At 74.3% G+C, this 56,048-nt stretch carries 45 protein-coding genes and 3 pseudogenes (1 of these 48 running past the window's edge); 22 read left to right on the forward strand and 26 right to left on the reverse strand.

Annotated features, from left to right (window positions below; all coding sequences use genetic code 11):
• The first annotated feature begins 221 nt into the window (after nucleotides 1-221).
• From ACZ6JS_RS34355 to ACZ6JS_RS34365, 3 genes are all read left to right on the forward strand, one after another.
• Nucleotides 222-1,028, forward strand: a complete 807-nt coding sequence (locus ACZ6JS_RS34355) for a serine hydrolase domain-containing protein (RefSeq protein WP_469303887.1) — start codon at nucleotides 222-224, stop codon at nucleotides 1,026-1,028.
• Between the two features lie 88 nt (nucleotides 1,029-1,116).
• Nucleotides 1,117-2,727, forward strand: coding sequence for a cytochrome P450 (locus ACZ6JS_RS34360; protein ID WP_469303888.1), 1,611 nt, complete (start codon nucleotides 1,117-1,119; stop codon nucleotides 2,725-2,727).
• 72 nt (nucleotides 2,728-2,799) lie between these two features.
• Entirely contained in the window at nucleotides 2,800-3,798 is a 999-nt protein-coding gene (locus ACZ6JS_RS34365) for a hypothetical protein (RefSeq protein ID WP_469303890.1), read from the forward strand.
• 173 nt (nucleotides 3,799-3,971) lie between these two features.
• Here ACZ6JS_RS34365 and ACZ6JS_RS34370 read toward each other — a convergent pair whose 3' ends face one another.
• Nucleotides 3,972-4,493 carry a gluconokinase gene (locus tag ACZ6JS_RS34370; RefSeq protein WP_469303967.1) on the reverse strand — a complete coding sequence of 174 codons (522 nt, stop codon included), beginning with the start codon at nucleotides 4,491-4,493 and terminating at the stop codon, nucleotides 3,972-3,974.
• A gap of 129 nt (nucleotides 4,494-4,622) precedes the next feature.
• Between ACZ6JS_RS34370 and ACZ6JS_RS34375 the strand changes: the two genes are divergently transcribed.
• A complete protein-coding gene (locus ACZ6JS_RS34375) occupies nucleotides 4,623-5,345 on the forward strand; it encodes a FadR/GntR family transcriptional regulator (RefSeq protein WP_469303892.1) in 723 nt (240 codons plus the stop codon).
• Between the two features lie 220 nt (nucleotides 5,346-5,565).
• On the forward strand, nucleotides 5,566-5,913 hold the full coding sequence (locus ACZ6JS_RS34380; RefSeq protein ID WP_469303894.1) for a hypothetical protein: 348 nt from the start codon (nucleotides 5,566-5,568) through the stop codon (nucleotides 5,911-5,913).
• An 81-nt stretch (nucleotides 5,914-5,994) separates the two neighbouring features.
• Here ACZ6JS_RS34380 and ACZ6JS_RS34385 read toward each other — a convergent pair whose 3' ends face one another.
• Together ACZ6JS_RS34385 and ACZ6JS_RS34390 are read right to left on the reverse strand one after the other, a co-directional pair.
• Nucleotides 5,995-6,381, reverse strand: a complete 387-nt coding sequence (locus ACZ6JS_RS34385) for a VOC family protein (RefSeq protein ID WP_469303896.1) — start codon at nucleotides 6,379-6,381, stop codon at nucleotides 5,995-5,997.
• A gap of 7 nt (nucleotides 6,382-6,388) precedes the next feature.
• Entirely contained in the window at nucleotides 6,389-8,302 is a 1,914-nt protein-coding gene (locus tag ACZ6JS_RS34390; RefSeq protein WP_469303897.1) for an ABC transporter ATP-binding protein, read from the reverse strand.
• Between the two features lie 135 nt (nucleotides 8,303-8,437).
• Here ACZ6JS_RS34390 and ACZ6JS_RS34395 point away from each other — a divergent pair, with 135 nt between their 5' ends.
• Nucleotides 8,438-10,507 carry an AMP-binding protein gene (locus ACZ6JS_RS34395; protein WP_469303899.1) on the forward strand — a complete coding sequence of 690 codons (2,070 nt, stop codon included), beginning with the start codon at nucleotides 8,438-8,440 and terminating at the stop codon, nucleotides 10,505-10,507.
• A 22-nt stretch (nucleotides 10,508-10,529) separates the two neighbouring features.
• Here ACZ6JS_RS34395 and ACZ6JS_RS34400 read toward each other — a convergent pair whose 3' ends face one another.
• Nucleotides 10,530-12,329: a GNAT family N-acetyltransferase gene (locus ACZ6JS_RS34400; protein WP_469303901.1), complete on the reverse strand. Its 1,800-nt coding sequence runs from the start codon at nucleotides 12,327-12,329 to the stop codon at nucleotides 10,530-10,532.
• A gap of 94 nt (nucleotides 12,330-12,423) precedes the next feature.
• Between ACZ6JS_RS34400 and ACZ6JS_RS34405 the strand changes: the two genes are divergently transcribed.
• Nucleotides 12,424-12,846, forward strand: coding sequence for a DUF350 domain-containing protein (locus tag ACZ6JS_RS34405; RefSeq protein ID WP_030843124.1), 423 nt, complete (start codon nucleotides 12,424-12,426; stop codon nucleotides 12,844-12,846).
• Between the two features lie 116 nt (nucleotides 12,847-12,962).
• On the opposite strand, the gene ACZ6JS_RS34410 is transcribed toward ACZ6JS_RS34405, so the two are convergent.
• The 4 genes from ACZ6JS_RS34410 to ACZ6JS_RS34425 form a co-directional block, all read right to left on the reverse strand.
• The gene (locus ACZ6JS_RS34410) at nucleotides 12,963-14,192 is read right to left on the reverse strand and encodes an acyltransferase family protein (protein ID WP_469303903.1); all 1,230 of its coding nucleotides are present in this window, start codon (nucleotides 14,190-14,192) and stop codon (nucleotides 12,963-12,965) included.
• Nucleotides 14,189-15,337 carry an alpha/beta hydrolase gene (locus ACZ6JS_RS34415; RefSeq protein WP_469303904.1) on the reverse strand — a complete coding sequence of 383 codons (1,149 nt, stop codon included), beginning with the start codon at nucleotides 15,335-15,337 and terminating at the stop codon, nucleotides 14,189-14,191. The genes ACZ6JS_RS34410 and ACZ6JS_RS34415 overlap by 4 nt, the downstream gene beginning before the upstream one ends.
• 421 nt (nucleotides 15,338-15,758) lie before the next feature.
• Nucleotides 15,759-16,439, reverse strand: a complete 681-nt coding sequence (locus ACZ6JS_RS34420) for a response regulator (protein ID WP_469303906.1) — start codon at nucleotides 16,437-16,439, stop codon at nucleotides 15,759-15,761.
• Entirely contained in the window at nucleotides 16,436-17,908 is a 1,473-nt protein-coding gene (locus tag ACZ6JS_RS34425) for a sensor histidine kinase (RefSeq protein ID WP_469303908.1), read from the reverse strand. The genes ACZ6JS_RS34420 and ACZ6JS_RS34425 overlap by 4 nt, the downstream gene beginning before the upstream one ends.
• An 83-nt stretch (nucleotides 17,909-17,991) precedes the next feature.
• On the opposite strand from ACZ6JS_RS34425, the gene ACZ6JS_RS34430 reads away from it, so the two are divergent.
• Nucleotides 17,992-18,939: an AEC family transporter gene (locus ACZ6JS_RS34430; protein WP_469303909.1), complete on the forward strand. Its 948-nt coding sequence runs from the start codon at nucleotides 17,992-17,994 to the stop codon at nucleotides 18,937-18,939.
• 113 nt (nucleotides 18,940-19,052) lie between these two features.
• Nucleotides 19,053-19,445: a hypothetical protein gene (locus ACZ6JS_RS34435; RefSeq protein WP_469303910.1), complete on the forward strand. Its 393-nt coding sequence runs from the start codon at nucleotides 19,053-19,055 to the stop codon at nucleotides 19,443-19,445.
• On the opposite strand, the gene ACZ6JS_RS34440 is transcribed toward ACZ6JS_RS34435, so the two are convergent.
• Complete coding sequence (locus tag ACZ6JS_RS34440) at nucleotides 19,399-20,553, reverse strand: hypothetical protein (protein ID WP_469303912.1); 1,155 nt, start codon at nucleotides 20,551-20,553, stop codon at nucleotides 19,399-19,401. The two genes, ACZ6JS_RS34435 and ACZ6JS_RS34440, sit on opposite strands and share 47 nt — an antisense overlap.
• A gap of 12 nt (nucleotides 20,554-20,565) precedes the next feature.
• The gene (locus ACZ6JS_RS34445) at nucleotides 20,566-22,107 is read right to left on the reverse strand and encodes an FAD-binding oxidoreductase (protein WP_469303913.1); all 1,542 of its coding nucleotides are present in this window, start codon (nucleotides 22,105-22,107) and stop codon (nucleotides 20,566-20,568) included.
• Nucleotides 22,108-22,288: 181 nt separating this feature from the next.
• Here ACZ6JS_RS34445 and ACZ6JS_RS34450 point away from each other — a divergent pair, with 181 nt between their 5' ends.
• The gene (locus ACZ6JS_RS34450) at nucleotides 22,289-23,488 is read left to right on the forward strand and encodes a cytochrome P450 family protein (RefSeq protein WP_469303914.1); all 1,200 of its coding nucleotides are present in this window, start codon (nucleotides 22,289-22,291) and stop codon (nucleotides 23,486-23,488) included.
• A 278-nt stretch (nucleotides 23,489-23,766) separates the two neighbouring features.
• Here ACZ6JS_RS34450 and ACZ6JS_RS34455 read toward each other — a convergent pair.
• The 5 genes and pseudogenes from ACZ6JS_RS34455 to ACZ6JS_RS34475 all read right to left on the reverse strand — a co-directional run.
• Nucleotides 23,767-24,051: pseudogene (locus tag ACZ6JS_RS34455) on the reverse strand (hypothetical protein); the annotation flags it as partial.
• Nucleotides 23,999-24,445 (reverse strand): hypothetical protein, encoded by a 447-nt coding sequence (locus ACZ6JS_RS34460; protein WP_469303916.1) that lies wholly within the window; start codon nucleotides 24,443-24,445, stop codon nucleotides 23,999-24,001. The pseudogene ACZ6JS_RS34455 and the gene ACZ6JS_RS34460, both read right to left, overlap by 53 nt.
• Before the next feature lie 692 nt (nucleotides 24,446-25,137).
• A complete protein-coding gene (locus ACZ6JS_RS34465) occupies nucleotides 25,138-25,536 on the reverse strand; it encodes a VOC family protein (protein ID WP_469303918.1) in 399 nt (132 codons plus the stop codon).
• Between the two features lie 417 nt (nucleotides 25,537-25,953).
• On the reverse strand, nucleotides 25,954-26,604 hold the full coding sequence (locus ACZ6JS_RS34470; protein ID WP_469303920.1) for a class I SAM-dependent DNA methyltransferase: 651 nt from the start codon (nucleotides 26,602-26,604) through the stop codon (nucleotides 25,954-25,956).
• A 33-nt stretch (nucleotides 26,605-26,637) separates the two neighbouring features.
• On the reverse strand, nucleotides 26,638-28,152 hold the full coding sequence (locus tag ACZ6JS_RS34475; protein ID WP_469303922.1) for an IucA/IucC family protein: 1,515 nt from the start codon (nucleotides 28,150-28,152) through the stop codon (nucleotides 26,638-26,640).
• A gap of 130 nt (nucleotides 28,153-28,282) precedes the next feature.
• Here ACZ6JS_RS34475 and ACZ6JS_RS34480 point away from each other — a divergent pair, with 130 nt between their 5' ends.
• Nucleotides 28,283-29,860, forward strand: coding sequence for an IucA/IucC family protein (locus ACZ6JS_RS34480; protein WP_469303924.1), 1,578 nt, complete (start codon nucleotides 28,283-28,285; stop codon nucleotides 29,858-29,860).
• Nucleotides 29,861-29,956: 96 nt separating this feature from the next.
• Here the strand turns inward: ACZ6JS_RS34480 and ACZ6JS_RS34485 are convergent, their stop codons facing one another.
• A complete protein-coding gene (locus ACZ6JS_RS34485; RefSeq protein WP_469303925.1) occupies nucleotides 29,957-31,546 on the reverse strand; it encodes an alpha/beta hydrolase in 1,590 nt (529 codons plus the stop codon).
• A gap of 212 nt (nucleotides 31,547-31,758) precedes the next feature.
• Here ACZ6JS_RS34485 and ACZ6JS_RS34490 point away from each other — a divergent pair, with 212 nt between their 5' ends.
• The 4 genes from ACZ6JS_RS34490 to ACZ6JS_RS34505 all read left to right on the forward strand — a co-directional run bounded on the left by ACZ6JS_RS34490 (nucleotide 31,759) and on the right by ACZ6JS_RS34505 (nucleotide 36,747).
• Nucleotides 31,759-32,619 carry an MBL fold metallo-hydrolase gene (locus ACZ6JS_RS34490; protein WP_469303927.1) on the forward strand — a complete coding sequence of 287 codons (861 nt, stop codon included), beginning with the start codon at nucleotides 31,759-31,761 and terminating at the stop codon, nucleotides 32,617-32,619.
• 295 nt (nucleotides 32,620-32,914) lie between these two features.
• Nucleotides 32,915-33,700 (forward strand): GntR family transcriptional regulator, encoded by a 786-nt coding sequence (locus tag ACZ6JS_RS34495; RefSeq protein ID WP_469303929.1) that lies wholly within the window; start codon nucleotides 32,915-32,917, stop codon nucleotides 33,698-33,700.
• Nucleotides 33,701-33,892: 192 nt separating this feature from the next.
• Nucleotides 33,893-34,954: a quaternary amine ABC transporter ATP-binding protein gene (locus ACZ6JS_RS34500; protein WP_469303930.1), complete on the forward strand. Its 1,062-nt coding sequence runs from the start codon at nucleotides 33,893-33,895 to the stop codon at nucleotides 34,952-34,954.
• Complete coding sequence (locus tag ACZ6JS_RS34505) at nucleotides 34,954-36,747, forward strand: ABC transporter permease/substrate binding protein (RefSeq protein WP_469303931.1); 1,794 nt, start codon at nucleotides 34,954-34,956, stop codon at nucleotides 36,745-36,747. The genes ACZ6JS_RS34500 and ACZ6JS_RS34505 overlap by 1 nt, the downstream gene beginning before the upstream one ends.
• 109 nt (nucleotides 36,748-36,856) lie before the next feature.
• On the opposite strand, the gene ACZ6JS_RS34510 is transcribed toward ACZ6JS_RS34505, so the two are convergent.
• Nucleotides 36,857-39,058: an MMPL family transporter gene (locus tag ACZ6JS_RS34510; RefSeq protein WP_469303933.1), complete on the reverse strand. Its 2,202-nt coding sequence runs from the start codon at nucleotides 39,056-39,058 to the stop codon at nucleotides 36,857-36,859.
• A 271-nt stretch (nucleotides 39,059-39,329) separates the two neighbouring features.
• Between ACZ6JS_RS34510 and ACZ6JS_RS34515 the strand changes: the two genes are divergently transcribed.
• Together ACZ6JS_RS34515 and ACZ6JS_RS34520 are read left to right on the forward strand one after the other, a co-directional pair.
• A complete protein-coding gene (locus tag ACZ6JS_RS34515) occupies nucleotides 39,330-40,499 on the forward strand; it encodes a sensor histidine kinase (RefSeq protein ID WP_469303934.1) in 1,170 nt (389 codons plus the stop codon).
• Complete coding sequence (locus tag ACZ6JS_RS34520; RefSeq protein ID WP_469303935.1) at nucleotides 40,496-41,212, forward strand: response regulator transcription factor; 717 nt, start codon at nucleotides 40,496-40,498, stop codon at nucleotides 41,210-41,212. The genes ACZ6JS_RS34515 and ACZ6JS_RS34520 overlap by 4 nt, the downstream gene beginning before the upstream one ends.
• Before the next feature lie 363 nt (nucleotides 41,213-41,575).
• On the opposite strand, the gene ACZ6JS_RS34525 is transcribed toward ACZ6JS_RS34520, so the two are convergent.
• Nucleotides 41,576-42,073, reverse strand: coding sequence for a CAP domain-containing protein (locus ACZ6JS_RS34525; RefSeq protein ID WP_469303936.1), 498 nt, complete (start codon nucleotides 42,071-42,073; stop codon nucleotides 41,576-41,578).
• A 604-nt stretch (nucleotides 42,074-42,677) separates the two neighbouring features.
• Nucleotides 42,678-44,888: an RNA polymerase recycling motor ATPase HelR gene (helR, locus tag ACZ6JS_RS34530; RefSeq protein WP_469303937.1), complete on the reverse strand. Its 2,211-nt coding sequence runs from the start codon at nucleotides 44,886-44,888 to the stop codon at nucleotides 42,678-42,680.
• A 379-nt stretch (nucleotides 44,889-45,267) separates the two neighbouring features.
• Between helR and ACZ6JS_RS34535 the strand changes: the two genes are divergently transcribed.
• Complete coding sequence (locus tag ACZ6JS_RS34535) at nucleotides 45,268-48,162, forward strand: TIM-barrel domain-containing protein (RefSeq protein ID WP_469303938.1); 2,895 nt, start codon at nucleotides 45,268-45,270, stop codon at nucleotides 48,160-48,162.
• Between the two features lie 3 nt (nucleotides 48,163-48,165).
• Here ACZ6JS_RS34535 and ACZ6JS_RS34540 read toward each other — a convergent pair whose 3' ends face one another.
• Entirely contained in the window at nucleotides 48,166-48,699 is a 534-nt protein-coding gene (locus tag ACZ6JS_RS34540; protein ID WP_469303939.1) for a DUF6817 domain-containing protein, read from the reverse strand.
• A gap of 190 nt (nucleotides 48,700-48,889) precedes the next feature.
• On the opposite strand from ACZ6JS_RS34540, the gene ACZ6JS_RS34545 reads away from it, so the two are divergent.
• Nucleotides 48,890-49,798 (forward strand): LysR family transcriptional regulator, encoded by a 909-nt coding sequence (locus ACZ6JS_RS34545; RefSeq protein WP_469303940.1) that lies wholly within the window; start codon nucleotides 48,890-48,892, stop codon nucleotides 49,796-49,798.
• Here ACZ6JS_RS34545 and ACZ6JS_RS34550 read toward each other — a convergent pair.
• Nucleotides 49,766-51,025 (reverse strand): annotated as a pseudogene (locus tag ACZ6JS_RS34550) (MFS transporter); the annotation flags it as partial. The gene ACZ6JS_RS34545 and the pseudogene ACZ6JS_RS34550 sit on opposite strands and share 33 nt — an antisense overlap.
• Before the next feature lie 38 nt (nucleotides 51,026-51,063).
• The gene (locus ACZ6JS_RS34555; RefSeq protein ID WP_469303941.1) at nucleotides 51,064-51,666 is read right to left on the reverse strand and encodes a TetR/AcrR family transcriptional regulator; all 603 of its coding nucleotides are present in this window, start codon (nucleotides 51,664-51,666) and stop codon (nucleotides 51,064-51,066) included.
• 144 nt (nucleotides 51,667-51,810) lie between these two features.
• Here ACZ6JS_RS34555 and ACZ6JS_RS34560 point away from each other — a divergent pair, with 144 nt between their 5' ends.
• Nucleotides 51,811-52,071, forward strand: coding sequence for a DUF6158 family protein (locus ACZ6JS_RS34560; RefSeq protein WP_469303942.1), 261 nt, complete (start codon nucleotides 51,811-51,813; stop codon nucleotides 52,069-52,071).
• Nucleotides 52,072-52,167: 96 nt separating this feature from the next.
• Here ACZ6JS_RS34560 and ACZ6JS_RS34565 read toward each other — a convergent pair.
• The 3 genes and pseudogenes from ACZ6JS_RS34565 to rpmG form a co-directional block, all read right to left on the reverse strand.
• Nucleotides 52,168-53,320, reverse strand: a pseudogene (locus ACZ6JS_RS34565) (CobW family GTP-binding protein).
• Nucleotides 53,317-53,565, reverse strand: a complete 249-nt coding sequence (locus ACZ6JS_RS34570) for a type B 50S ribosomal protein L31 (RefSeq protein ID WP_469303943.1) — start codon at nucleotides 53,563-53,565, stop codon at nucleotides 53,317-53,319. Before ACZ6JS_RS34570 ends, ACZ6JS_RS34565 begins: the two are co-directional and overlap by 4 nt.
• Nucleotides 53,566-53,597: 32 nt before the next feature.
• A complete protein-coding gene (gene rpmG / locus ACZ6JS_RS34575; protein WP_469303944.1) occupies nucleotides 53,598-53,762 on the reverse strand; it encodes a 50S ribosomal protein L33 in 165 nt (54 codons plus the stop codon).
• A gap of 107 nt (nucleotides 53,763-53,869) precedes the next feature.
• Here rpmG and ACZ6JS_RS34580 point away from each other — a divergent pair, with 107 nt between their 5' ends.
• Nucleotides 53,870-54,451 carry a TetR/AcrR family transcriptional regulator gene (locus ACZ6JS_RS34580; protein WP_469303945.1) on the forward strand — a complete coding sequence of 194 codons (582 nt, stop codon included), beginning with the start codon at nucleotides 53,870-53,872 and terminating at the stop codon, nucleotides 54,449-54,451.
• Between the two features lie 37 nt (nucleotides 54,452-54,488).
• Nucleotides 54,489-56,012, forward strand: a complete 1,524-nt coding sequence (locus ACZ6JS_RS34585; RefSeq protein ID WP_469303946.1) for an MFS transporter — start codon at nucleotides 54,489-54,491, stop codon at nucleotides 56,010-56,012.
• Here the strand turns inward: ACZ6JS_RS34585 and ACZ6JS_RS34590 are convergent.
• Nucleotides 55,975-56,048 carry the final stretch of a helix-turn-helix domain-containing protein gene (locus ACZ6JS_RS34590; RefSeq protein WP_469303947.1) on the reverse strand. Its footprint extends 1,303 nt past the window's final position, so the window shows 74 of its 1,377 coding nt (coding positions 1,304-1,377); the start codon falls outside the window, past its right edge; its stop codon occupies nucleotides 55,975-55,977. The two genes, ACZ6JS_RS34585 and ACZ6JS_RS34590, sit on opposite strands and share 38 nt — an antisense overlap.

A 56,048-nucleotide genomic window follows, 5' to 3' on the forward strand; every position in this document is an offset into this window, starting at 1 on the left:
CCCCCCAGGTCATCCGTTCGACAGAGGGGACACAGTCATACCGGGCCCGGAGGCCAGCGGTCCCATTGCAGGACCGCGAAAAACATAACGGGGGTGCCCACCGGCCCCGCCCCCTCCTTCCGGCCCGGGACCGCGGCCTTCCGGCCCATTCGGGTGGCCGGAGCGGCGGATCCGCGCGACCTGCCACGGGCCCGCGGCCCGGGTCGTTAGCGTGAGCGACCATGACGCTCCTGAGCGACCGGGCAGACGCCGTCCGAGCCCTCGTGCAGTCCGCCGATCCCGGGGCGGTGTGGGCCGTCGGCGGACCCGACGGCCCACACGCCGGTTCGCACGGCGCGCACGGTGCCGATGACGACGTCTTCGACGTCGGCGGACTCATCCCCGTCCTCGCGCTGTGGCCGTCCGTCGGCACCCTCGTCGACGAGGGCGCCCTGCGGCTCCACACCCCGCTCACCGCGTACGGGGAGGAGGCCGCCGCGGGCACGCCTGCCGGGACCACCGCCCACCACCTGCTCACCCGCCCCGGGGGCACGGCCGCCCTCACCCGCCTCGTCGAGCACCTCTGCGGGAGCACCCTCGCCGAGCTCGCGGCCGTACGGGTCTGGAACCCGCTCGGGATGACCCGCACCCGCCTCGCCGACGGAGCCCTCCGCGCACCTCTCGCCGACCTCGCCCTCTTCCTGGGGCACATCCTTCACCCGAGTGACCCGAGTGACCCGAGTGGCGGGGGTGACCCGGTCGGACCGGCCCCTCTCACCCGTGCCTGGACGGCCGAGTCCCTCCGTATCCGCACGGGCGAACTCACCCCCGCCCGCGGGCTCCTCTGGCACCCCGCCCCGCACGGCGTATGGGTCCACCACGCCCCGACCGACCCCGGCCCCGCCGTCTGGATCTCCCCTCGACACGCCCGCTGGGCGGTTCTCCTCCCGGCCGCCCGCGGCCCCCTGCGCACCACCTTCCGCGAGGCCGTCTTCTCCCCGGACGCATCCGCCCGGAGCAGCGGGCCGGGCGGGATCCCCCGGGCGTAGCGCTCGGAGCGCGCGCTCCGCGGGCGGGACGTACGGTGATGCCGATGTCGCCGACCGTTGTCGTCGTTCCCGCCGCGGAGGTTCACGGATGCGTACGGTCCAAGGGGCAGCCCTCGACGGGATCAGGGCCCGGGTGCGGGCCCTCGCGGAACGGACCGGGCTGCCGGTGCGGTCCGCACGGGGCGAACACCCCGCGCACGGCGGCGCGGAGATCCGGCTGCGCCCCGAGGAGTACGCGGCCCGGCCCCGCCGGGGCGGAACGCCGCCCGCGGACCTCGGACCGGCCGCGCCACCGCTCGGCGCGGAGACTCCCGGCCGGCGGACATCCGGGAGGGCAGCGCTCCGCGGGGCGCCTGCCGCGCGCGCCGGCACCGCCGCACTCCTCGCGCCCGCCGCGTCACCGGCGGCCGCGACCACCGTGTTCGCCGCCCTCGCCGCTCTGCTATCCGGCACCGGCCGGCCCCGGCCGCGCCGACGGCGGCCGGACGGGGTGCGCGCCTCCGCCGCCGCCCTCCGCGCCCTGCGTGCCCGCCACGGGGACGCGCCCGCGCTCGTCCGCACCCGGTCCGGGAAGACCCTCCTCGTCCTCCTCGACCCGCGGGACCTGCGCCGCTTCTACGCCGAACCCGTCAGCGTCCTCGCGGCCGACCCGCCTCGGAAATGCCGGGGTCCGAGCACGCACGAGCCCGGCCCCGACGGGGACGGCGCAGGGTGCGTCCGCGGTGAACAGCCCGCCGGGCGGCGGCGGATGAGCGAGGCCGTGCTGGCCGCGGGTGTGCCCGTGCACCCCGCGGCCGGCCCGATCCTCACGGCCGTCGGCGAAGAGGCCCGGCGCCTCACCGCCACCGGCAGCCTCGAACTCGCCCGCGCCCGGCACGCCGTGAACCGGGCCGCACGGCGGATCGTCCTCGGCGATCCGGCCGCCGGGGACGACGAACTCGCCGGATGGCTCGCCCAGTTGAGCGCCCAGGGCAAGCGCCCGCGCGGCGGCCCGGGGCGCGCCGCGCGGTCCGTGCACGACAAGGCCCGCGGACGCATCGCCGAGTACGTCCGGCACGCCGGCGACGACACCCTCGCCGGCCGCGCCGCCCGCCACGGCGGCACCGAAGGCGGCCTCGACCCCGGCGACGATGCCCGGCTGTGGCTCCTGGCCATGGACGCCGTGCCCGACACCCTGCTGCGCACGCTGCTCCTGCTCGGCGCGCACCCCTGCGAACAGGACGCGGCCGCCGCCGAAGCGGCCGCCGAGATCGCCGCCGGCCCGGCCCGCGGCGAACTGCCCAGGCTGCGGGCCTGCGTCCGTGAGTCGCTGCGCCTGTACCCGGTGGTGCCCGACCTGATCCGCGTCACCCGCGCCGAGACCGAATGGCGCGGCGTGCGCCACCCGGCCGGCACCTCGGTGCTCCTGCCTGCCGCGTTCCACCAGCGAGACCCCGAGCGGGTACCGGCCGCGCACGTCTTCGTACCGGGCCGGTGGAAGAACCCGGGTGCAGACCAGGACATCCGGCTGGCGCCCTTCGGCCACGGCGAGGGGCGCTGCCCCGGCGACCAGCTCGGACTGATGATCACTGCCGCGTTCTGCGCCGAGGTGCTGCGCGGCCACCGGATCACCGGCACCCGGCCGGTCCTGGACCCGGTCGGACCGCTGCCCGTGACGCTCGATCCGCACGGCATCCGACTCGCCCTCACCCGCCGCTGACGCGTCCTCCCCGTCGGCGTCGCCCCTGTACCGCTCTGCCCAGCTTCAACTGCCGAAACCCATGAGGATCCCATGTCCGACGCCGCGACCTCCGCGTCCACCGCCCCGGACGCCGACCAGCTCGACGCCCCGTGCCGCGCACTTGCCGAGGCCGCCGACGCGGTCGGTGAGGCTGCCCGCTACGCCTCCGGCCTGGCCTTCGGCGCCCGCCTGCCCGCGGCGGCCCTCGCCAGGGGCGGCCGCAGCAGGCGGGGTTGGCGCACCCTGCTGCGCACCCTCACCGATCCGGCGGGCCTCGGCTGGGCGGCGCGCGGCCGGGGCGCCGCCCGGGCCGGCCGCCTCGCCGGGGTCCTGGCCGGCCGGGAGAGTCTCGCCGTCAGCCTCGCCGTCTGCGGGCTCAAGGCCCGGATCCGGGCGGCGAGCGCGGGACGCCCCGAACTCCGGCAGGACCCCGGCACCGCGGCGGTCCTGCGGGCCGTCGAAGCCGGCAGCCAGGCCGAGGCCGTCAGGCTGTTCCGCGGCATCATGCGCGAGCGGGGCGCCGAGTACGCGTTCTCCCTGCTGGCGCCGTCGTTCGCCGACATCCTCGCCTGGAACGCCCTGACCGACGCGAATCCCTTCAACGACCACGCCGGATGGCAGGTGGCCACCGGACGGGCCGAGCCGGCCCGGCCGCTGCTCGGACTCGGCGCCGCGCTGTGGGCCTTCTGCGACAGCGGCCCGGGCCTGTCCGCGCGGCCCCCGTCGGGGGCGGCACCCGATCGCGGTCCCGTCCGGCGCCGCGTCGCGGACCGGCCGCCCCAGCGGCCGCGGCCGCTCCGTCCCGCGCCGCGGCCCCAGCGCGGGAGCCTGCAGGGCCATGCCGCCGCGCTGCGTACGCACGCGGTCCGGCTGCGCAGGGCCGCGGCCTGGACGCCGACATGGCAGGGCCCGGAGACCGAGGCGCTCCGGGCCGAGGTCGCGAACCTCGCGGTCCGCTGCGCGACGGCGGCCGGCGGCCTCGCCCTCGCCGCCGCCCAACTGCAGGATCCGGGACGGGGTGGGGTCCGACAGGACCTACAGCACGGGTGACTGCGGGAGGACACGGCCCAGGCCGACCACCGAGGTCACCGTCTCCCTCACCGATCAGGTCGTCAACGGCGATCCCCGGCCGGGTGGCGCCGGCCGAGGTGATCGCCCCGGTGCCGGCGGCGGCCGTGACGGCCGAGACGCCGCCGCCCCCGACTGGTCACGGTGGCGTTCCCTCAGGTTCCGCAGGTGTCGAGCCGGCCCAGCGCGGCCAGGGCCTGCCCGGTGACCTCTTCCGGGGAGCCGGTCACGTCGAGCGCGACGCCGCACTCGTCGTCCTGGAGCGGCTCGAGCGTGGCGAACTGCGATCCCAGCAGCGTGGTGGGCATGAAGTGGCCCTTGCGCGCCGCCATCCGCTCCTCGACCAGCGGCCGTTCACCGGTGAGGTGTACGAAGACGGCCCCGGGAGCCGCGGAACGCAGCCGGTCGCGGTAGACGCGCTTGAGCGAGGACGCGGCGATCACTCCGCCGCACGTCCCCGCGCGGTTGCGGATCCACTCGCCCACGGCGTCCAGCCACGGCCACCGGTCCGCGTCGTCCAGCGGGTGGCCGGCCGCCATCTTGGCGACGTTGGCCGCCGGGTGGAAGGCGTCGCCCTCCGCGTAGGGCAGGCCGAGCCGTGCCGCGAGCAGCCGGCCCACGGTCGTCTTGCCCGTGCCGGCCACGCCCATCACCACAATGACGCGCTGGGTGCTCACGTCCACCTCGCCGTCCTCGTCGACATCGGGTCGTGGCACCACTGAAGCGCAGTAAGTACTACGTATTCAAGCCTCGGTTCGAAAACATCGCATCTTTTGTGCGAGGGGTCGTCACCATACGCTTGCGCCATGACCACCGAAGGCGCCGACAGCGGTCCCGGACCGGGCCTCCACTCCCACGTGCTGGACACGATCGGCCTGGCGATCACGGCGGGGGAGTACCCGCCCGGCAGCGTCCTGCGCACCGACGAGATCGCCGAACGCTTCGACGCCTCCCGCACGGTGGTGCGCGAGGTCGTCCGCGTCCTGGAGTCGATGCACCTGGTCGAATCCCGCCGCCGGGTCGGCGTCACGGTGCGCCCGACCGAGGAGTGGAACGTCTACGACCCGCGGGTGATCCGCTGGCGGCTGGCCGGCCCCGACCGGCCCCGGCAGCTGCGCTCCCTCACCGTGCTGCGCTCCGCCATCGAGCCGGTGGCGGCCGGGCTCGCCGCGGAACTGGCGACGCCGCAGCACTGTGCCGACCTCACCGCGGCGGCCCTCGGCATGGTCCGCACCTCGCGCGGCCACCAGCTCGAGGGCTATCTGCAGCACGACATCGCGTTCCACCGCGTGGTGCTGAACGCCTCCGGGAACGAGATGTTCGCCCGGCTCGGCGACGTCGTCGCGGAGGTACTGACGGGGCGCACCGAACACGAGGTGATGTTCCACGACCCCGACCCCGCCGCCGTCACCCTGCACGTCCAGGTGGCCGAGGCGGTGCGCGAGGGCGACGCCGCCCGCGCCGAGGCGCTGACCCGGCGGATCGCCGAGGGCGCACTGGAGGAGCTGGACGTGCTGCTGACCCCCTGAACCGCCGCGGCCAGGCCGGGGCCGGCGAGGGCGGACCGGTGCCGGGGTCACCCGCAGCCGCAGCCGCCGCATGGCCCCGACCGTCCGTCCCACGTCCCCTCCTCGCAGTGGATCTCGGAAATTGATCACCGGGAAGGCGGTTCGGCCATAATGGCCGCGAACGGCACAAGCAGTGGAGACGCCGGGTCACGCGGTGGTCCGGCAGGAGAGGGAGCCCCCGATGGACGTGCAGCACTTCGAGCGGATCACCGCATTCATCGAGGCGCGGCTCACTCCGCTGTTCGACGAGGCGACGGGCAGCGAGCACGGCTTCGCGATGGACGACACCTCCCGTGCGCTGCGCGCGCTGCGCAACTCCGTGCTGGAGGCCTCGGCGGTCAAGGGCCTCATCGAGAAGCGGGAGTCCGCCGAGCCGGCCACGCGCCGCGTCATCGACCAGTCCGTAGAGCACAACTGGGACGTGCTGCGCGGCATCGCGCGCCAGTGGGAGGACCACGCCGACTTCCGCCACGAGTTCAAGCACCACGCCTGGGAGTTGGACCCCCACCACGCCGCAGCGCAGGCCTGACCCCGCCGGACGCCGCCGCACGGTGCCCCGGCACCGTGCGGCGCGACGTCCCGCCGACCGGCGGCCGCGGCCCCTCGGGCGTCACTGCCCGGGTTCCGCCGACTTGCGCGGAGTGGTCTGCTGGACCGCCCAGCCGTTGCCGTCCGGGTCGGAGAAGTAGACGAAGGAGCCCCACGGCAGGTCCTGGATCTCCGTCACCTCGACCCCCCGGCCGCGCAGGTCCTCGTACGCCTCCTCGATGTCGGTGACGACGACCTGCATGTTGTCGAGGGACCCCGGCGTCATCCGGGTGAGGCCCTTGCCGATCGCGATCGAGCAGGCCGACCCCGGCGGGGTCAGCTGCACGAACCGGATGTCCTCGCTGACGGTGACGTCGTGGTCGGCGTTGAAGCCGAGCTTCTCGTAGAAGGCCTTGGCCCGGTCGACATCGGTGACGGGCACGGCGACGAGTTCCAGTTTGATGTCCATCACAGCATCATGCTCCCCGCACCGGTGCCGCGCCGTCGGATCCCGTGCCGGCGGGCGTGTCCGCCGCGGCGAACTGCGTGCGGTACAGCTCCTCGTACCGGCCTCCCGCCGCCAGCAGCTCGGTGTGCGTGCCCCGTTCCACGATCCGGCCGTCCTCGACCACGAGGATCAGGTCGGCTGCCTGCACCGTCGACAGCCGGTGCGCGATCACCACGGCGGTGCGGCCCGCGAGGGCTTCGCCGAGGGCCTCCTGCACCGCCGCCTCCGAAGTCGAGTCCAGGTGCGCGGTGGCCTCGTCGAGGACCACGACCCGCTGCCGGGCCAGCAGCAGCCGGGCGATGGTAAGCCGCTGCCGCTCGCCGCCGGACAGCCGGTAGCCGCGCTCCCCGACCACCGTGTCCAGCCCGTCCGGAAGCGAGGCGACCAGGCCGTCGAGCCGTGAGCGGCGCAGGGCCTCCCAGATCTCCTCCTCGGCGGCGTCCGGGCGGGCCAGCAGCAGGTTGGCCCGTACCGAATCGTGGAAGAGGTGCCCGTCCTGGGTCACCATGCCCAGTGTCTCGCGGATCGACTCGGCCGTGAGGTCGCGTACGTCGATGCCGCCGAGCCGGACCGCGCCCGCGTCGGCGTCGTACAGCCGGGGCAGCAGCTGCGCGATGGTGGACTTGCCGGCGCCCGACGAGCCCACCAGGGCGACCATCCGGCCGGGCTCGGCGCGGAAGGACACCTCGTGCAGGACCTGTGTGCCGCCGCGGGCGTCGAGTGCGGCGACCTCCTCCAGTGAGGCGAGCGAGACCTTGTCCGCGGCGGGGTAGCCGAAGGACACCCGGTCGAACTCCACCGTCACCGGACCCTCCGGCACCCGGCGGGCGTCCGGCCTCTGCGCGATGAGGGGCTTCAGGTCGAGGATCTCGAAGACCCGCTCGAAGCTCACCAGCGCGCTCATCACCTCGACGCGGGCGCCGGCGAGCGAGGTCAGCGGAGCGTAGAGCCGGGTCAGGAGCAGGGCGAGGGCGACGACGGAACCGGCGTCCAGGGTCCCCCGCAGGGCGTAGTACCCGCCGAGTCCGTAGACCAGCGCCAGGGCGAGGGCCGAGACCAGGGTGAGGGCTGTGATGAAGGCCGACTGGGCCATCGCCGTGCGGATCCCGATGTCCCGCACCCGGGCCGCCCGGACCGCGAACTCCGCGGACTCGTCGGCCGGCCGCCCGAACAGCTTGACCAGCGTCGCGCCGGGCGCCGAGAACCGCTCGGTCATCTGGGTGCCCATCGCGGCGTTCAGCGCCGAGGCCTCCCGCTGCATCGCCGCCATCCGCGCCCCCATCCGGCGGGCCGGCAGGACGAACACCGGCAGCAGCACCAGCGCCAGCAGGGTGATCTGCCAGGAGATGCTCAGCATCACCGTGAGCGTCAGCAGCAGGGTTACGGTGTTCCCGACCACCCCCGACAGAGTGTTGGCGAAGGCCCGCTGGGCGCCGATGACGTCGTTGTTGAGGCGGCTGACGAGGGCTCCGGTCCTCGTGCGGGTGAAAAAGGCGACCGGCATCCGCTGCACATGGTCGAAGACCGCCGTCCGCAGATCCAGGATCAGGCCCTCGCCGAGGGTGGCGGAGAGCCGGCGGGCCAGCAGTCCGAGCCCCGCCTCCGCGACCGCGATCACCGCGATGAGCAGGGCGAGCCGGGTCACCGCGGCGCTGTCCCGGCCGTCGACGATGGCGGTGACCACCCGGCTGGCGAGGACCGGGGTGGCAACAGCCAGCAGCGCGGTCACCACACTCAGCAGGAGGAAGAGAACGAGCCCGCGGCGGTGCGGGCGGGCGAAGGCGGCCACGCGGCGCAGACCGTCCCGGGAGAGGGGGCGACGGTCCTGCTGTGCGTTGATCGCGCTGTGCAGCGATGTCCAAGCGGTGACTTCCATGTCCATGACCCGAACGCTAGGACCTCAACCAAAGTTGAGGTCAAGGTTTCGACTCCGGACCCCCCGACCGGAGCAACTGCGGTCGACCCCAAGCGACTTCGGTACTCCTCCCGTGTCGGTGCCCGGTGGCATCATCGGGTCATGACGCAGGGATCCGAGTCCGTCCGTTTCGCCGAGGGCACCACCGGCACCGTCCTGCACCACTTCGAACGCTGGGCGCGGGACACGCCCGAGGCGCCCGCCCTCATCGCCTCCCCGAAGCACCACGTCCCCTACGGGGTACTGGACGCCCGGGCCAACCGGCTGGCGCACCATCTGCTCGCCCGCGGTCTGCCGCCGGGCGGACTCGTCGCCATCGGCACCACCCGGCACGAAGAGCTCGTCGTCTGCATCCTCGCCGTACTGAAAGCCGGCGGGTCCTACGCCGTCGTCGACGCCGAAACGCCCCGCACCGGGCGCCGACAGCTCGCCGCACTCGAGGCGTTGGCGCCCTTCGCGCTGCTCACCCACTCGCCCCACCGGGCCGCCCTCGACACGGCCACAGGCCTGCGCGCGATCCGGACGGACGACGACGCCGCCGAGATCGCCGCCCGGCCCGGCTACGCACCGGACCTCGCGGAGGCGTCCGTCGGCCGCGCCACCCCGGCCGCGGGGCGCGCGGCCGTCCTCTTCACGGCGAGCACCGACCCGCGGCCCGTCCCGGTCGGCCACGCCGTGCTGCTCGCCGCCCACTCGGGCTGGACCGAGCTGGCCCGGCCGACCCCGCAGGACCGGCACCTCATCACCGCCCGCCCGGACGTCACCCCCTTCGCCGCCGGCTGGACCCGGGTCCTGGGCACGGGCGGCGCCCTCGTCCTGCCCCCGGACGCCTCCTGGCGTACCGACCACCCCCATCAGGTCCGCACGGCGGTCGAGGGCCAGAAGGTCACCGTCCTGCACACCGATCCCGCCGGCATCGCCGAGCTGGTGATCGACGGCCCCAGGCCCACCGCCGCGGACCGCAGGACCGGCCCCCGGCCGCTGCACTCGCTGCGGCTGGCCACCGTCACCGGCGACCGCCTCCACCTCGACGAACTGGACGCCCTGCACGTCCGTCTGCGTCCCGGCGTACGGATCCTCGACGTCTACGGCCTCACCGAGGCCGCCGGAGCGGGCACCTGCTTCGAACTCCCGCAGCTGCCGGCCCCCGTCGGCGAACCAGAGCGGCTCTCCCTGCTGGGCACCCCCTTCGCGGGATGCCAGGTCCATGTGCGGGGCGGCGAGATACACCTCACCCCGCCCGGCGGCGGCGACGCGATACCCACCGGCGACCTCGGCGTGCTCCGCCCCGACGGCCTGCTGGAGTACACGGGCCGGATCCGGGACCGGATCCCCCTCCACGGAGGCTCCTTCGACCCCCACCCCGTCGAGGCGGCGATCCGCACCCATCCGGGCATCGGCGCCGCCCTCGTCGCCCTCGTCGACGGCGTCGGCAAAAACGGGGACCGCCGGCTCGTCGCCTACGTGTCCCCGCCGCCGGGCGACCCGGCCTGGGACGCCTCCGCACCATTGCCCGAGATCCACGGCCTGCGCAACCACCTCGCGGGCGTCGTCCTGAAGGAAGTGACGCCGACCGTCCTCGTCCGGCTGAGGGCCCTGCCGCGCCGACGGGGTGGGCAGGAGGACCGTTCCGCCCTCCCGCTGCCCACCCAGCCCGTCTCCGAACGGCCTGCGCCGCACGGCAGCAAATTCGCCCGGGCGGCCGCCGGCGCGGGCGACCCGGAGGGCGGCCGCGTCGTCGCCGCCGGGTGCCTGACGATCGTCCTCGCCTTCCTCACCCTGGCGCTCACAGGCGTCGTGTGGCCCGGATCCACGGACCTCTCCGCCGTGCCGTACCCGTGGGCAGCCCTCTTCTTCCTGCTCTACGTGGCCGAAAGCGTGGCCTTCGGGGCGGGCCTGGCCTTCCTGTTCACCGGCTACCGCCTGATGGAACGCCGGGAACGCGGCCGACCCCCGGGCCGCATCAGGGCCGTCCACCTGGCCGCGAGCTACCTGCTGCTTGCCTGGTGGCCGCAGGACAACGCCTACCGTCTGGCGGCCAAACAGGACTGGCCCCTCCAGGCCTTCCTCGTCTACGCCTTCAACATCCCGTTGATGATCGCCGGCCTCGTCGTGGCCGTCCACCTGGCCCGCAAGCCGGCCTCGCCCTTCGACTTCGAAGACCGGACCTGACCGGCCGCCGACCGCGGCACCCTCAAGGGGCTGCGGGCGTCGGGGCGTCGAACATCGCCCCGACGGCCGCCGCCCCGGCGCGGACCAGGCTCTCGGCCGCGTCCAGGACCTCCAGGCCGTGCGCGGCCACCAGCACCCCCATCCAGGGCGCGGGATCGAAGGCGCCCGTCGGGATCGCGGGGACGAACACCGCCCCGAGATCCGCGCACGCCCGGGCCAGGTCCGCGCAGAGCTCGTCCAGTTGGGCCTCCGGCAGCCGCGCGCCGAGCTCCACCCGGTCCGCGATCCGCACGAGGTGCCCCGCGCCCCGCAGCGCGTCCAGCCGGGCCGCCACCATGAAGGCGATCGACGGCCCGGTCAGCCGCAGGTTCGTCTCGGTCGGCGCCAGCCGCCCCGCGGCGTCCACGACGAAGTCCACGTCGAACCAGCCCCGGTAGCCGGACGCCGCCAGCTCCCGGCCGACCGCCGCACCGAAGGCGAGGACCGGCTTCTCCGCCCAGTCCGGCACCACCCCGGGACCCACCGTGGCTCCGCGGTAGGCACCCGCCGTCACGTCCATCAGGGCCGCCCCGACCTCGTGCAGCCCGCCGGCCGCGTCCACGAAACCGTCGTACGTCAGGTCGCGGGCGGCGCCGGGATCCGGCGGGCCCTCGACGAAGTCCTCCACCAGCACAGGCCCGCGCGGCAGCCGCCGCAGGACGGCGCGGGCGCCGCCCGCCGCCCGCACCTGCCCGGCCGTGACCACGGTGGTGCCCGAACCCCCCACGCCGTACTCCGATTTCAGTACGGTGCTCTTTCCCGTCCGCGTCCGCGCGGCCAGCAGCCGCGCCGCCGACCACCGCGTCACCGCCCGCACCTGCGCGGGCAGCACGATCCCGGGGTGGCCGCCCTCCGCCAGGATCCGCTCGAAAAGGCCGTGCGCCGCTGCCTTCGACTCGTAGCGCAGGTCCCCGGACCGCCACGGCCGCCCTGTCAGCAGCCCGAACGGCCGGGTGAGCCCCCACGGTACGAGCGGCTCTCCGGCCCCCGTCAGCCGTGCGGCCAGCGCCGGCCGGGCCCGTACCGCGTCGACGAGTCCGGGCCCCCGCTCGACCAGGCCGTCGTACACCTCGACCCCGGTCCAGCCCAGCTGGCGGCAGACCAGTTCGGTCCAGCCGGCGGGCACCGCCCGGGGCAGCACCAGGGCTGACGGGCAGGGGCTGTAGAAGGCGGCCAGGCAGGAGTAGTGGTGCGCGACCGCCTGCTCGCGGTCCAGTGAGGAGTCGCCGAACTGCGCGTTGAACTCGGCGACGTTGCCCACGTGCACGGCCCGCCCGCCGCCGGTCCAGGCCCGGGCCCAGTCGGCGAGCGGGGCGGGGGCGGCCTCGAACCGCACCAGACGCCCGCTCCGGCCGGCCCCCGCATCGGCCGCCGCAGCCGGCCCGCCCGGCGCCGCCACGGCGCCCATCGCCCGGTAGAAGCCGGCCGCGTGCGGGTCCGAATCGATGACCAGCCTGCGCACCCCCTGCTCCACGGCCCGCCGCAGCACGTCCCGGTACAGGAGTCGCCCCACGCCCTGGCCGATGGCCGACGGTTCGACGAACAGCAGGCCCAGGGTCGCCAGCGGCGCGGCACCCTCCAGGGAGGCGAGCCCGAGGACCGTCCCCCGCGAGTCCTCGGCGACAACGATACGGCGCGCGGTCACCTCGTCCGGCCGGATCCGAAGTTCCGGGGCGCAGGCCGCCAGGAACGCGGCGTCGTACCCCCAGTGCGCCTTGGACCGCATCACCAGCCCGGTCAGGGCCTCCGCCTCGGCCGCACGCGCGGCCCTGACCTCCACCATTCGCTGACCTCCCCATGGCCTGCCGGAAGGCCGTGCGATAGATTCGGCCTCCCCACGGCTCGTATTTTCCCACCTATCGGAGACAGGCTTCTCAATGAGCGACATCATCAACGGACTTGGCCGCACCAGCGCCTACGGTGCCCTGGGCCTGGTCCTGCTGATCCTCGGCATCGTCCTCGTGGACGTGCTGACGCCCGGGAAGCTCCCGAAGCAGATCTGGGAGGAACGCAACCGCAACGCGGCCCTCTTCCTCAGCTCGGCGCTCCTCGGCATCGGCGGCATCGTCTTCACGTCGATCTGGACCACGTACGACGACTTCGGCAAGGGCCTGGCGTCGACGGCCGCCTTCGGCCTCCTCGGCCTGATCCTGATGGCGGTGGCCTTCCTGGTGTTGGACCTGGTGACCCCGGGCAAGCTCGGCGCCATCGTCGTCGACCCGCAGCCCCACCCGGCGGTCTGGGTCTCCTCGGCCTGCAACCTCGCCGTCGCCGCGATCGTCGCCGCCTCGATCGCCTGACGCGGGAGCACCCGACCGCCGAGAGCGCCGCTCCGTCAGGGAAGCGGCGCTCTTCGCGTACCCGGCCCGGCACCGGACGACCCGGCCTGGTCCGACGCCTGTCCGCCGGCCAGCCCCTACGCCAGGCCCAGCGCGAACACCCCGAAACCCACCGCCAGCAGCCCCGCCACCGTGCGCCGCACCGCGCTCGCCGGGCGACCCGCCACCGGCGGTGCCTCGAACCGCCGCGCGTACCGAACGATCCCCACCAGCAGCGCCGCGAACACCGGGATCCACGCCACCCGCGCCGCGACCCATCCCAGGCTGTCCGGCGCCGTCGTCAGCCCGGCCACCCCACCCGCGAACGAGGCCGGCACGGCCGCGGCCAGCATCGCCGTCTGGTGCCAGCACAGGATCGTCATCGCACTGAGGTTGACCACGACCACCGGGGCCCACAGGACCGGCCGGGCCAGCAGCCGCGCCAGTCGGTCCCGCAGCAGGATCGCCGCCCCCGACTGCGCCGAGGCCAGGGCGAGCACGAGCAGCGACGGCGGGTGCGAGTTGGTCCGCGGCGCCCCCGGCACCCCCACCATCGACGCCGGATAGTGGAAGACCGCCAACAGCGCCGCGAACAGGACCGTCCCGCCCGCCAGCAGCAGCCAGGCCCCGCGGCGCCCGATCCGCCGCTCGCCCCAGGCCACGCCCAGCTGGTACGCGAACAGCCACCCCGGCAGGATGTTCAGCACCGACAGCCAGGACGGCACGGACTGCGCGAGCGGCCCGTAGCGAAGCACGTCCACCACCGCAACCGACGCGATCAGCGGGGCAGCCGCCCAGCCGCCGAGCCGGCCCGCGACCCGTACGCAGTACGGGGTCAAAGCGGTGACCACCACGTACACCCCGACGAACCACAGGGGTTGCACGACCAGCGTGGCCCCGGTCCGCAGCGACGCCTCCGGCACGCCGGCCGCGTACAGCAGCGGCGCGGCCAGCGCCCACACGGCCGTCACTCCGAGCACGGGCCGGCCCAGGCGGACGATCCGGCCCTTGAGCCAGGCGCCCGCCGACCCTGGGCGCCGCCGGTAGGAGAGCGCCGAGGCGTAGCCGCCCACGAGGAAGAAGATGCCCAGCATCTGCAGCACCCAGCTCGCCGGCGCCAGGGCGCCGAAGGCCGACAGCGGACTGGCGTTGTGAAGACCGCCGTCGGCGTCGAGTGTGAAGCCGCCGAGCAGCCAGTGGCCGGTCGGCACGGCCAGCAGCGCCAGGGCGCGCAGCCCGTCGACCGCGCGGTTGCGGTGGGCGGGGGTCTGCCGGTCCATGCGCTCGGCGGTCCTGCGCAGCGCTGCCGACCACGTGGAGACGCTCATCGGACCTCTCCCTTCGCGATCGCGGCGAACACCGCGAGGGACTGCGTGCCGGGTGTGAAGTAGCCCGCGTGGCCCCGTACGTCGGCGGCGGGCACCCGGCGCGCGCCGAAGGCGGCGGAGATCGGGTCGGCGCCGTGGCCGATCCCGGCGAAGCTGACGTTCGGTACGTCCGCGATCCAGTCCGAGGGGCCCCGGGCCGCCCATACGCGCGCTCCGGTGTGCAGGGCGTCCGCGGTGGCCGCCCGCATGCCGGGGGAGCCGAAGGCCACGACGTCCGTCGCGTCGGTGTGCCGCGCCGCCAGGCCGCAGACCACCGAGCCGTAGCTGTGGCAGAACAGCACCGGGTCGGGTGCGCCGACGGCGTCGAGACCCGCGGTGAAGCGGGCCAGGCGGGTCGCCCCGGCCGCAGCCAGCCGCCCGTCGGCCGCGTCGGGACCGATGCCGACCGGGGTGGTGTACCCCGTCCACGCGATGACGGCCACCGGACCGCCGGCCGCTGCCGCGTCGGCCACCGGACCGCCGGCCGCTGCCGCGTCGGCCACCGGACCGCCGGCCGCTGCCGCGTCGGCCGCCGAACCGCCGACCGCGGTCGCCGCGGTCGCCGTGCGCAGCGCCCGGGCCATGCCGGCCGGGCCGGTGTGCGGCGCGCGCCGGGCGTCGTAGGAGGCGGCGTCGTTGTCGGAGCCCGGCACGACCACCGCCACGTGCGCGGCGTGCTCCAGATCCCCGAAGACCTCGACGACCTGGCCCCGCCCGCGCGGGTCGAAGGCCAGGATCCGGCGGTCGGGCGCGGCCAGGGACGCGTACCGTGCGTCGCCCGTGGCGGCGACGGCGAGCCGGTTGGCCTCGTACCGCAGGGCGAGCGGCGCCCCGTCGAGGTTGCCCACCACCAGGGGGTGGGACCGCACGAGCGCCGCGCGCCCCGCATCGCCCAGCCCGGCGAAGAACCGGGCCACCTCCGGCGGCGTCGCCTTCGCGGGATCGGGCAGCACCCGGCCGTACGCCGTGTCGGCCCGCCAGGCGGCGCTGCCCGGCGGCGGGCCGGTGACCGCCGACTGGCTGCCGCCCGAAGCCCAACCGGCGGTCCCCCCGACGACGGCCACCGCCAGCGCGGCCGTGACCAGCGTCCTTCCGAAGCGGCGCATGCCCCTTCTCCTCTCCTCGTGACGAGGAGGAAGGTAGGAAGACGGCACCCCGAGGCACGTCGGACCGTGGAGCCAAGTCCGATGTCATACCCCGGTAGGGGGTGGAGGAGACGGCCGCGGAGGAGACGGCCCCGGCGGGCGCGGGGTCACCGAACAGACTCGGGTACGCCGACGACATCCCTGCGCCCGTCAGGCGGACCCCGATCGGATACCCGGGCGCTGCTGTTCGGCGGCGGCCCCGCGGACGTTCCGTCCGCCTGCCGCCTGCCGCCTGCCGCCTGCCGCCTGCCGCCGTCCGCCTGCCGCCTGCCGCCGACCGCCGCCGCGCCGGTACGGGCCGACCGGGCAACGGCCCGATCCGGCCCGGCAACCGCCTGCCCCGGCCCGGCACCGCTCCCGGCTCGGGCCCGATGCCGGCGGATCAGGCCGAGTCGCCCGGGCGCACCAGGCCGGCCTCGTAGGCGAAGATCACGGCCTGGGCCCGGTCCCGCAGGTCGAGCTTGGCCAGCACCCGCCCGATGTGCGTCTTCACGGTCTGCTCCGCCAGCACCAGGTGACCGGCGATCTCCTGGTTCGACAGCCCGCGCGCGATCAGCTCCAGCACCTCCGTCTCACGCGGCGTCAGACCGTTCAGCCGCAGCGCCGGGTCCTTGCGCGGTGCCGGCCGCTGCTGGACGAAGTCCGCGATCAGCCGCCGCGTCACCGAGGGCGCCAGCAGCGCCTCACCCGACGCGACGACCCGTACCGCCGCGATCAGGTCGGCCGGCGGGGCGTCCTTCAGCAGGAAGCCGGAAGCCCCGGCGCGCAGGGCCTCGTACACGTAGTCGTCGATGTCGAAGGTGGTCAGCATCAGCACCTTCGGCCGGTGCACCACCCCGGGCGGCGGGCCGAGGAGCTCCCGGGCCGCCGCCAACCCGTCCATCTCCGGCATCCGCACGTCCATCAGCACCACGTCGGGGTGCGCGGAGCGGGACACCTGCACCCCCTGGCGCCCGTCCGGAGCCTCGCCCACCACGTCGATGTCGGCCTGCGCGGACAGCAGCGCGGCGAACCCCGCCCGCACCATGGCCTGGTCGTCGACGATGACCACGCGGATGGTCAACTGCTCTCCCCGTTCGTGTCGTTCGCCTCGTTCGCCCCGTGTGCGACGGCGGTCCCGTCACCGGTGTGCAACGGCAGGCGCGCGGCGACCCGGAAACCCCCGTCCGGCAGCGGTCCGGTGTCCAGCGTCCCGCCGGTCAACCGTACGCGCTCCCGCATCCCCACGAGGCCGTGCCCCGTGCCCGCGCCCTCCGGCTCCACCACTGCGTCCCGGGCCGCCGGGCCGTTGACGACGAGCACGAGCACCTCGTCGTCGTCGGCCGTGACCGAGACCCGGGTCGGTGCGCCCGGCGCGTGCCGCACCACGTTGGCGAGGGCCTCCTGCACGATCCGGTACGCCGACAGGTCGACCGCCGGCGGCGCTGCCCGCGCCGCACCGGCCGCCAGCGACAGCTCCACCGGCTGACCCGCCCGTACGGTGGCCTCCACCAGCTGCTGGAGCCGGCCGATCCCCGGCTGCGGAGCCCGCTCCCCGTCGGCACCGCCTTCGCCGGGGCCGCGCGCGCCGTCCGGGGTCCGCAGTACGGTCAGCAGCCGCCGCATCTCGCCGAGGGACTCCCGCGCACTGGCGGCGATCGCCGCGAACTCCTGCTGTACCGGCTCCGGCATGCCCGGCAGCCGGTAGGGCGCCGAATCGGCCTGCACCGTGATCACCGACATGTGGTGGGCGACGACATCGTGCAACTCGCGTGCGATCCGGGTGCGTTCCTCCAGCAGGGTGCGCCGGGACCGTTCGGCCTCGCTGATGCTCTCCTGCTCGGCGATCCGCTGGCGCGCGTCGCCCAGACCGCGCAGTGCGCCCGTCAGCGCCAGCACCGTGCCGCCGAGCACGAAGAGCAGCGCGGCGGTGGTGGTGGTCCCCTCGGGCTGGAAGAAGCCCAGCACGGCACCGAGCGCGCCGGTCACCAGCCACACCCCGACCAGGTTCCGGATGGACTCGCGCAGCCCCAGGCAGGCCATCAGCACCAGGTAGCCGACGACGGCCATCGGCGTCCACGGCCAGGGGTGTCCGGCCACCCTGTCCGCCTGGGTCAGCAGGACCGCACCGGCGGTGTCCGAGGCGAGCACCAGCAGCCATGCGGGCAGCGGCCGGGTCACGGCGAGGAGCAGCGGCACGGTCTGCGCCACTCCGAGCGCCCCCGCCCAACCGCCGTCCAGCCCGTAGTCGTCGGTGAGCACCGCGATCGTCGTCGGCAGCAGCGAGACCACGAAGACGCCGACCACGACGTACGGGAGCGCCCGCTGCCATGCCTTCGGAGCCTGCGCGAAGAGCGGCTGCGCCGCCGCGGCGGGCGTACGCAGGGCTGCGGCGAGCTGGGCCAGGGCCGCGGCGAGCCGGGCCGGGGCGGCGACGGGCTCGCGGGCCTCGGCCGTGCGGGCGGCGACCCCCTCCCGGTTCCGTCCGCCGGGCTTCCCGCGCGGTCGCCTGCCGGGTCGGTCTCCCGTCCGTTCGCGGGCTTCGTCGCTCATGACCGCACCAGCCCGGGCTCCACCGGGGGCGTGGGGGAACAGGGGTAGGCTGCACACCGTTCGATCATGGGGGAGATGTTCGCATGGGCGGGGCGGCCGCGCTGGAGAAACTGGTGCCGGTGCTGCTGGCCTTCGGCGGCGGGGTCCTCCTCGCGCGCCGCAAGGTCGTTCCGGCCGAGGCCTCCAAGGTCTTCTCCGACTATGCCTTCCTCTTCGCGGTGCCGTGCTACCTCTTCGGCAACATCTACGCGAGCGACCTTGCCGCCCTGTTCGACCGGCGGGCGATCGGCGGATACGCCGCGGCCGCGGCGGTCGCCATGGCGGCCGTGGCCGCGGTGGCGGTCGCCCGCGGCCGGCGGGAGCCCCGCGAGGTGGCCCTGCGGGTGATGGCCGGAGTCCAGGTCAACACCGCCTACTTCGCCGTCCCCGTGTTCATCACCGTCTTCGGGACGGCCGCGCCGATCTTCCCGATCCTGCTCTTCCAGGTGTGCGTGCTGTCCCTGGTGGTCATCGCCCTCATGGAGCTGGGCCGCGCAGGCCCCGCCGAGGAAGGCCCGGGCCGGCGCCTGTCCCGCGCCGTCGGTGCTTCGCTCGCCACTCCGCTGGTCCTCGCCTGCAACGGGGGCATCCTGCTCAACCTGCTCTCGGTACGGGTACCGGGCGTGGTCCTCGACGGAGCCGCCTTCGTCGGGGACAGCGCCTCGCCGGTGGCCCTGTTCGCGCTGGGCCTGCACCTGGGCGGCGTCGGCCTCCGGCTGCGGGGCACCACGCGTGAGGAACTGGCCCTGATCGCCTTCAAGTGCCTGGTGTTCCCCCTGTTGACGTGGGCGGTGTGCGGGTCGCTCTTCGGGGTGCGGGGCGACTGGCTGGCGTACCTCGTGCTGATCGCCGCGATGCCGACGCCGCAGAACCTGTTCATCTTCGCCCAGCGCTACGACGTGGGCGTCGGCCTCTCCGCCTCGGTCGTGATCAAGACCTCGCTCGTGTCACTGGTGCTGCTGCCCCTCTGGCTGCAGGCGGTCGCCCCGTGAGCAGGTCGGTAACCGGCGCCCCGCGCTGCGGGATCCGCTGCCACGCTCCCCCGGCGGTACGCACCGCGTCACCGTCCACGCACCCCCGGGCGGGACCGGCTCGTTGAACCGGCATGGAACTGCCGACCATCGCGGCCCCCGGCGTCGGGGAACGGGCCGACGCCGCGGCCGATGCCGCCTGCCACCTCTACGACACCGTCACGCCCTGGGGGCCCGGAGCTCCCGGCGGGTGGAGTCGGACCGCGGCCGAGGACGCCGCCGAGGCGATCGAGACCACGGCGTACGCCCTCGCATCCGCCGCCCCGGGCGCCGAGGTGGTCCTGGCGCCCGTCCACGCGGCCCTGGCCGAACTGCGCCGCCGGCTCGGCCTCGGGCCCGCCGAGGTGCTGACGGGCGACGGGCTGCCGGCGACCCCGCGTACGGTCGGCAACCCGCGCCGGACGAGGTGGGTGCGGGCCCTTACGGCGCCTTCGCCCCGGCAACCGCCTTCTCGTACAACTTCCTGATGTCCGCACCGAAGTACGAGCTGTACGACACGTCGGGCCTGTCCCCGCCCGTCTTCCAGCCGCCGATGACGCCCACCACGTCACCGGTCCAGGTGCGGTTGTCCAGGCGGAGCAGGAACGGGCCGCCGCTGGTGCCGCCCGGGTAGCCGGTGCAGGCGATGCGCAGGAACGAGCCCGGGATCCGTGCGTCGGTGCTGGTGTACTTCGTCGTGCGGTTCACGCACAGGCGGGGCCGGGCGGCGGTGGACGGGTGCCCGATCAGCGTGGCCCGCGCGTGCGCGTAGCCGCCGCCGGTGACCAGCCGGTTGCCGCCGACCACGTCCTGTACCCGCCGCCCCTTCGGGCCGGGCCCGACCTGTGCGAAGGCCACGTCGAGGGCGGCCGCGCGGTTGACGCCCTGGGTGCGGTAGCGCTGGTCGATCCAGATCTTGGAGCGTCCGGCCGCCGTGCGCACGACCGGGAACATGCCGAACGGCCGCGGCCTGGCCCGCGTGTACTGCGGTACGAAGGCCACCTGGCGGGTGTCGGCACCGAGCAGGCAGTGTGCGGCGCTGATCACCAGGTTGCGGCCGGGGGAGGCGACCACGCTCGCGGTGCAGAAGTAGGAGCCGCCGCCCTTGACGAGGAACATCCTGCCGACGACCGGTAGACCGCCGAAGTCCTGCCCGACGCCGGGGCCGGCGGCCGGGATCCGGGGCAGCGGACGCGCGGGTGCTGGTGCTGGTGCGGGAAGGGTGACGGGCGTCGGCGTCGGCGCGGGTTCGGGGTGCTCGGGCGTCGTCACGGCGGGAGTGGTCACGGCGGGGGTGGGGGACGGCGCCACCTCGGGCGTGGGTGCCGACGGCGGGACCGGCGTGACCGGCGGCCCTGGTGACGCGGGGGTGTCAGGCATCGCGGGCGGGTGGGGCACGACGGGCAACTGCGCGGGGACGGGCGGCAGCGGGCGGGCCGATGCCATCCGCTCGGGCGTCCAGAAGGACTCCGCCTCGTGCGCGCCCCAGCGGCCCGCGGCCACCGCAACGGCGCCCCCCGCCTCGGCCGCGGGCAGCGGCCCCGCGGACACCAGCAGGGCGGCCGCCGCCGCGGCCACCGTCAACGTACGTCGCATGCCGGACACTCCCTAAACGGCCTGGGGGAAACGGAAGAGCCGGTCCGGATCGTGGGTACGCCGGACCTCCTCCAGCCGGGCGAGGTTCGGGCCGTAGTAGGCCTCGCGCCAGCCGGTGAGCTTGGGGTCGATGTAGTTCTGGTAGGCGCGGCCGCTCGCCCACGGGCGCAGGTCCTGCCACAGCCCGTCGAGCCAGGCCTCGTGCCGGGCGACGTCGGTGCTCGGCGCGGATTCGGGCCAATAGGCGAGGTACTGGGCGAGGAAGGCGCTGTCGCGGTGCGCGAAGACGGTGTCGCCGACCGCGACCCGGTTCACGGCGCCGCCGCAGACCCCGTCGAACTGGACGACGCCGAGCCCGCCCCGGGGCGCGTCGGCCCCGTACCGCCGGACGGCGTCCAGGACCGCGCCGATGGCTGCGTCCGTCAGCGCCGCGCCGGCCCAGAAGTCCGAGCGGGCGGCGTACGAGTCCCTGCCGAGCCGCCCCCGCGGGTCCCGGCCTGGCAGGACGCCGGGCAGCCGGCATTCCGGGGCGCTCAGGTCCAGGCAGCCGGACATGGCCCGCAACGTGTCCCCGTGGCTGCGTACGACGGTCCAGCTGTCCCGCGGCGCTGCGCCGACCAGGTCGGACAGCCTCGTCAACTGCCGTTCCAGTTCGGTGCGCCCGTCGAGGCACACCACCCGCACCGAGGGCGCCGCGGCGCCCTTTCCGGATCCGGGTCCGGGGCCGGACCCCGCCTCGACCGTGAACTCCACCTGGCTCCAGAACGGGTCCGGCAGACCTGCCAGCCAGCGTTGCCAGCCGCGCAGGACGTCCGCGGAACGGGCGGTCTGCCAGTGGAGTTCCGCGAAGGCGCAGTCGCCGGCGGGGTGCGTCCGGAAGCGGAATTCGGTCACCACGCCGAAGTTTCCGCCGCCACCGCCGCGCAGGGCCCAGAACAGGTCCGGATTCCCGTCCTGCTCCGCCGAGACCTCGCGGACGGTCCCGTCGGCGGTGACCACCCGTGCCCCGGTCAGCCGGTCCGCGGTGGTGCCGTACGCCCGGGAGGCCAGGCCGAGCCCTCCGCCGAGCGTGAGCCCGGCGATGCCGACGGAGGGGCACAGCCCGGCCGGCACGGACAGGCCCCGTGCGGCGAGGGCGGCGTGCACGTCACCGAGCCGGGCGCCCGCGCCGATCCGCGCACCGTTCCCTTCGACCGTCACCGCGGCCATGGCTCCGGTGTCGACGACCAGGGCGCCGGTCCGGGTGGACCAGCCTGCGTAACTGTGCCCGCCGCCGCGCGGCACCACGGGCACGGCCGCGCGACGGGCGAAGTCCAGGCAGACGGCGACGTCCCCCGCGTGGGCGGGATAGGCGACCGCGGCCGGCGCGACGGCGTCGTAGCGGGGCTGGAACAGCCGCCGGGCCTCCGGGTAGTCGCGGTCCCCGGGAAGCACCAGCCGCCCGTCGAGGCCGCGTGCCAGCGCGCCGTAGTCCGGGCCCCGGGCCGCCGCGCCGACGGTGGCGAGGACGGCCGCGGCCGCACCGCCGAGTACCTGGCGCCGAGGGAGGCTCATACCTCTTTCCTGCCACCGTCCGTCCGGATCACGGTGCAGGCGGGTCCCAGGTGCACCGCGTTGACCCCCGAACGGACCATCGCGGAAACGGTTCAGCTCGTCATATGTGCGGACCGGGCGCCCTCGCCCGAACCTCGCGACCGTCCCGCGCCGGGCGAACCCGCCGCCGTACGCTGCCCCCATGAGTCTCGTGGATCTCACCGCGCACGCCGAAGAGTTCAACGCCGACCCGTACCCCTTCTACGAGGCCCTGCGCGCCGTCGGGCCCGTCCACCCGGTGGTGCTGGGCGGCGAACGCGCATGGCTGGTCGTCGGCCACCGGGAGGCCAGAGAGGCCCTGAGCCACCCCGCCCTGTCCAAGAACTGGCTCGGATCGGAGCTGCCCGAGGTCGCGCAGGCCCACGCCGTCGCCACCAACATGCTGGACACGGACCCGCCCCACCACACCCGGCTGCGGCGCCTGGTGGCCGGCGAGTTCACCACCCGCCGGGTCGCGTCACTCCGGCCGCGCGTCCAGCAGATCACCGACGGCCTGCTGGACGCGATGGAGGCCCTGCCCGAACGGCGGGCCGACCTGATCCGGTCCTTCGCCGTGCCACTGCCGATGACCCTCATCTGCGAGCTGCTGGGCGTACCCGGCCTGGACCGGGCCCGGTTCCGCTACTGGTCGGGCGAGATCGTCGCACCGCTCGACGGCGCCGGCGCGGACCCCCGCGTCCTGGAGGAGATGACCGGCTACCTCTGCGAACTCATCGCGGCCAAGGCCCAGGATCCGGGAGAGGACCTGCTCAGCGCCCTGATCCGGACCCGCGACGAGGACGGCGACCGGCTCTCCCCGGACGAGCTGATCGGGATGGCCTTCCTGCTGCTCGTCGCGGGACACGAGACCACCGTCAACCTGATCGGCAACGGCGTACGGGCCCTCCTCGACCACCCTGAGCAGCTGGCCGCGCTGCGCGCCGACCCGCACGGGCTGATCGACGGAGCGGTGGAGGAGATGCTGCGCTACGACGGCCCCGTACAGCACGCCACGTACCGTTTCGCCGACACCGATCTGGAGCTGGGCGGCGTCCCCATCACGACCGGATCCTCCGTCATGGTCGCCCTCGCCGCCGCGGACCGCGATCCGGCGCGCTTCACGGGGTCGGGGCCCGGCCCCGAGGTGTTCGACATCCGCCGCACCGGTCCGGGCCACCTGGCGTTCGGCCACGGCATCCACTACTGCCTCGGCGCACCCCTCGCCCGCATGGAGGGCCGCATCGCGATCCGCTCACTGCTGGAACGTTTCCCCGACCTGGCCGCGGACCCGGGCGCGGGGGCGCGCGACTGGCTCCCGGGCACCCTGATGCGCGGCGTGACACGGCTTCCCCTGCGCTGGTGAGCCGGCGCAGAGGGATCATCCCCGCGTGACGAACCGTTCCAGCTTCCCGCCGCTCCCACGGGGCAGCCCCTCCACCGCCTCCGCGGGCAGACCGGCGACGACGGCACGCGGGCGCGCGCCTCGGGCTGTGGCAGCACCGCCCGGGCCTGCGCGGGGACGTGACGGCAGAGGGCAGCAGGTCCCGCCGCCGTAGACGTAGGCGTACAGCAGCGGCTCCTCGACAGCATGCCCACCGCGAGGGGAAGGACGAACGGGAGCGCCACCTGCTGCGCGACGAGGGGACGCAGGTCGGCCGGCCGCAGCGCGCCCATGGGCACGCGGCGCAGCCCGCGGACCTCGGGGACCAGGGGCGTCGCGTCGGAGGCCGGAGGAGTCCGGCGCGGCGGGTCCAGCTCGTCGAGCGTGCGGTCGAGGTGGAGCACAAGGTTCGACGGCCTCGTTCTCGCCCCGCGGCGGGCGGTTGGGCCTGGGCCGGCGGCCTCTGCCGCCCTCCGGCCACCGCGCCGACCGTCAGCAACCGTTCCCGGCTCTGAACGCGGGGGTGCGCATGGTGTGGGAGACACCGTTGATCCGCAGCGTCACCGTGCCGTGCAGGTGGTTGCAGTTGACTTCGGTCGTCCGGGCGTAGCACCCGGTGCTCTTCCTCGCGCCGAGACGGATGTCGGGGCAGATGTCGCGCGAACCGTCCATGGTGGTGATCTCGCCGCCGATCGGGACGGCGTCGCCTCCGCCGTTGCCGACGATCATCACGACCCGGGTGGTCGAGTCGGGTGCCAGGGCGTAGCAGGCGTACATCGCCACCGCAGGGGTCCCGCGGTGGTACTGCTTCGCGCTGCACGCCCGGCTGCCCGAGATATGGGGGCTGCCCCAGGTCGCGGCCGCGGCAGGGCCCGCCGAAACGAAGGCGAGCGTCACAGCGGACACCAGGACGACAAGGCTTCTCAGGACCTTCGGCATGGAACTCCCCGTCTCTTTACCCCATTTGGCGCGAATGGTGAAAAGGAGCGAAAGTAGCCGCCGGCCGGTGAGATCGTCAAGGCGGCACGACGGGCCCGGCCGGGTTCGACCTCGAGGCCGGCGCCGCGAGCACGGCGATCGGTCCACAGGCGCCGGCGGGCGGTCGGCCGCCGTGCGGGCCCATTCGTCGAGGGCCGCCACGGACGCGGGCCGGAGGCCTCGAGGTGGGTCAAGGCCGATGGCCGCGCCGCGGTAGAGGGCGACGAGTGAGTCCGTTCCCCGCCACCGAGCATCGGTGAGGCCCCGCACCTCGGGTACTGCTCGTACCCATCGAGGTCCAAGGGGTCGACTGCCTCACCGGTGATCCTCGGGACGGTCCCGGCCCAGCACTGTGCGTGGCGGCCGGCGCCGGCGATTCCACCCGGCCGTCGGTACTCGCGGGTCCATGGAGCATGGGCACGCCGGCGTCCCCGCCGGAATCACACCGGCCTGCTGCGGCCGAGCCCTCGGGAGCGTCCGCCGGGCGCGGCGGCCGGGACCGGCGACGGAGGAGTGGCGGCCGTCGTGACGCCGGTGTCCACGGCGACGCCTCGACCGGAGATCCCGCCCCAACATCGTGCGGGTCGGGAGTCGCGCTCAGTGGCCGGCCCGATGGTCCGCTCGGTCCCACCGGGGGCCGTGGGCACACGATGTCAGGGTGCCGACGGGCCGAGGGGCTGGAGACGGCGGTGCAGGAGGCAGAACTCGTTGCCCTCCGGATCGGCCAGGACGTGCCAGTTCTCCGTGCCGTCCTGCCCGATGTCGACGGGGTGGGCGCCGAGGGCGAGCAGTCGTTCCAGCTCGGCGTCCTGGTCGCGGTCGGTGGCGTTGACGTCGATGTGCAGCCGGAGCTTGCCGGTCCGCGGGGCATCGCTCGGGCTGAGGACAAGCGTGGGCTGAGGGCCGCCGAAGCCGGCGCCGGGCGGCCCGATCTCGATGCTCCCGTCGTCCTCGCGGCCCAGTTCGACGTAGCCGAGGACCTTGCTCCAGAACTCGGCGAGCCGTTCGGGCTCGGCGCAGTCCAGGACCAGCTCACTGATGCGGCATGCCATGCCCGTCAGTCTACGGAGCCGGGCACTGTGCAGCCATCCGCGCGGGGGAGACGTCGGGTCGGCCGGGGAACGAGGGCGCCGCCCGTGCCGCTCGAACCGAGCACCGGAAGCTGTGGTCGAACCGGTCGGAGTCCCCGACCTCGCGGGCCCTTGGCCGCCGGTTCGTCCAGCTCGCACGCAACAGCCGCCTCGGGGCGGCGGGACGGGCCCGCGGCTGTTCGCCCGCCTGACGCCGGCCGGCCCGTCTCCGCCCCGGAGCACCGAGGGCAGGTTTTCGACGTCGTCCGGCCCGGCCGGACCGAGGTGCCGGCCCCGCCCGACGAACAGGGGGACCCGAGGGGTACGCCCGGCCGGACCCCGCACCCCGGGGCCGGCCGGTGGTGGCCGGCGCGGGCAGGACGGACCGGGAAGAGCGGGCTACCGCCTGCGGGCCAGCAGGAAGCCCTGCGGGGAGCTTTCGTGAGGGGTCGGTTCGCGCAGGAGGCGGGCGATCTCCCTCAGGCCGACACCGGCCAGCAGGGCGGCGATCTCCTCAGGAGGCATCCGGTACACGTCGAGGTCGACGTGGTGCCCGTACGCGTGCTTGAGCCGGACCCGTTCGTCGCCCGCCTCGAAGGCGATCAGGGCGTGACCGCCCGGTGCCAGCACCCGGGCGAACTCGGCGAACACCCCGGGCAGTTCCGAGGGCGGCGTGTGCACGGTGGAGTACCAGGCGAGGATCCCGCCCAGCACCCCGTCGGCCACGTCCAGCGCGGCCATCGACCCCACCTCGAACCGCAGCCCCCGATAGCTCCGGCGGGCCACCGCCACCATCGCCGGGGACAGGTCCACCCCGAAGGTCCGGAGGCCGAGCCCGGCCAGATGCGCCGTCACCCGGCCCGGGCCGCAGCCGAGGTCGGCGACCGCCCGGCCGGCGCCGCCCCCCTCCCGCACGCACTCGGCGAAGGCGGCCAGCATGGCTCTGTCCAGCGGCTTCCCGGCCAGTTCCGTGCCCGGCAGCCGCGCGTAGTCGACGGCGACGGCGTCGTAGGACGCCCGTACGGAGTGCAGGTACGAGGAAGCTGTCATGCCCCTGAACAGTAGCCCGCCCGTGGGCCCGGATCACCCTCCGGCCAGCGGATTGGGAAGTTCCGCCCATTGGTCGCCGGGGACGCCCGGGCTCAGCCGCATGAGGGTCAGCGCCTTCGTGGGCAGCAGGCCCGTCAGCAGGGCCTCGGTGTCGGCGGTGGCCGGCAGGGCGGTCGCCTCCGCGAGCGCTTCGGCGAAGGCTCCCGCCGAGCCGGCCGTGGCGCCGAGCGCCCCCGTCAGCAGGGACCCGAACAGCTTGCGGCGCAGCACGGTCACGTCGTCCGTGACCAGCCTGCCCGACAGCGGCGGCACCGGCAGCCCGTGCGCCCGCAGCCGTCCCGGGCTGATCCGGATGTCGGCGAGGTCTCGGTAGACCAGCCGCAGGGGCTCGCCGGCGGGGGAGAGGACGACCAGGAGGTTCTGCCCGTGGGCCTCCAGCGCCACCCCCAGCTCCAGCACCCGCAGGCACACCGACAGCGCGAGGCGGGCGAACCGCGCCCGCCAGGCAGCCGATCGGGCCGGCGGGTAGGAGGCGAGGGCCGCCACCGGCAGCACCCGCTCGCCGGCGGCGGCGTCCGCGTACGCCTCGGGCGGCTCGCGGAGCACGGCCGCCAGGTCGGGGCTGTGCGCGGTCGCCGCGCCGAGCGTGCGGGTGATGTGCAGGCGCCCGTCGAGCCGTTCCGCCAGGCCTTGGGCGAAGGCGGACACGGCCGCCGCCGTCTCGATGGAGTAGACGGAGATGTCCCGGACGGAGGAGGTCAGCCGGGCGCTCAGCGCCGTCTTCACGTGCGCGCCGCCGTCGGCGGGCGCCAGCGTCCGCAGCGCCATCAGCGGATGCGCCGCGAAACCGGACCGCACCCGCTCGTGCTTCAGCACGTGCGCCGCCTGCCACGGGTGCACCGGGACCAGGATCCGGCCGGCGTCGCGCATCTGCTCCGGCCAGTCCCCGGTGACCAGGCATTCCTCGGCCCGTACGGAGACCAGGCCCAGTTCCACCACCGGCCGGTGCTCCGGCGCGTACGCCAGCTGCTCGGCGACCGAGAAGCCCGGCCGGGAGCGGCAGTTGGGGTGGTACGGATGGCCCTCGACCACCCGCTGCTCCCACTCCCAGGTGGCCCGTGCCGCACGGTCCTCGCCGGCGGACGGCTGCCCGGCACGTGACAGCGCGAGGGATGCCGTACTGGAGTCCAGCTCGGCGGCGAAATCCTCACCGTGCGGGATCCCCAGGGCCCTGACGAGCTGTCCGGCACGGCGGTGGGCCCGGCCGTCAAGCAGCAGCTCGTCCACGTACGGCCGTGTCGCGTACGGGTCCGGCGGCGGCCCCTCCAGCCGGCCGCCGCCCGCCAGGAGCAGCGCAAGGCCGCCCGGCGCCGCTTCCCGGCCGACGACCCATGGCAGCGGCTCGAAGGCCAGGGCGCGCCACAGCCGGGTGAGCACGGCCGCCCGGGCGCCGGCCAGCGAGGCGGCGTACGAGGGCCCGAGTGCGGGCCGTACGGCCGCCAGTTCGGCGGCGACGGCTTCTTCGGCCGCGGAGGAGGGAATGGGCATGCTGGGCTCCGCCTTCGGAATGTCGCTCGGAGTGTCACTTCGAATGTCGCTTCACGGGATGATCAAGTAATCATTGCGGATACCGACGATCACGGCCGGTGGTTCCGCTTCGCGGACCTCCGGCCACCGGATGGACCGAATGGAACCAGTGGACCTCAACGCCGCCGCAGACGCCTACGCCGCCACCCCGCTCCTGAACTGCCTGCTCCGGGAGGCCGCGGAGCCCACCGGGTCGACCGGCCCCCTCGGGCCGGACGAGGCCTCCGGGGCGGCCGTGCACCGGCTGCGGGGCAGCGGGCGGCTGCTCCGTGTACGCGGCGGCCGCCGGCCCGTATGCCCGGAACTGCGGACGGTGAACGGCTGGCACCCGCTCAGCCACACCGAACTGGTCAAACTCGTCTCCGACGAACTCGGCCGGTTCACCGGGGTCACCAACGACGAACTCCCGGTCGAGATCACCGACAGCCGCGACGCGCTCGTCGCCCTGCTGGCCGCCCGCGCCGCCGCCGAGCCCCCGGCGGACCCGTACGTGCTCTCCGAGCAGTCCCTCGTGATGGGCCACCCGCACCACCCCGCCCCCAAGGCCCGCGGCGGGGCGCCGGCCGGGAGCTGGCTGCCGTACGCGCCCGAGGCGCACGCCCGCTTCCCGCTGGTCTTCCTGGGGCTGCGCGAGGACCAGAGCACCGGGGAGGGCGGGCCGGCCGTCACCGAGGCCATCGACTCCCTCGCCGGGCTCCTCGACGCACCGCGCGCCCCCGCCGGCTACGAGCTGCTGCCCGTCCACCCCTGGCAGCTCGACCTGGTCGGTGACCGGCCCCCGGTGCGCGAGGCGTTCGCCGACGGGCGGCTGCTGCGGCTCGGCGAGAGCCGGCGGCCGGCCTGGCCCACCGCGTCGATCCGGACCCTGCACGTCCCGGACCCGGCGGCCGACCTGTTCGTGAAGTTCAGCCTCGACGTGCGGATCACCAACGACGTGCGCAGGCTGTGGCGGCACGACCTGCTCAAGGTGCGCCGCACCGACGCGGCCGTCGAGGCCGGGTTCGCCGCCCTGCGCGCGACCGGCTCGGACGCGGCCTGGCTCGCCGACCGCGGCTACCGGACGGCCGCCTTCGCCTTCGAGGAGCTCGCCGTCCTAGTCCGCGACGGCCTGCACGCCCACACCGTGCCCGGGGCCACCCCGCTGCTGGCCGCCGCGCTCGCCGAGGGCTATCCTGGGAGCCCGCCGGCCGGGGCCGCCGACCCCCTCGCGTGGTGGCGGGCCTACCTGCGCCACGTCGTGCCGCCGGTGCTCGAACTCTTCGGCCGGCACGGCGTCGTGCTGGAGGCCCACCTCCAGAACACCCTGATCGCGGTCGACGCGACGGGCATGCCCGTGCAGGCCCTCTTCCGGGACGCGGAAGGCGTCAAACTGCTGCCGGAACTGTCGCGAACGGAGGCCTGGGAGCGGCTGGTGTACTGCCTGGTGGTCAACAACCTGGCGGAGATCGCGGCGGCCCTGGCCGACCGGTATCCGGACGTCTCACCGCTCCTGTGGCCCGCCGTCCGGAAGGAGTTGCTGCGCTACGAGGCCCTGCGCGGGCTCCCCGAGATCGCGGAGCTCCTCACCGCCCCCGCCCTGCCCGCGAAGACGAACCTGCTGCTGCGCTGGACCCGGGCCGACGGCGCGGACGCCCGCTACCGCCCCCTGCCGAACCCCCTGCGGACGTAGGACCTCTCTTCCCGTTCCAGCCGGGTGCACGGCACCGGACGACGGGGGACCAGCCGACGGGATCCGAAAGAGACGGGCCGGGAGGCGGCGCACCCGTCAGGAGAAGGGAACCCGGTCCGGGGCGCAGACGGTCCCGGGCGGCGGGAGCGTTCCGTCGACGAAGTAGCGGCTCTCGTGCGCGCTGATGCAACGGCTGTTGTTGTTGAACAGCGCGGTGTGCCCGTATCCGTCGTTCGTGAGCAGGCGGGCGTTCGCCAGCTCACCGGCCATGGCCTGGGCGCCGGTGTAGGGCGTGGACGGGTCGTAACGGGTCCCGATCACCAGGACGGGACGGGCAGTGGGCGTGTTCCACGGGCCGGTGTATCCGGCGGCGGCCCGGGCCGGCCAGGTGGCGCAGGGCTCCGCCGCCCACGTCCAGAAGCGTCCCGCGTCGCCGGCCCGCCGGGCGCTGTCCTCCTCCAGGCCGTGGTACACGGCGGGGTCACGCGGGTTGGGGCTGTCGGCGCACCACACGGCCGCCGCCTGCTCGTCCCCCAGGTACGGGTTCGGCCGGTCCACCGGCGGTGGCGGCGGGTACACCGGGGGCTCGGGCTCCCGGCCCTGCGACAGTTCCTGGAGCCGGCCCGCGAGAGCCGTCCAGCCGGGGTTGACGATGTACAGGCTGTTGACCGTGTCGGCGACCGTCCTGGCGTACGTCCACGCTCCGACCGGACGCTCCCGCAGCCGCCGCATCAGCCGGTCGAACTTGTCACGCGTGGCTTCAAAACTGCCCGCCGAGAAGGGGCAGCGGGCCGCGGGTGCCGATCCGCACAGGGCGAGGAACCGCTCCAGGGTGGAGGCGGCGGTGACGTCGGAGCCCATGCGCAGGAGGGTCGTGGTGCGGGGCCCGCCCTGCCGGGTGCCGCCGGTCCAGGCGCTGGGGGCGATGTTGCTGTCGAGGACCATGGCGCGGACGCGGCCGGGGAAGAGGTTGGCGTAGGTGGCGCCGAGGATCGTGCCGTAGGAGACGCCCAGGTAGTTCAGCTGTCCTTCGCCCACCGACCGGCGGAGCAGTTCGAGGTCGCGGGCGGTGTCGGCGGTCGAGACGTGCCGCAGCAGGTCCGGGTCGCGTTTCTCGCAGAGTCGGCCGAGGTCCTCGTAGGCGTCGATCCATGCCTTGCGCTCCTGCGCTCCCACTGGGAAACCGCCGGGTGGGCGGGCTGCCCAGGCACTCGCTTGCTCGGTGGTGTCGAAGCAGTTCACGGCGGTGCTGTTGCCGATCCCGCGCGGATCCCAGCTGACGATGTCGAAGCGCCTGCGCAGTTCCTCGGGGAAGGCGTCGTAGTTCTGGGGCACCTGAACGGTCCCGGGGCCGCCGGGGCCGCCGGGGTTCACGAACAGGGTGCCGATGCGCCGGTCGGGATCGGTGGCCGGGCGGCGGACGACCGCCAGTTCGATGGTGCGGCCCGCGGGTGCGGCGTGGTCGAGCGGCACCTCGGCGGTGGCGCAGTCCCAGGGGCTCCCGGGCTTGCACGGAACCCAGTCCAGCCTCGGGACGGTCACCGAAGGTGACGGGGGTTCGGGTGCCCGGGACGTGCCGGCGGCTGCGGAGGGTGCGGGACCGGCGAGCAGGACCGAGCACGCCAGAGCCGCGGTGAGGACCGCCGCACGGCGCCGGTGGCGGGCTGTGGGGCCTGGTGCGGACATGGCGGGCCTTCCTCGGACACGGCGAGGCGGCGAGGGCTCGGTCCGGCGGCCGATGCCGCCGCATCGGTACTCGCGCCTCTCCCACCACCAAACCGCGTTTCGGCGGGCCCCGCGAGCCGGGCGCGCACAGGGTGCGGGCCGGGGCCGCTGTCGGTGCGGGTCCGGCCGGCGGCCCGCTCCCCGGCGCCGGAGGACCGGGGTAGGTTGGACGCGTGATCGATTTTCTCCGGGGCGCCCCGGTCGCAGGCAGTCTCGATGTCGTCTGGCACGCGGGCTGGCCCTCCCCGAAGCACGATCCGGGCCCGGAGATCCAGGTCCACGCCTACTCCGAGCACACGCTGATCCTTCGCCAGAACAAGTCCGTGCACTACGAAGCCCCGTTCCTCTTCCTGTTCTTCGGCAATGACCGGGCACTGCTCCTCGACACGGGCGCGTCCGCGGACCCGGCCCACTTCCCCCTGCGCGAAACGGTCGACCGGCTCGTCGCGGACTGGCTGCAACGGCATCCGAGGCCCGCGTACTCGCTGCTGGTCGCCCACACCCACGGGCACGGCGACCACGTCGCGGCGGACGGGCAGTTCGCGGACCGGCCCCTCACCACGGTCGTGGGACAAGGCCTGGACGAGGTCACGGCCGCCTTCGGCCTCACCGACTGGCCGCACCGCACCGGCGCGCTCGACCTGGGCGGCCGGATCCTCGACCTGATCCCCGGCCCCGGCCACCAGCGGGCCGCCCTGGTCTTCCACGACCGGCACACCGGCCTCCTGCTGACGGGCGACTCCCTCTATCCGGGGCGCCTCTACATCGAGGACCGGGCGGCCTACTCGGCCACCGTCGACCGGCTGCTGGACTTCTGTGCGACCCGGCCGGTCCGCCATGTCCTCGGATGCCACATCGAGATGACCACCACGGCGGACCAGGACTACCCCCGCGGTACCACGCACCAGCCGGACGAGCCGCCGCTCCAGCTCACCGCGGACCACCTGCGCACCCTGCGCAGGGCCCTGGACGAGACGGCGGACGGCCACGGCACCCATCCCTACGGGGACTTCATCCTCGTGTACCGCGACTGACCGGCGGCCCGCCGGCCAGCTTCCCATGCGGCCGGGCCTTCGTCGGCGACCGGACCTTCGACGGCTACCGGAGCACGACGGTGCCGGAGGAGCCGCTGCCCTGCGTGCGTTCATCTCCGCGACGGTGGAGGGCCACCGGCGCCGTGACAGCCGCAGGACGAGTCGGGCGGCCCGGGGTTGGGAATCGGCCAAGGTGGGGCGTGTGCCCCGATCGCCTCTCACTCAAAGGTATAGACCAATGCTAGTTTGGTCGGGCAGACCGCGCAGTCCTTGACCACCCGTCAGAGGAGAAGCCATGCCCTCCCCTTCGCGGGGCGGCGGCCCGGCCGCCATGCCCAAGTATCAGCGGATCGCCGCAGCCCTGCGCCGCGATCTCGACCGCGCCGCGCGCACCCCCGGCGGAAGGCTGCCCTCCGAGCGCAGCCTGGCCGCCCGCTACCAGGTCAACCGGCAGACCGTCAGGGCCGCCCTGCAGTACCTGCGCGAGGACGGCCTGGTCGTGACCGGGCGCCGAGGCTCCCGTCCCGCCGTCACGGCCGAAGCCGACCCCACCGCGGCCGATCCGGTGGCTTTGGGATCGGCGTCCCCCGCGGCCGGTCCCACCCGGAGCTGGGTCACGGTGGTCACCGTCCCGCCCTCGCTCGCCGGGCCGCTCGGCATGTCGGGCGGGGACCGCACCCTGGTCCACCACCACCGGGAGCAGGGCCGGGCCGGGGAGACGCTCCGGCACGCCGCCACCTATTTCAGCCCGGACGTCGTCGCACGCACCCCCGAACTCGCCGTCTGCCGCAACCGGGCGGGGCGCTCCCGCCACGAGGACCTGGCCTCCCTCCAGGGCTGGCTGGAGCGGGCCGCCGTGGCCGGCCGGGTCGCAGAGACCATCACCATGACCCGCACCATCCGGCCGGCCGCCGCCGCCCCGGCTTCCAGCCCCGCCTGCGGCCTGACCGTACGCCGCACGGTGCACGCCGCGTCCGGCCTGCTCGTCGCCGTGACCGACCTGGCGTTTCCCACCTGGGACCACCTGACGTTCCACCGTGACCGCCGGCACCCCGCCATAGCCGGCTTCCGCGTCCTGTAGTCCCCCCGCGTGAGGTGAATCACTCGGCCGTTTGCCGGAGCGAATGCCCGGGTATCGGCGCAGCTGGAGCGGAACCCCGCCCTCCGACGCATCGCGGCGGAGGGCGGGGCGCACGCGGGCCGATCCCGTACCGCTCCACGGCGGCGCCGGCCCGACCCGCGCGCCGCACCCGGTACGACCCGCGAGGTGTATGTGTCCACGCTCCAGGCCGAGCACGTCTACAAGGTGTTCGGCAACCGGCCCGCCGACGCCGTGCGCGCACTCGAAGGCGGCAGCGACCGTGCCGAGCTGCGCGCCGACGGAGCCACGGCCGCGGTCATCGACGTCTCCTTCGCCGTCGAGCCCGGTCAGGTCTTCGTTGTCATGGGGCTGTCGGGATCGGGCAAGTCCACCCTGCTGCGCATGCTGAACGGCCTGCTCGAGCCCACTGCGGGACGCATCCTCTTCGATGGCCGGGACCTCACCGCGCTCAGCGCCCGCGAGTTGCGCCGCGTCCGCTCCACGAAGATATCCATGGTCTTCCAACACTTCGCTCTCTTCCCGCACCGCAACGTTCTGGAGAACGCCGCCTACGGGCTGGAGGTCCAAGGGGTGGCCCGCGCCGACCGCGACCGCCGCGCCGCCGAGGCCCTCGCCCTGTGCGGGCTCGAAGGCTGGGAGATGGCCTGGCCCGACGAGCTGTCCGGCGGCATGCAGCAGAGGGTCGGCCTCGCCCGGGCCCTGGCCACCGACGCCGACCTGCTGCTCATGGACGAGTCCTTCAGCGCACTGGACCCGCTCATCCGCCGCGACATGCAGGACCAGCTCCTCGAACTTCAGCGCAGCCTGCGCAAGACCATCGTCTTCATCACGCACGACCTCAACGAGGCCATGCGCCTGGGCGACGGCATCGCCGTCATGCGCGACGGCCGCATCGTCCAGCAAGGCACCGCCGAGGACATCCTCACCCGCCCCGCCGACGACTACGTCGCCTCCTTCGTCCAGGACGTCGACCGCTCCCGGGTGCTGACCGCCGACGCGGTCATGACGACCACCGGCCCGGCCCGCCCCCACGCCGGCACCTGCGGCTGCCCCACCGTCAGCGCCGACACACCCCTCGCGGACCTGTGCGCCGTCAGCGCGCGCGTCCCGCACCCCGTCGCCGTCACCGGCACCGACGGCGCCGTCGTCGGCTCCGTGCCCCAGGACCGCCTCGTCGCGTTCATCGGGGACGAGCAGCGGGCCCCGGTGCGCTGCGCGGAGGTGGCCGCCTGATGCCCCGCATCCCCCTCGGCTCCTGGGTCGACAGTGCAGTCGGTTTCCTCCAGAGCCGGCTGTCCTGGCTGTTCGACGCCATCAGCGCACTCGTCACCGGTCTCTACGACGGCCTCGTCGCCGTCCTCTCCGCGCCCGCCCCGCTGCTGTTCGCCGGCATCCTCGCCATCGCCGCCTGGTGGCTGCGCGGCCTGCTCGCGGGCGCGCTCGCCTTCGCCGGTTTCGCCCTCGTCGACTCCGTCGGGCTCTGGTCCGACGCCATGTCCACGTTGTCGCTGGTCCTGGTCGCCACCCTCGTCACGCTCCTGTTCGCGATTCCGCTCGGCATCTGGGCGGCCCGGTCCGACCGGGTCAGCGCCGTCCTGAAGCCGGTCCTCGACTTCATGCAGACCATGCCGGCCATGGTCTACCTCATCCCCGGCATCATCTTCTTCGGGGTGGGCGTGGTGCCCGGCATCATCGCGACCATCGTCTTCTCGCTGCCGCCGGGCGTACGGATGACCGAACTCGGCCTCCGCCAGGTCGACGCCGAACTCGTCGAGGCCGCTGAAGCGTTCGGCACCACCCCGCGCGACACCCTCGTCCGGGTCCAGCTGCCGCTGGCCCTGCCCACCCTCATGGCCGGCGTCAACCAGGTCATCATGCTCGGCCTGTCCATGGTCGTCATCGCCGGCATGGTCGGCGGCGGCGGACTCGGCGGCGCCGTCTACCGGGCCATCGGCAACGTCGACATCGGTCTCGGCTTCGAGGCCGGCCTCTCCATCGTCATCCTCGCCATGTACCTCGACCGGATGACCGGGGCCCTCGGCCGCCAGGTCTCCCCGCTGGGCCGGCGCACCCTCGCCAGGGCCCGGTCGGCCGCCACCGGCGCCGCCCGCGTGTGGAACCACCGCCCCCAGCCCGGCTATGCCGTCACCGGCGCCGTCGTACTGGCCCTCGTCGCGGGCGGCCTGAGCACCTTCGGCGCCTCCGGACGCCCGGCGGGACCGGAAGGCGCCGAAAACGTCGGCAAGGGCCGCACCGTCTCCATCGGCTACATCCCGTGGGACGAGGGCATCGCCTCCACCTTCCTGTGGAAGGAGCTCCTGGAGCGGCGCGGCTTCAAGGTCGACACCCGCCAGCTGGAGGCGGGCGCGCTCTACACCGGTCTGGCCGGCGGCGGCCTCGACTTCCAGACCGACGCCTGGCTGCCCGTCACCCACGCCCAGTACTGGGAGAAGTACGGCGACAGGCTGGAGGACCTCGGCTCCTGGTACGGCCCGACCTCCATCGAGCTCGCCGTGCCCTCGTACATGAAGGACGTCCGCTCGCTCGCCGACCTCAAGGGCAAGGCCGGGCAGTTCAAGGGCCGCATCATCGGCATCGAGCCGAGCGCCGGCGCCATGGGCATGCTGAAGGACAAGGTCATGAAGGAGTACGGACTGGAAGGCGAGTACCAGGTCGTCGACGGCTCCACACCCGGCATGCTCGCCGAACTGAAGCGCGCCTACGACAAGAAGGAGCCGGTGGTCACGGTCCTGTGGTCGCCGCACTGGGCGTACTCCTCGTACGGGCTGACCAAGCTGGAGGACCCGAAGGGCGTCTGGGGCGAGGGCGACGGCATCCACACCCTGGCCCGCAAGGGCTTCGCCGCCGACGAGCCCGAGATCGCCGCATGGCTGCGCTCCTTCGAACTCACCGAGGAGCAGCTCACCGGCCTGGAGGCGCGGATCCAGCAGACCGGCAAGGGCAAGGAGCAGCAGGCGGTCCGCACCTGGCTCCAGGACCACCCCGAGGTCGCCGCCCTGTCCTGAGAGCCTCGGCCGGCCGCGGAGGACGGCGTACGCCCGCAGGCGCCGGTGCACGCGGGTCCCGTACGGGACCCCGCGCGCCCGGCGCCTGCGGGCGTTGGGGCCGCAGCGCTCAGGGCACCAGGACGCGTTCCGGCGTCCCGGCTTCCGGCGCGGGCAGGGGCGCCGCCGGCCGCGGCTTGGCGGGCCACCACAGGGACCTGCCCAGGAGCACCGCGCACGCCGGGACCAGGACGATCGACAGGACGAAGGCGGAGAGCAGGATCCCGAGCGCCGTGGCGAAGCCGATCTGCTGCGTGGCCGCGACCGGGTTGACCGCGAGGCTGCCGAAGGAGGCGGCCAGTACCACCCCGGCCGTCGCGACGGCCGGCGCGGTGTGCCGCACCGCCCGGGCCACGGCCTCCCGGGCCGGGCCGGGCCGTTCCATCTCCTCCCGGATCCGGTCGGTCACCAGGATGTTGTAGTCGGTGCCCAACGCGACCACGAACAGGAACAGCACCAGCGGCAGCGTGAAGGCCACGCCCGGCTGGTCCAGCCCGTGCTGGAAGACGAGCGCCGCGGCACCCAGCGTGGCGGCGAACCCCAGACCCACCGCGAGCATCAGGATCAGCGGGGCGAGCAGGCTGCGCAGGAGCAGGAAGAGGATGAGCGCGATCAGGGCCGCCGCGACCGGGAACACCAGGCGCAGGTCCTCGTCCACGGCCGTCGAGACGTCGGCGAACACTGCCGCGGTGCCGCCCACATGGGCCTCGGTGCCGTCCGGCCGGTGCGCGGAGACCGCGTCGCGGACCGCGCCCGACGCCAGGTCGCGGGCCTCCTGCCCGTGCGGATCGGCGTTCGGGAACAGGTCGATGCGCGCCGCCAGGCGGTCCCCGCTCAGCACGGTCGGGGCGACCTGCCCCACCCCCTCCAGCCGGGAGAGCGTCCCGGACAGGCCGTCGACCCGGCCGGTGGTGAGCGGTGCGCCGTCGGACGCGGTGACGTAGACGCTGATCGGGTCCGACACACCGGCCGGCATCGCCCGGGAGATCTCCGCCGCGGTGGCCGCGGCGGCCGTCCGCTCACCGCCCGCGCCGCCCGACCCGTAGTCCATCCGCATCCCGGCCATGCCGGCGGCGAGGGCGCCCAACAGGGCCACGCAGGCGAGGGCCGCGGTGACGGGCCGCCGGACCAGCCACGTGCCCAGCCGGGCCGCCGATCCGCCGCGGGGCTCGCGCCCGTGGGACCGCGAGGGCCAGAACATCCTGCGCCCGGTGACCGCGAGCAGCGCCGGCATGAAGGTGAGGCTGCCGAGGAGCATCACCAGCACGGACACGGCGATGGCCGGACCGAGCACCCGGAACTGCCCGAAGGAGGCCACTCCGAGGGTGGCGAACGCCGCGACGATGGTGAGCGCCGCGGAGGTCACGGCCGTACCGACGCGGCCGGCGACCTCGGCCGCGGCGGCCCGCCCCGGCTGCTCGGGCCGTCGGCGCAACTGTTCGCGGAAGCGGAACAGCAGGAAGAGGAAGTAGTCGATGCCGATGCCCACCAGCACGACGCTGATCAGCTGCGGGGTGGAGGGGTCGAGGGTGACGCCGGTGAGCATCGCGGCGCCGACCACCGTGCCCGTCGCGGCTCCGCCGATGATGGACACGACGATCAGCGGCAGCAGGGCGGCGAGCACGCTGCGGAACACCAGCACGTGCAGCAGCACGATCACGCCGAGCATCACGGCGCCGATCACCCGGGCCCGGGTCTCCTCGGCGTCGATGTCGTCGACGGTCGAGGCGAGCCCGCCCGTGTAGCCGGTGCGGAACCCGGCCTCGGCGAACCCGGCCCGGGACTGCTCGCGGAAGGCCCGGTAGGTGTCCTGGAGCCCGGGGTCCTGGGGGTTGCCCTTCAGCTCCACGGAGAGCAGGCGGAAGCCACGGTCGGGAGCCGTCATGACCGGCGCGACCTTCGGGGTCTGGGAGTGGTCCTGGGCGAACGGCGTCTCCTCCTCGGGCTTGGGCATGACCACCCGGTGGCGGCCCAGCTTCGAGGCCTCCCCGTCGATGCGCCGTTCGTCGGCCTCGCTCAGCCGCGTGCCGTCCGGCCGGGCCACCAGCACGGTCAGGGTGTTGGCGTCCGGCTTCACCCCGAACCTCTCCTCGGCGACCTTCAGGGCCGCCGCCGAGTCGTAGGACGGAGGCAGGAAATCGCCGGTGTTGCTCTGGGTGGCGCGGAAGACGAACGCCTGGCCGGCGATCGTCAGGGCGATGCCGAGCACGGCCCAGACGGCGATCACCTTCCACGGATTCCTCGTCGAGAACCCGGTCAGGGCGCGGATCACGTGACTCCTCAGGTCGCGGGGCGGGCCGGGGGTTCCCGGCCGGTCTCCAGACCATCAGGCGCGGGCCGCGCGATCGTCGCCGTACGGGAGGAACCGCCCCCCGGGAGCAGAGTCCGGATCCCGGCGCCGACCGGGACCCTGGTCCTGGTCGGGAACCAGACCACCGGACGGCGGCACCGGCCGGCCGGACTGCCAGAATGGAACGCGAGGAACCGGCACGAACCGCCCCGCACCGGCGGGACGGCCCGCCGGCGGGGGAGGATCGTCAAAGGTGGGCAAGGGCGCCGACAGGCTGCGCTGGACGCGCAACGACGCATTGGTGGCCATCGGCGCCGCCGCCGTGGACCTGCTGGGGTTCTCGGTCGGAACCCAGACCGAAGGGATGCCCCTCACCCTCTCGGCCGCGGGCGCACTCGTGGCCGCCGCCATGTGCCTGCTCGCGCGCCGCAGCCGGCCGGTCGCCGTGCTCGCGGCCGTGCTGGCCCTGGGAGTCGTGCCCAACGTGGTCATCGCGGACACCTCGCCGCACTTCCCCCTCGGCCTCGCCGTCGCCCTGTACTCCGTGGTCCGCTTCAGCCGGCCCGCCGTCGCAGCAGCGGCCGTCGCCCTGACCGTCCCGCTGGCGTCGGCGGGCATGGGCGGCACGCTCGTTCCGTCCGGACTGTCCCTCGCCGCCAATGGGGCGGCCGCGGCCCTGGTCGCGGGCACCGCCCTGGTCATCAACCGCTGGCAGCGGGACGTCGCGGCCAACCAGGCCCGACAGGCCGAGCGTGCGGTCGCCGAGGAACGCCGCCGGATCGCGCGGGAACTCCACGACATCGTCGCCCACCACATCACCGCCATGCAGCTCATGGCGGGCGGCGCCCGGGCCAACCTGGCGCACGACACCGAAGCGGCCCGTGAGGCCCTCGTCATCCTGGAGGACTCCGGCCGCATCGCCCTGCGCGAGATGCGCCAACTCCTCGACGTGCTGCGCGCCGGAGAGGAACCGGACGAAGCCCCTCCGGCGCCTCAGCCGGGGACCGCGGACCTGGAGCGGATCGTCACCGAGTCACGGTTGGCCGGAACGGAGACGGAGTTCACCGTCGACGGCCCCGTCCGCCCGCTGCCGCCCAGCGTCGGGCTCACCCTCTTCCGCATCGTGCAGGAGGCGCTGACCAACACCCGCAAGCACGCCGGGCAGGCGCGCGCCCGGGTGCGGCTGACGTACCGCCCGGACGACGTCCTCGTGGAGGTGTGCGACGACGGGGCCGGTGCACCGCCGCCGACCGCCCGGCCCGCCGCGGGCACCGGGTACGGTCTGATCGGAATGCACGAACGCGTGGCCCTCCAGGGCGGGACCCTGGAGGCGGCCGCACGCGACGGCGGGGGATTCCGGGTGGCGGCCCGCCTTCCGGTACCGGCGGGGCGAGGCGGCGAGGGAGGGGAACGACACCGATGATCCGTGTGCTCATAGCCGACGACCAGCCGCTGGTCCGGCGGGGTCTGGCGCTGATCCTCGGCCCCGACCCCGAATTCGAGGTGGTCGGCGAGGCCGAGGACGGCGCCCGCGCCGTCGCCCTCGCCCGGGAGGTGCGGCCCGACGTCGTCGTCATGGACATCCGGATGCCCGTCCTCGACGGCGTCCAGGCCACCGCAGAGCTGGCACGGACCCTCCCCGACGTCCGCGTCCTGGCGCTCAGCACCTTCGACATGGACGAGTACGTGGTCGCGGCCCTGCGCGCCGGAGCGTACGGCTTCCTCCCGAAGGACGTCTCCCCGGAGGAACTCGGCGCCGCGGTCCGTACCGTGCACGGCGGCGAGGCGGTCGTCGCACCCCGGCTGCTCACCCGGCTGCTCACCGCCTACGTGCGGACCCCCGCGCCCGCCCGCCCGCCCGCGGCCGCCGCGGCGGCGGCCCCGCCCGAGATGACCCCGCGCGAGCGGGAGATCTGGCAGCTCCTGGCCGTCGGACTGGACAACGCGGAGATCGCCGGGGAACTGGACATCAGCGTCTCCACGGTCAAGAACCACATCACCGGCCTCTTCGGCAAGCTGGGCGTCCGCGACCGCGCCCAGGCGGTGATAGCGGCGTACGAATCGGGCCTCGTGGAGGCCGGCGGCGGAGCGGTTGATCACAAAGTGCCCGGAAGAGGACCGGAATCCTCCTGCTGACCGTACCTCTGACCAGCCGGAACACTGGACGATTCGCCCGTGCGGAGGAGGCCCCGGGCGTGGCACAGTGCGAGCAGCCCAACCGCACGACCAGGGAGCCTCCATGCGCGATCCGCACGTCACGCCGCTCGCGGCCGCCCCCGGGTGTCCGCCGGAGTCCGGTCCGTTGCCGTGCTGTCCGGTGTGCGACGGCGTGCCGGAACGCATCTCCTGGCGCCAGCGCCCGGGTCAGCCGGTGTTTCTGGTCTTCGACCCCTGCGGCCACGGCTGGAGCACCCCCGCCCCGCCCGTCCTCACGGTGAACCCGCCTCGGGCACACGGTCACGCCGACGCCGGCTGAGCCGGCGTCGGCGCGAACGGCTGTCAATCGGTGAACACCTGAACGATCCGGTCGCCGGCGACCGCGACGCCCGTCTTGGTGTAGCTGCAGTTCTTGATGTTGGGCGCGTGCCACGCGCTCTTCAGCCAACCGTCGACGTGCACCTTCTCGTCGCCCGAGCCCCAGGCGATGTTCTCGGCGGACGCGTTGAAGGTCGCCCCGGCCTTCTTCAGCCGGTCCTGGATGGTGGACCCGTCCGAGCCCACGTGGTTGGTGGTCGTGTCGTTGGCGTACTCCTGGGCGGCGGCCTGGACCTTGGGATCGATCGTCAGCGGCTGGCAACCTGCGGCGACACGGGCCTCGTTGACCAGTTGGAGGACCTTGTTGGGGTCGGCCTGGAGCGGAACGACCTTGTGCGTGGCCGCCGTCGCGGGCTCCGCGGCGGCAGCCGCTCCGGCGCCGACGGCGCCCCCGAGGACCAGCAGCGAGGACGCACAGACGGCGGTGCACCCACGCCGTACCCGGCCGGATCCGAAAGCCATGGGACTACCTTCCTTCTCGGCGAGAAGCGGCAGACGCGGCGAACGCCGCCGCCGGTCACCCCCCATCCCTGCCGATTCTCCGCCGCCCCCCACCCACCCGCATCTCCCGAAGGCGAAACCTCAGGTGAAAGCCCCGACGGACTCCACAGCCGGTCCGACCGGCCGCTCCGCTCCTGCGACAGCCCGCCCTCGATGAGCGGTGCACGCGTAAGCCGCCGCGTCCGGCCTCCGCCGCGTGCGGACCCGCGGTGGCGCACCGCGGGACGATGGGGACCTACGGGTACGGCGAGCGCGGCCGGGCCAGGCGGAAGCTGCGGAGCAGGCGCCGCCCGGACCACATGTCGGCCGTGTCCACGCGCCGCCCAGCGGGTGCGGTGCCTCGGCCCGCTCGCGGCCGAGGACTGCGCGGTCCGCGCGTGCAGGTCCGCCGCCCATGACCCGGTGACGGGTGCGGGGCGGCGTTTCCAGGAACACGACGCCCGGCTCCGCCCGGGCGTGCAGCAGCGCGGCGCAGACGCCGACCGGCCCCGCCCCCGCCACCGCGACGTCCGCGTCAACCACCCTGCCGGGAACTCACGTAGAGCCGGGAGGCGGCCGAGGGCGGTCATGAGCTCGTCAGGACGACGAGCTGCCGGGTCGCGCGGGTCATCGCGACGTAGCGGTCGACTGCCCCCGCCACGCCGTCGCCGAACCGGTCCGGGTCGACGAGGACGACCAGGTCGAACTCGAGCCCCTTCGACAGGGTCGGCGTCAGCGACCGGACGCGGGGCGTCGGCCGGAACGCGGGGTCGCCGATGACGCAGGCGACCCCGTCGGAGTGGGCGGCGAGCCAGCCGTCCAGTACCGGCTGCAGGTCGGTGACGGACCCGTGGACCACGGGGATGCCGGTGCTGCGGACGGACGTCGGCACGTTGGCGTCGGGCAGCGCGGCCCGGATGGCCGGTTCGGCCTCCGCCATGACCTCTTCGGGGGTGCGGTAGTTGACGTCCAGCGCGGCGACCGTGATCCGGTCGAGGCCGACGCGCCCGAGCCGCTGCGTCCAGGACTCGGTGAACCCCTGCCGGGCCTGGGCCCGGTCGCCGACGATCGTGAAGCTCCGCGACGGGCAGCGGGCCAGCAGCATCTGCCATTGCGCGTCGGTCAGTTCCTGGGCCTCGTCCACGATGACGTGCGCGAACGGTCCGGCCAGGAGGTCCGGTTCGGAGCCGGGCAGCCCGCTGTCGTCGATCAGGGTGTCCTGGAGGTCGCGCCCGTGCAGCATTCCCATGGCGCCCTCGCTCTCGTCGATCACGACGTTCTGCAGCAGGCTGTCGATGGCCTCGGCCCTGCGTGCGCGCTCGGCGGCGACGGCGGCCTCGTGCCGGCGCCTGCGGACGGAGGCCTCCGCGTCGCCGAGCCGCTGCCGGGCGGCGTCCAGAAACGGCAGGTCGGACACCGTCCAGGCCTGGGCGTCCGCCCGCTGCAGCCTGGTCACGTCGTCGGCTGCCAGCCAGGGCGCGCACGTGCGCAGGTAGGCGGGCACCGACCACAGGTCCCCGACGAGGTCGGCCGCATCGAGCATCGGCCACGCCCGGTTCAGGGTCCTGATCAGTTCCCGGTCCTGCAGCAGGGACCGCCGGAGCAGCTCGGGCGGGACGTCGTGGCCCTCGCCGCCGTCCTCGTGCCTGTCCATGAGGATGGCGAGCAGTTCCTCCCGGATCTGGTCGCGGGCCTCGTTGTGCGGCGTCCCCGGTTCCACCGCCTCGAACGCGGCCGCCCAGTCCTCGGGGCTCAGCCAGACGTCGGACCAGTGGCTGGAGACCGTCATCCCCCGCGTGGGGGGCTCCTCGTAGACGCGGACGGCCGCCTCGACCGCCTTCACCAGGTCCGCGGAGGACTTGAGCCGGGCCACGGCCGGGTCGCTCTCCTCCGCCGCCCCCGCGCCCTCCGCGACGAGGTCGCGCAGCGTGCAGGTCCGCACGCCCTCCTCGCCGAGGCTGGGCAGTACGTCGGCGACGTAGGCCAGGTAGGGCTGGTGCGGGCCGACGAACAGGACGCCGCCGCGGCGGTGGCCGAGGCGGGGGTCGGAGTAGAGGAGGTGGGCCGCGCGGTGCAGCGCGACGACGGTCTTGCCCGTGCCGGGGCCGCCGTCGACGACGAGGGCGCCCCGGGACCCCGCCCGGATGATCGCGTCCTGGTCGGCCTGGATGGTGGAGAGAACGTCGCGCATCCGGGCCGAACGGCTGCCGCCCAGGTTGGCGATGAACGCGGACTGGTCGTCGAGCGCGGCGTGCCCCTCGAGCGCGTCGGTGCTGAAGACCTCGTCCCAGTAGTCGCTGATCCGGCCGCCGGTCCAGCGGTACCGGCGGCGGCTCGCCAGGCCCATCGGATTGGCGTGGGTCGCTGCGAAGAACGGCTCGGCCGCCGGGGAGCGCCAGTCGAGCAGCAGTCTGCGTCCCGTGCTGTCGGTGAGGCCGAGACGCCCCACGTACACGGGTTCCCGGCCGTCGGCGGGGACGATCCGCCCCAGGCACAGGTCCAGTCCGAAGCGGCGCAGGGTGCGCAGGCGGGTGGTCAGACGATGGATCTCCGCGTCCCGGTCCATCGCCTCCCGGCCGATGCCGCCGGGCGCCCTGCGCTCGGCGGCGAGGCGGCCCGAGAGCTCCTCGATCGACCGGGCGAGACTGTCCGAGACGGCCGCGAAGTGCCGCTCGTCCGCGTCGGTCAGGGCGGGGTCGGCCTTGGGGGAGAGGTGGTCGGGAAGGTCGAACGCGCTGCGGGTCCGCGGGGCGGCCGTGTCCTGCCCGACGTCACCGCGCGATTCGTGAACCGGCAAGAACGCATGCACTTCGTGAATCTCCCATTTCTGCAGCTTCTGGCTTCGGTCCGCGATTTTGCCCCGCCGACGGGGCCTTGCCGCAAGCCCCCCGGTGCGCTATAAGTTGAGAGTGGCAAGGAGTGGGTTCACCTCCTTGCCTTTCTCGTCCGCTCTGGACGCATCCCGCAATCCCGTTGTCCGTGCATCGGCACCCCCTGGTGCGGGCGCCCGTGGCCCGTGGCTTCTGTGTGCCGCCGTGCATCCGACGGATGCTCAAAGATGCGTGATCAGAGGCAACTTCGAGCAGCATTCTTCAATGAAGGCCTTCGGGGCGCTATCTTGCCGGGTGCATGCCAAAGAGCTGTGTCCGTTCTCCGGACCGCACGAGGAGCTGCCCATGAGACTGCCAAGCATCCGCAGGAGCCGACGGGCCCCGTTATCCGGTCGGCCGCGCACACCACTGCGACGGCGCCCGCGCCTGCGCGCTCCGGGCGCTGCCCTGCTCGCCGCCGCCCTCACCGTCGCGGGCCTGGCCGCCGCCGGCCCGCTGGTCGCACCCGCCACAGCAGCCCCCTCCGGGGCCACTGCCACCGCGGGCGACGTCACAGGCTTCACGCGGTCCGGGAACACCTTCACCGTCACGGCCTCCAGCGGCGCCAAGGCCCGCGTGGTCGTGGCCCGCGCCGACATCTTCCGCCTCTGGCTCTCGCCCGACGGGACCTTCACCGACGATCCGGCCGGCTCCGACCTCGCCGTCACCACCGACTTCGGCTCGGTGGCCGCCACCCACACCGACGCCGGCGCGTACCACCGGATCAGCACGGGCTCCCTCTCCATCCGGGTCGACAAGAAGCCGCTGCGGTTCTCCGTCTACCGCGCAGACAACACCACCCCCGTCTGGCAGGAGACCCGGCCCACGACCTGGACCGGCAGCCGCACCACGCAGTACCTGGCCCGTGGTACGGACGAGCAGTTCTACGGAACGGGCCTGCGCCTCGGCGAGTGGGCGCTGCGCGGCAAGACCGTCCCCATCGCGGTCGACAACAAGTGGCGCGAGAACGACAACGCCAGCCCCGCACCCTTCTACATGTCCACCAACGGCTACGGCGTGATGCGCAACACGTGGGCCCCGGGCTCCTACGGATTCAACTCCCCCACCACCCTCACCCACGACGAGAAGCGCTTCGACGCCTGGTACTTCACCGGAGACTCGCTGCAATCCGTGCTCGACGCCTACACCGACGTCAGCGGAAAGCCGTTCATGGCGCCGCTGTGGGGCTTCGAACTCGGCAACGCCGACTGCTTCAACGCGTCCAACCCCGACTACCAGGGCGACCACGACCGTCCCCGCCACCAGAGCACGCCCGATGTCGTCGGCTACGCGGCCGACGCCCGCGCCGCCGACATGCCCTCGGGCTGGTTCCTCCCCAACGACGGCTACGGCTGCGGCTACACCGCACCCCTGAAATCGACCGTCGACGCCCTGCGGGCCAAGGGCTTCCAGACCGGCCTGTGGACCTCGACCGGCCTCGGTTCCATCGCCGACGAGGTGGGCACCGCCGGCAGCCGCGGTGTGAAGACCGACGTCGCGTGGATCGGCAGCGGCTACAAATACGCCTTCGACGGTGTGCGGCAGGCCGTCGACGGGATCGAGAAGAACTCCGACGCCCGCCGCTTCGTCTGGACCGTGGACGGCTGGGCGGGCACCCAGCGCAACGCCGTCGTCTGGACCGGCGACACCTACGGCACGTGGGACGACATGCGCTGGCACGTCCCCGCCATCACCGGCGCAGGCCTCTCCGGCCTCAACTACGCCGCCGGCGACGTCGACGGGATCTTCGGCGGCAGCCCGAAGACGTACACCCGCGACCTCCAGTGGAAGGCGTTCACCCCCGCCTTCATGACCATGTCGGGCTGGGGCGCGGCCAACCCTTCGGCCGGCTACCACGACAAGCAGCCCTGGCGCTTCGCCGAACCGTACCTGTCCGTCAACCGCAAGTACCTCCAGCTGAAGATGCGGCTGATGCCCTACCTGTACACGATGAGCCGCGTCGCCCACGAGACGGGCGTCCCCAGCACCCGCGCCATGGTCCTGGAGTACCCCGACGACCCGGTGGCCCGCGGCAACGCCACCAGCGGCCAGTTCATGGCGGGCGACTCCCTCCTCGTCGCGCCCGTCGTCTCCGACACCACGGTCCGCGACGGCATCCACCTGCCCGCCGGCACCTGGACGGACTACTGGACGGGCCGCACGTACGCGGGCCCCGGCCGGCTCGACGGATACCAGGCACCCCTCGACACCCTCCCGCTGTTCGTCAAGGGCGGCGGCATCGTGCCGATGTGGCCGCAGATGAACCACACGGGGGAAAAGCCGGTCTCCACCCTCACCTACGACATCCACCCGCGCGGCACCTCCTCCTTCAGCCTCTACGAGGACGACGGCCGCACCCGCGCCCACGAGTCGGGCGCCTACGCCCGCCAGCGGGTCGACGTCAACGCACCGGCGTCCGGCACCGGAACGGTGACCGTCGCCGTCGGCGCCCCCACCGGCAGCTACGCCGGCAAACCGGCCTCCCGGGGCTACGAGTTCACCCTGCACGTGGCCTCCGCCCCCACCTCCCTCACCGTGGACAACGCCGCCGTGCCCCGCCTGCCCTCCAAGGCGGACTACGATTCCGCCGCCTCCGGCTGGTTCTTCGACCCGGCGGACCGTGCCGGCATCCTCTGGATCAAGACCGGCACGAAGTCGGCCGCGTTCACCGTCACGGCCACCGGCACCGCCGTTCCGGCTGCCGAGCCCCTGCCCTCCTCCGCCCCGATCGACGGATCGGGCTGGTCCCTGGTCCGCGCCGACAGCCAGGAGACCGCCGCCGAGAACGGCGCGGCCGTGGGCGCCTTCGACGGGAACCCCGCCACGATGTGGCACACCGCCTGGTCCTCCGGCACCCCCGCGGCACACCCGCACGAGATCCAGATCGATCTCGGCGCCCGCTACACCCTCGACGGCCTCGGCTACCTCCCCCGCCAGGACGGCGGCGTCAACGGCCGGATCGGCGGCTACGAGGTCCATGTGTCCGACACCACCGCGGACTGGGGCGCGCCGGTGGCGAGTGGCACCTTCCCCGACACAGCCGCCGCCAGGACCGCGCCCCTGTCCCCGAAGACCGGCCGCTACCTCCGCCTCAGAGCCCTGACCGAGGCCGGCGGCCGCGGCCCCTGGACCAGCGCCGCCGAGATCACCCTGACCGGCCGGGCGGCCGGACCCCGGACGTACGCCGCTCGGGACCGCTGATCCCTACCCGTCGCCGAGCACGGCCCGGCACTCCCGCCAGGCCGACTCGCTCAGCAGCCCCCGCAACCGGCCGAACAGCGAGAGGAGTTCGCCGCCGTACACCTCCCGGAAGGCGGGATCGATCCGAGCCAGGTCGAGTTCGTTGGCCGCCGCCAGCTCGGCCAGGTCCCGCCGCGACCGCTCCGAAGGGGAGTGGACCCGGCCCGTGAACCGGTCCCGGAACGCCGCCTCCGCACGGTCGAGCGTCGGATGGGAAGCCGCCCGGTCGCAGGCGGCGTAGAGGTACACGATCGACTCGGCCTCCTCGCCGATCACCGCGGCCAGCTCGGCGCGCCGGGCGAGCGGCAGCAGAGCGGTGGGAAATCCGTCGGTGCCGTAGAACGCGTGGCACAGGCCCGCCCGTTGCAGGGCCGGCCGCGCACCCCAGGACGCGAGCAGCCCCCGTACGCGCTCCAGGTGCAGCAGGAGGGTCCCGCCCGGGTGGGCGACGTCCTGCGCACCGAGCTCACGCAGCCATGCGACGGCACGGTCCGACACGGAAAACCTCCCCCGATGGGGTTCGTGGTTGGTGGGTCGGCACCCGTCCACACCTGTCGCCGGGGGTCCGGACCCCGTGGCGACGGCGGGGACGGGTTGCCGCCCGGGCCCTGCATCGATCTTGATCCACCCCAAGACCCAAGTCAATCCTCCTGTTTACTCCCCAGATCCAAGGAATATCTTGGGTTTCATGACCCTCGACGACCTCCGCGTGTTCGTGGCCGTATGCCGCGCCGGCAGCCTCAGCGCCGTCGCGCGCGACCTGGGCTGCACCCAGTCCGCCGTCAGCCAGCACGTCCGCCGCCTCGAGAAGCGGACCGGCACCAGCCTCCTGGAGCGGCACGCCCGCGGTGTCGTGCCCACCGAGGCCGGCCGCATCGTCCAGGCGGCCGCCGCCGACGGCATCGCCGGCCTCGACGGCGCCCTGCGCTGCGTCGAGGACCTCGTACGGGGCGGGGGCGGCACCGTGCGCGTCACCACCGGCGCGACGACCGTGCGGCACTTCATGTCCGAGGCCGTCGTCTCCTTCCGCCGCAGCCACCCCGAAGTGAGTCTGGAGTTCCAGACCGAGAACTCCAGCCGCAGCTGCTTCGACGCCCTCGCCGCCGGCGACCTCGACCTCGCCTGGATCACCATCGGCGCCCCCGTCCGCGGCATCGAGCAGCGCCCCGTCATGGAACTGCCCTGGGTGCTCGCGGTCGGCGCCGACGACCCCCTGGCAGGCCGAACCGCCCTCACCCCCGCCGACCTCGCCGGCGTCCGCCACATCCGGCTGCCGGAGAATTCCGCCTCCCGCGCCCACCTCGACGCCGCCCTTGCCGAGTCCGGCATCCGCGTGCGCTCCGACACCAGCGTGGCCGACTGGGACACGGCCCTGCTGCTCGCCGAACTAGGCCTGGGCCACGCCGTCGTGCCCGCGCTGCCCGGCTGGCAGGTCCCCGGATCCGACGGCCCGCTGCGCCTGGTGCCCGTTCCCGACCTGCCGCCGCTCGCCGTCGGCTGGGCGGTCCGCCGCTGGGCGGCCCTCGCGCCGCCGGCCCTCGTCTTCGCCGACGAGGTCGCCCGCAGCTGCCGGGCGCGCGCCGCCGGGCAGCAGTGACGCCGCGGCCAGACCGGACGCGGCCAGCACCGCCAGGGCCATCAGCGACGGCCCGTGCACCCCGGCGCCCGCGGCGACCGCGATGCCCAGGGCCGGACCCACGTTCATGGCCGTCTGCTTGAGCCCGCCGACGACCCCCGCGTACCCGGCCGGGGCCTCGCCGACCACGGCCCCGGTGGCGGTGACCATCACGGTGGTGAAGCCGGCGCCGAGCACCGCGAAGGCCGGCCCCGACGCGGAGCCCAGCCCCGCGATCCCGGCGGCGACCAGCGCCGTACCGGTCAGCGCGGTCCGGCGCGGCCCGAACCGGCGCAGTGCCACCCCCGCCACCGGAGCCCCCGCAACCATCACCGCCGTCAGCGGCAGCACCCGCAGTCCGGTGTCGAGCGCGCCCAGCCCCTGGACGTCCTGGAGCCGGAACGTCGCCGTGAACAGCGCCCCGAACATGCCCGCGGAGACCACCAGCAGCAAAGCCATCGAAGCCGCCACCGCCCTGGCCCCGGCCACGGCCGACGGGACGAGCGGCAGCGACGAGCGCCGTTCACGGCCCACGAACAGCACCCCCAGCCCGGCGGCGCCCGCGAACCCCAGCAGCGTCGGCGTTCCCGTCCACCCGTACTCCGGCACGCCGACCAGCGCGTGCACGAACACCGCGAGGGCCGTGGCGAGCAGCGCCGCGCCACCGAGCTCCAGCCGCCCCGCATCCGCGCGGCACGGCGGCGCGGGGGCCCGTACGGCGAGCGTCAGCGCGGCGATCACCACGGCGACGGGCACGTTGAGCACGAACACGGCCCGCCAGTCCCACTGGGCGACCAGCAGACCGCCCAGGAGCGGACCGGCCGCGGCGGCGGCGCCGATCGCGCTCGTCCGCACGGCCACCGGCGTGGCCAGCCGGTCGGGCGGATACGCGAGCCTCAGCAGCGCCAGCGTCGCCGGCTGGAGCAGCGCACCGAACACGCCCTGCACGGCGCGCAGTCCGATGACCCAGCCCACGCCGGGCGCCAGGACGATGCCCGCCGACGCCGCGGCGAAGCCGAGCACGCCGACGAACAGCAGCCGGGCGTGCCCGTACCGGTCGCCGAGCCGTCCGGCGAGGACCAGGAAGGCGGCCACCGCCAGCAGGTATGCCGTACTGGTCCACTGGACCTGCGCGACGCTCGCGCCGAGATCGTGGGCCAAACTCGGCTGCGCCACCGTCAGGACGGTGCCGTCGAGCGCGACGAGCATCGCGCCGGCCACGCTGACGAGCAGCGACGTCCGCCGTCTCACGCGGGGCCACCCCCGAGGTGTGCGTCTACGACGGCGTCGACCAGCCGCTCGACGCCCACGACCGGGTCCTCGCCGAGGACCAGCGGCAGGCTGCCCCAGCGCCACAGCTGCGCCACCCCGTGCAGGCCGGCCCACAGCGCGGCTGCGGTGACACGGGGGTCGGCCGCCCCGCACCGGCCGACGAGCGCGACGAGGAGGGCGAACAGCGGGAGCGTCGAATCCCGCAGCCGCGGCTCGCCCGACAGGCTTCGGCCCGCACTGTCCAGCAGGTCGTGCCGGAACATCAGCTCGAACATCCCCGGGTTCTCCAGCGCGTATCCGACATAGGCGCGCCCGATCGCCCGCACCCGTTCCCGCGGCGACGACAGCCCCGCCGCGGCCTCAGGCGCGGCGACCCGCTCGCCGAGATCGGCGAAGCCGCGCCGGGCGATCGCCGACAGCAGCGAGTGGTGGGTGGGGAAGTAGCGGCGCGGCGCGCCGTGCGAGACCCCGGCCCGGCGGGCGATCTCCCGCAACCCCAGGGCGCCGGTGCCCTCGCTCGCGACGAGTTCCGCGCCGACGTCGATCAGCCGTTCCCGCAAAGGTCGTTCCCCGTCCATGGGCCCCTGTCTACCAGGGTGGGTAGACAGTGTCTACTCTCCCTGTCCGCGGGGCGGGCCGGGGCTGCGGCCGCCGGCGGGACGCGGGGCGCCGCGCGGAGGATGATGGAGTGGGCGGGGGTCCGAGGAGGAGGTGCACGTGTCATGACGGAGCACGACGGCGGTCCGTCGGCGCGGAACCTGGAGGAAGGCCGGCTGCTCAAGGAACTGGAGGCCATCCACCGGACGCGCCACGAGACCCTGTTGCACGGGTCGGACGACGCCCTGGTCACCCATACCAAGCGGATGAACGAGCTGGAGCACGAGTACGTGCGCCGCCATCCCCAAAGGGCCCAGACCGCCTCCCGCACCCGCTCGGGCGCCCGCGCCCGCACCGACGGCGAGCACAAGGACCAGCCTCTGTGATTGGGGCGTTGCGTTCCTTCGCCCGCGGGGTGATCTTCTTGACGAAGGCGGCCGTGCGGCCCTGCTGCGCGTGCCGGACCGGGGCCAGGTCGGTGGTCAGGGCGCGGGCCGATCGAGGAAGGCTCCGAAGGAGCTCTCCAGGTGTTTCCAGGCCTCCGGGCCGGCGGCGTACTCCTCGTCGGTGAGCAGGCAGCCCTCCAGCACCCGGGTCAGTTCCTCGCGGTCGAGGCCGGGAGAGGTGAAGACCAGGTGCTGGCAGCGGTCGCCGTGTTCGGGGTGCCAGGCCAGGGCGGCGGCCGCCCTGCGCGCGGGAGGAACCATCTCCCACGCGGCATCGGCGGAGCGAGGCCAGCCACGGGCCGCCGCTCTCCACGCAGAGCGCGCCGCCGGCGCCCTCCCAGGCCAGCAGTGTGTCGGCGCGGTCGGCGAGCCAGAACCGCCCACGACTGCGGGCGGCCGCGCAGGCGAGGTCCTCCAGCGCCTCGTGCAGCCGCTGCGGATGGAAGGGCCGCCGGCGGCGCCAGACCAGGGTGGCCACCCCGGCCTCGTCCGCGTCCTGCGGCAGGAGCGCACACGCCGGATGCTGGGCGGCGGCCGCCGCCTCCGTGTCGAACCCGGCGAGGGCGAGCCGGGCCAGCTCACCTCCGCCGCACCCGGTCTGCGCCCGGCGGGCGGTGGGGTGGAGCTGGTCCAGCAGGGCGCGGTCCTGCGCGCTCGCGGCCGCGGCGTCGACGAGCGCGAGGACGGGTGCGTACTCGAGCTGCCGGGCCCAGGTGTCCCCGACGGTCCGCCGGTCGGTCGCGGCCGTGGCCAGGCCGGCCTCCGCCAGGTCGTCCCCGTTGGCGAGGTACGGCAGGACGAGGGCCGGGTCGACGGCGGTGACGACATTGGTCAGCTCCAGCGCGTCACCGCCGTGCGCGGCGACGAGCTCGGCCGTCGCACGGGGTTCGACGGAGTCCCACAGCTCCACGACAGCGAGCCGGACCCGCCCGTCCGCCGCGATCCGCCATAGCTGCGGGAGCAGGTCCTGGCGGAGTGCGCAGCAGGCGCAGCCGCCCACGAGCGGGACCTCGCCGCGGGACAGCTCGCCCGAGGCGTCGCGCACGAGGCGCCGTACGGTGCCGGCCGCCACCGTGGACAGGTCGTGGTGCAGGACCGCACTGCCGGGCACGGTGTCGAGCAGCTCCCGCACCACACGTCGGCGGGCGTCGCGGTGGAGGCCGCCGACGATGACGACGGGCAGGTTCACGGCCTGCTCCCGTAGCGGCGCTGGAAGCGCTCGACGCGGCCGGCGGTGTCCAGGACGCGGGCGGTGCCGGTGTGGAAGGGGTGGCTCTGCGAGGAGATCTCGACGTCGATGACGGGGTAGGTGTTGCCGTCCTCCCACTCGACCGTCCTGTCGCCGGTGGCGGTGGAGCGGGTGAGGAAGGCGAAGTCGGCGGCCTTGTCGCGGAAGACGACGGGGCCGTAGGCGGGGTGGATCCCGGACTGCATGGCGGTGTCCTTGAGGCGGGAGGGGCGGGGGCTCAGCGTTCTTCGCGGTGGTCGACGTGCCGGCGGACCACGGGGTCGAACTTGCGCAGCACCATCCGGTCGGGGTCGTTGCGCCGGTTCTTGCGGGTGACGTAGGTGTGCCCGGTTCCGGCGGTGGAGCGGAGCCTGACGAGCGGACGTACTTCGGTGCGTGCCATGCGGTCAGTATATGGAAATGATGCCCATTTTCAATAACCACCCCAGGTGGGCCTCCTTTGCCTCGAGTGAGACAAACTTGTATCGTTCGAGGCTGAGGAGGCTCGAAATGCTGAACGAAGAAGAACTGCTGGACGGCGCGGCCCGTGTCCTCGCCGGGGATCACAGCGCCTCGATGGTCCAGATCGCCGCCGGCATCGGGACCAGCCGCGCCACTCTGAGCCGCCGCTACGCGACCCGCGAAGCCCTGCTGAAAGCCGTGGCGGTCCGGGCGATCGAGGTGGTCGACGGCTGCCTGGCACCCCTGGACCTGGCCCAGACGGCCGACGCCGACGCCTTCGACGCCGCCCTCGAGGAACTGGTCGTCGCGCTGATGCCCGCCGCCCATCTCTACGGCTTCACCTCACGTGACGCCACCGTGCTCGCGGACCCCGCATTCCGGGCCGGCGTGGACCGTCAGGACCGGCGGGCCCTCGCCTTCCTCGCCCTGGGCCAGCAACTGGGGCGCCTGCGCGGCGACCTCCCGCCGTACTGGATCTGGTACTCCCTCTGGGGACTCCTCGACGCCGCCGCCGAGGGCGTACGCGACGGGCACCTCGCCTCCCGCCAGATCGGCCACCTGGTCCTGACCTCCTTCCTCAGCGGGACGCGGCCCCTCGCTCGGCCCCCCGCCGGCCCTCCCGCACCCTGACCGGCTCCTCACCCGTACAGACACCGAACGGAACCCCATGCACACCCCCGCGCCGGACGCCCGCAGGTGGATCGTCCTGGCGATACTCTCCGGCAGCCTCCTGCTCATCTCCATGGACACCACGATCCTCAACGTGGCCTTCCCCTCGCTCGTCGGCGACCTCCAGCCCGGCGCCGTACAGCAGCTGTGGATCATCGACGTCTACGCGCTCGCCCTGTCCGGCCTGCTGGTCACCGCGGGTGCGCTCGGCGACCGCTGGGGCCGCAAACGGCTCCTCATGACCGGCTTCGGTATCTTCTCGACGGCCTCCCTCATGGCCGTGTTCGCCAACGAGGCGTGGCACCTGATCGCGGCCCGCGCCCTCCTCGGCATCGGCGGCGCGGCCATCATGCCGGCCACCGTCTCGATCCTGCGCACCGTCTTCACCGATGCCGGGGAGCGCGCCTTCGCCCTCGCCGTCTGGGCCGCCGTCTTCGGCGGCGGCATGGCCTTCGGCCCGGTCGTCGGCGGCCTCCTGGTCCAGGACCACGGCTGGCACTCCGCCTTCCTCCTCAACCTGCCCGTCACCGCCGTCATCGTCGCCGCCGGCCTGCGCTACCTGCCCGAATCACGCTCCCCGCGCAGCACCGGCGCGTGGGACTGGTGGGGCGTCGGGCAGTCCGTCGTCGGCATGCTCACCCTCGCCGGCGGCATCAAGCAGCTCGGCAAGAGCGGAGTGGCCGACCCCCTGCCCTGGGCGCTGCTCCTCGTCGCGGCCGTCACGCTGACCGTCTTCGTCCGCCGCCAGACCCGGCTCGACAACCCCCTGCTCCAGGTACGGCTGTTCGCCAAGCCCGCCTTCAGCGTCGCCGCCACCGCGATCTTCCTGCCCATGGTGGGCATGGGCGCGATCCTGTTCCTGGTCACCCAGTGGTTCCAGTACGGCGAGGGCTACACTCCGCTGGAGGCCGGACTGCGCCTGCTGCCGGCCCCGCTCGCCCTGATCGCCGCCTCGATGGTCGCCCCCTGGCTGATGCGGCGCTTCGCGATCCGCCACGTGCTCGGCGCCGGACTCGTCGTCCTGGCCACGGGTATGGCCCTGCCGTGGACCCTCCAGCAGTTCACCGACCTCGGCTATCCGGCCTTCGCGGCCGCCCTGACCGTCATGGGCCTGGGCGCCGGCATCGCCACCACCGTGGCATCGGTGACGCTGGTCGCCGCCGCGCCCGCCGCCGAGGTCTCCAGCGCCGCCGCCATCGAGGAGACCTGCTACGAACTCGGCTCCGCCATGGGTGTCGCCGTACTCGGCTCCACCGCAGCCGCGCTCTACCGCGGCAACCTGCCCGCCCTCGAACTGGACGGCCCCGCCGCGGCCGCCGCACGGGACTCCGTCGGCGAGGCCGCGCACATCGCCGAACGCCTCGGCGGAGCCGTCGGCCAGGCCCTGCTCGACACCGCCTCGCACGCCTACACCCTCGCCATCACCCCGGCGTTCCTCATGGCCGGTGGCCTCGCCGTCGCCGCCGCGGCCACGACCTGGGCGCTCATTCCTCGCGATCTGCGTCCCACCGAGAACCACTGACCCGGGCGGGCCGGAACGCGGCCGTGGGCGCCGGGC

This window comes from Streptomyces sp. NPDC046349 (assembly GCF_055587885.1).

Excerpts from the sequence above, each read along its gene's own strand:
- ACZ6JS_RS34410 (WP_469303903.1), bottom strand. The coding sequence starts at position 14,192 with ATGAGCGTCTCCACGTGGTCGGCAGCGCTGCGCAGGACCGCCGAGCGC.
- ACZ6JS_RS34560 (WP_469303942.1), top strand. The coding sequence starts at position 51,811 with ATGACGGAGCACGACGGCGGTCCGTCGGCGCGGAACCTGGAGGAAGGC.
- ACZ6JS_RS34375 (WP_469303892.1), top strand. The coding sequence starts at position 4,623 with ATGACCACCGAAGGCGCCGACAGCGGTCCCGGACCGGGCCTCCACTCC.
- ACZ6JS_RS34555 (WP_469303941.1), bottom strand. The coding sequence starts at position 51,666 with ATGGACGGGGAACGACCTTTGCGGGAACGGCTGATCGACGTCGGCGCG.
- ACZ6JS_RS34450 (WP_469303914.1), top strand. The coding sequence starts at position 22,289 with ATGAGTCTCGTGGATCTCACCGCGCACGCCGAAGAGTTCAACGCCGAC.
- ACZ6JS_RS34435 (WP_469303910.1), top strand. The coding sequence starts at position 19,053 with ATGGAACTGCCGACCATCGCGGCCCCCGGCGTCGGGGAACGGGCCGAC.
- ACZ6JS_RS34505 (WP_469303931.1), top strand. The coding sequence starts at position 34,954 with ATGCCCCGCATCCCCCTCGGCTCCTGGGTCGACAGTGCAGTCGGTTTC.
- ACZ6JS_RS34385 (WP_469303896.1), bottom strand. The coding sequence starts at position 6,381 with ATGGACATCAAACTGGAACTCGTCGCCGTGCCCGTCACCGATGTCGAC.
- ACZ6JS_RS34475 (WP_469303922.1), bottom strand. The coding sequence starts at position 28,152 with ATGCCCATTCCCTCCTCCGCGGCCGAAGAAGCCGTCGCCGCCGAACTG.
- ACZ6JS_RS34355 (WP_469303887.1), top strand. The coding sequence starts at position 222 with ATGACGCTCCTGAGCGACCGGGCAGACGCCGTCCGAGCCCTCGTGCAG.
- ACZ6JS_RS34520 (WP_469303935.1), top strand. The coding sequence starts at position 40,496 with ATGATCCGTGTGCTCATAGCCGACGACCAGCCGCTGGTCCGGCGGGGT.
- ACZ6JS_RS34480 (WP_469303924.1), top strand. The coding sequence starts at position 28,283 with ATGGACCGAATGGAACCAGTGGACCTCAACGCCGCCGCAGACGCCTAC.
- ACZ6JS_RS34360 (WP_469303888.1), top strand. The coding sequence starts at position 1,117 with ATGCGTACGGTCCAAGGGGCAGCCCTCGACGGGATCAGGGCCCGGGTG.
- ACZ6JS_RS34400 (WP_469303901.1), bottom strand. The coding sequence starts at position 12,329 with ATGGTGGAGGTCAGGGCCGCGCGTGCGGCCGAGGCGGAGGCCCTGACC.
- ACZ6JS_RS34545 (WP_469303940.1), top strand. The coding sequence starts at position 48,890 with ATGACCCTCGACGACCTCCGCGTGTTCGTGGCCGTATGCCGCGCCGGC.
- ACZ6JS_RS34405 (WP_030843124.1), top strand. The coding sequence starts at position 12,424 with ATGAGCGACATCATCAACGGACTTGGCCGCACCAGCGCCTACGGTGCC.
- ACZ6JS_RS34415 (WP_469303904.1), bottom strand. The coding sequence starts at position 15,337 with ATGCGCCGCTTCGGAAGGACGCTGGTCACGGCCGCGCTGGCGGTGGCC.
- ACZ6JS_RS34585 (WP_469303946.1), top strand. The coding sequence starts at position 54,489 with ATGCACACCCCCGCGCCGGACGCCCGCAGGTGGATCGTCCTGGCGATA.
- ACZ6JS_RS34445 (WP_469303913.1), bottom strand. The coding sequence starts at position 22,107 with ATGAGCCTCCCTCGGCGCCAGGTACTCGGCGGTGCGGCCGCGGCCGTC.
- ACZ6JS_RS34430 (WP_469303909.1), top strand. The coding sequence starts at position 17,992 with ATGGGCGGGGCGGCCGCGCTGGAGAAACTGGTGCCGGTGCTGCTGGCC.
- ACZ6JS_RS34580 (WP_469303945.1), top strand. The coding sequence starts at position 53,870 with ATGCTGAACGAAGAAGAACTGCTGGACGGCGCGGCCCGTGTCCTCGCC.
- ACZ6JS_RS34470 (WP_469303920.1), bottom strand. The coding sequence starts at position 26,604 with ATGACAGCTTCCTCGTACCTGCACTCCGTACGGGCGTCCTACGACGCC.
- ACZ6JS_RS34525 (WP_469303936.1), bottom strand. The coding sequence starts at position 42,073 with ATGGCTTTCGGATCCGGCCGGGTACGGCGTGGGTGCACCGCCGTCTGT.
- ACZ6JS_RS34395 (WP_469303899.1), top strand. The coding sequence starts at position 8,438 with ATGACGCAGGGATCCGAGTCCGTCCGTTTCGCCGAGGGCACCACCGGC.
- ACZ6JS_RS34485 (WP_469303925.1), bottom strand. The coding sequence starts at position 31,546 with ATGTCCGCACCAGGCCCCACAGCCCGCCACCGGCGCCGTGCGGCGGTC.
- ACZ6JS_RS34390 (WP_469303897.1), bottom strand. The coding sequence starts at position 8,302 with ATGGACATGGAAGTCACCGCTTGGACATCGCTGCACAGCGCGATCAAC.
- rpmG (WP_469303944.1), bottom strand. The coding sequence starts at position 53,762 with ATGGCACGCACCGAAGTACGTCCGCTCGTCAGGCTCCGCTCCACCGCC.
- ACZ6JS_RS34365 (WP_469303890.1), top strand. The coding sequence starts at position 2,800 with ATGTCCGACGCCGCGACCTCCGCGTCCACCGCCCCGGACGCCGACCAG.
- ACZ6JS_RS34465 (WP_469303918.1), bottom strand. The coding sequence starts at position 25,536 with ATGGCATGCCGCATCAGTGAGCTGGTCCTGGACTGCGCCGAGCCCGAA.
- ACZ6JS_RS34570 (WP_469303943.1), bottom strand. The coding sequence starts at position 53,565 with ATGCAGTCCGGGATCCACCCCGCCTACGGCCCCGTCGTCTTCCGCGAC.
- ACZ6JS_RS34380 (WP_469303894.1), top strand. The coding sequence starts at position 5,566 with ATGGACGTGCAGCACTTCGAGCGGATCACCGCATTCATCGAGGCGCGG.
- ACZ6JS_RS34460 (WP_469303916.1), bottom strand. The coding sequence starts at position 24,445 with ATGCCGAAGGTCCTGAGAAGCCTTGTCGTCCTGGTGTCCGCTGTGACG.
- ACZ6JS_RS34535 (WP_469303938.1), top strand. The coding sequence starts at position 45,268 with ATGAGACTGCCAAGCATCCGCAGGAGCCGACGGGCCCCGTTATCCGGT.
- ACZ6JS_RS34440 (WP_469303912.1), bottom strand. The coding sequence starts at position 20,553 with ATGCGACGTACGTTGACGGTGGCCGCGGCGGCGGCCGCCCTGCTGGTG.
- ACZ6JS_RS34495 (WP_469303929.1), top strand. The coding sequence starts at position 32,915 with ATGCCCTCCCCTTCGCGGGGCGGCGGCCCGGCCGCCATGCCCAAGTAT.
- ACZ6JS_RS34425 (WP_469303908.1), bottom strand. The coding sequence starts at position 17,908 with ATGAGCGACGAAGCCCGCGAACGGACGGGAGACCGACCCGGCAGGCGA.